This is a genomic window from Marinobacter sp. 1_MG-2023, from assembly GCF_030549045.1.
Lineage (GTDB): Bacteria > Pseudomonadota > Gammaproteobacteria > Pseudomonadales > Oleiphilaceae > Marinobacter.
The window spans coordinates 862,670-919,444 of record NZ_JAUOST010000001.1 but is presented as its reverse complement, the minus strand read 5'-3'; the positions used below and the strand labels follow the sequence as shown (position 1 = coordinate 919,444).

At 52.3% G+C, this 56,775-nt stretch carries 59 protein-coding genes (2 of these 59 only partly in view); 17 read left to right on the top strand and 42 right to left on the bottom strand.

Going from position 1 to position 56,775, the window contains the following annotated elements:
• The 5 genes from Q4606_RS04230 to Q4606_RS04210 form a co-directional block, all read right to left on the bottom strand.
• Positions 1-1,528: the 5' portion of an EAL domain-containing protein gene (locus Q4606_RS04230; RefSeq protein WP_303606765.1), read on the bottom strand. Its footprint begins 1,307 nt before the window's first position; 1,528 of the gene's 2,835 nt are visible here — the first part of the coding sequence; it begins with the start codon at positions 1,526-1,528; its stop codon lies beyond the left edge, outside the window.
• Between the two features lie 18 nt (positions 1,529-1,546).
• A complete protein-coding gene (locus tag Q4606_RS04225) occupies positions 1,547-2,803 on the bottom strand; it encodes a hypothetical protein (protein ID WP_303606764.1) in 1,257 nt (418 codons plus the stop codon).
• The gene (locus tag Q4606_RS04220; RefSeq protein ID WP_303596431.1) at positions 2,800-3,201 is read right to left on the bottom strand and encodes a substrate-binding domain-containing protein; all 402 of its coding nucleotides are present in this window, start codon (positions 3,199-3,201) and stop codon (positions 2,800-2,802) included. Before Q4606_RS04220 ends, Q4606_RS04225 begins: the two co-directional genes overlap by 4 nt.
• Before the next feature lie 172 nt (positions 3,202-3,373).
• Positions 3,374-5,782 carry an EAL domain-containing protein gene (locus Q4606_RS04215; protein WP_303596432.1) on the bottom strand — a complete coding sequence of 803 codons (2,409 nt, stop codon included), beginning with the start codon at positions 5,780-5,782 and terminating at the stop codon, positions 3,374-3,376.
• Positions 5,772-6,653, bottom strand: coding sequence for a tetratricopeptide repeat protein (locus Q4606_RS04210; RefSeq protein ID WP_303606763.1), 882 nt, complete (start codon positions 6,651-6,653; stop codon positions 5,772-5,774). The genes Q4606_RS04215 and Q4606_RS04210 overlap by 11 nt, the downstream gene beginning before the upstream one ends.
• A 273-nt stretch (positions 6,654-6,926) precedes the next feature.
• Here Q4606_RS04210 and Q4606_RS04205 point away from each other — a divergent pair, with 273 nt between their 5' ends.
• Positions 6,927-7,361, top strand: a complete 435-nt coding sequence (locus tag Q4606_RS04205; protein ID WP_303606762.1) for a CopD family protein — start codon at positions 6,927-6,929, stop codon at positions 7,359-7,361.
• Between the two features lie 32 nt (positions 7,362-7,393).
• On the opposite strand, the gene Q4606_RS04200 is transcribed toward Q4606_RS04205, so the two are convergent.
• The gene (locus tag Q4606_RS04200; protein WP_303596435.1) at positions 7,394-7,873 is read right to left on the bottom strand and encodes a DUF2231 domain-containing protein; all 480 of its coding nucleotides are present in this window, start codon (positions 7,871-7,873) and stop codon (positions 7,394-7,396) included.
• A 96-nt stretch (positions 7,874-7,969) separates the two neighbouring features.
• Between Q4606_RS04200 and coxB the strand changes: the two genes are divergently transcribed.
• The 4 genes from coxB to Q4606_RS04180 are packed head-to-tail and all read left to right on the top strand — an operon-like array spanning position 7,970 to position 12,288.
• Entirely contained in the window at positions 7,970-8,626 is a 657-nt protein-coding gene (coxB, locus tag Q4606_RS04195; protein WP_303596436.1) for a cytochrome c oxidase subunit II, read from the top strand.
• Positions 8,619-11,135, top strand: a complete 2,517-nt coding sequence (ctaD, locus tag Q4606_RS04190; protein ID WP_303606761.1) for a cytochrome c oxidase subunit I — start codon at positions 8,619-8,621, stop codon at positions 11,133-11,135. Before coxB ends, ctaD begins: the two co-directional genes overlap by 8 nt.
• Positions 11,132-11,488: a hypothetical protein gene (locus Q4606_RS04185; protein WP_303606760.1), complete on the top strand. Its 357-nt coding sequence runs from the start codon at positions 11,132-11,134 to the stop codon at positions 11,486-11,488. The genes ctaD and Q4606_RS04185 overlap by 4 nt, the downstream gene beginning before the upstream one ends.
• Positions 11,479-12,288 carry a cytochrome c oxidase assembly protein gene (locus tag Q4606_RS04180; protein WP_303606759.1) on the top strand — a complete coding sequence of 270 codons (810 nt, stop codon included), beginning with the start codon at positions 11,479-11,481 and terminating at the stop codon, positions 12,286-12,288. The genes Q4606_RS04185 and Q4606_RS04180 overlap by 10 nt, the downstream gene beginning before the upstream one ends.
• Before the next feature lie 331 nt (positions 12,289-12,619).
• On the opposite strand, the gene Q4606_RS04175 is transcribed toward Q4606_RS04180, so the two are convergent.
• On the bottom strand, positions 12,620-13,054 hold the full coding sequence (locus Q4606_RS04175) for an SRPBCC family protein (protein WP_303606758.1): 435 nt from the start codon (positions 13,052-13,054) through the stop codon (positions 12,620-12,622).
• A gap of 142 nt (positions 13,055-13,196) precedes the next feature.
• Between Q4606_RS04175 and Q4606_RS04170 the strand changes: the two genes are divergently transcribed.
• On the top strand, positions 13,197-16,391 hold the full coding sequence (locus Q4606_RS04170) for an EAL domain-containing protein (RefSeq protein WP_303596442.1): 3,195 nt from the start codon (positions 13,197-13,199) through the stop codon (positions 16,389-16,391).
• Between the two features lie 44 nt (positions 16,392-16,435).
• Here Q4606_RS04170 and Q4606_RS04165 read toward each other — a convergent pair whose 3' ends face one another.
• A complete protein-coding gene (locus tag Q4606_RS04165) occupies positions 16,436-17,005 on the bottom strand; it encodes a PEP-CTERM sorting domain-containing protein (protein WP_303596443.1) in 570 nt (189 codons plus the stop codon).
• A gap of 229 nt (positions 17,006-17,234) precedes the next feature.
• Complete coding sequence (locus Q4606_RS04160; protein ID WP_303596444.1) at positions 17,235-17,840, bottom strand: M15 family metallopeptidase; 606 nt, start codon at positions 17,838-17,840, stop codon at positions 17,235-17,237.
• Positions 17,841-18,021: 181 nt separating this feature from the next.
• Between Q4606_RS04160 and Q4606_RS04155 the strand changes: the two genes are divergently transcribed.
• Complete coding sequence (locus tag Q4606_RS04155) at positions 18,022-18,609, top strand: CoA pyrophosphatase (RefSeq protein WP_303596445.1); 588 nt, start codon at positions 18,022-18,024, stop codon at positions 18,607-18,609.
• 201 nt (positions 18,610-18,810) lie between these two features.
• Here Q4606_RS04155 and Q4606_RS04150 read toward each other — a convergent pair whose 3' ends face one another.
• The 4 genes from Q4606_RS04150 to Q4606_RS04135 all read right to left on the bottom strand — a co-directional run bounded on the left by Q4606_RS04150 (position 18,811) and on the right by Q4606_RS04135 (position 24,366).
• The gene (locus tag Q4606_RS04150; protein ID WP_303596446.1) at positions 18,811-20,811 is read right to left on the bottom strand and encodes a methyl-accepting chemotaxis protein; all 2,001 of its coding nucleotides are present in this window, start codon (positions 20,809-20,811) and stop codon (positions 18,811-18,813) included.
• Between the two features lie 251 nt (positions 20,812-21,062).
• Positions 21,063-22,013, bottom strand: a complete 951-nt coding sequence (locus tag Q4606_RS04145; protein WP_303596447.1) for an adenosine deaminase — start codon at positions 22,011-22,013, stop codon at positions 21,063-21,065.
• A gap of 57 nt (positions 22,014-22,070) precedes the next feature.
• Entirely contained in the window at positions 22,071-23,849 is a 1,779-nt protein-coding gene (locus Q4606_RS04140; RefSeq protein WP_303606757.1) for a DEAD/DEAH box helicase, read from the bottom strand.
• A gap of 19 nt (positions 23,850-23,868) precedes the next feature.
• A complete protein-coding gene (locus Q4606_RS04135; protein ID WP_303606756.1) occupies positions 23,869-24,366 on the bottom strand; it encodes a PaaI family thioesterase in 498 nt (165 codons plus the stop codon).
• 252 nt (positions 24,367-24,618) lie between these two features.
• On the opposite strand from Q4606_RS04135, the gene Q4606_RS04130 reads away from it, so the two are divergent.
• Entirely contained in the window at positions 24,619-25,548 is a 930-nt protein-coding gene (locus Q4606_RS04130; protein WP_303596450.1) for a sensor domain-containing diguanylate cyclase, read from the top strand.
• A gap of 26 nt (positions 25,549-25,574) precedes the next feature.
• Here Q4606_RS04130 and Q4606_RS04125 read toward each other — a convergent pair whose 3' ends face one another.
• The 3 genes from Q4606_RS04125 to Q4606_RS04115 all read right to left on the bottom strand — a co-directional run bounded on the left by Q4606_RS04125 (position 25,575) and on the right by Q4606_RS04115 (position 28,991).
• The gene (locus tag Q4606_RS04125) at positions 25,575-26,054 is read right to left on the bottom strand and encodes a peptidylprolyl isomerase (protein WP_368502307.1); all 480 of its coding nucleotides are present in this window, start codon (positions 26,052-26,054) and stop codon (positions 25,575-25,577) included.
• 73 nt (positions 26,055-26,127) lie between these two features.
• Positions 26,128-28,284, bottom strand: a complete 2,157-nt coding sequence (locus Q4606_RS04120) for an EAL domain-containing protein (protein ID WP_303606754.1) — start codon at positions 28,282-28,284, stop codon at positions 26,128-26,130.
• Between the two features lie 95 nt (positions 28,285-28,379).
• On the bottom strand, positions 28,380-28,991 hold the full coding sequence (locus Q4606_RS04115) for a 2'-5' RNA ligase family protein (protein WP_303606753.1): 612 nt from the start codon (positions 28,989-28,991) through the stop codon (positions 28,380-28,382).
• Positions 28,992-29,201: 210 nt separating this feature from the next.
• Between Q4606_RS04115 and Q4606_RS04110 the strand changes: the two genes are divergently transcribed.
• The gene (locus Q4606_RS04110) at positions 29,202-29,504 is read left to right on the top strand and encodes a hypothetical protein (protein WP_303606752.1); all 303 of its coding nucleotides are present in this window, start codon (positions 29,202-29,204) and stop codon (positions 29,502-29,504) included.
• A gap of 76 nt (positions 29,505-29,580) precedes the next feature.
• Here Q4606_RS04110 and Q4606_RS04105 read toward each other — a convergent pair whose 3' ends face one another.
• Together Q4606_RS04105 and Q4606_RS04100 are read right to left on the bottom strand one after the other, a co-directional pair.
• Positions 29,581-30,843: a dicarboxylate/amino acid:cation symporter gene (locus Q4606_RS04105; protein ID WP_303596455.1), complete on the bottom strand. Its 1,263-nt coding sequence runs from the start codon at positions 30,841-30,843 to the stop codon at positions 29,581-29,583.
• 370 nt (positions 30,844-31,213) lie between these two features.
• On the bottom strand, positions 31,214-32,008 hold the full coding sequence (locus Q4606_RS04100) for an ABC transporter substrate-binding protein (RefSeq protein WP_303606751.1): 795 nt from the start codon (positions 32,006-32,008) through the stop codon (positions 31,214-31,216).
• Between the two features lie 139 nt (positions 32,009-32,147).
• Between Q4606_RS04100 and Q4606_RS04095 the strand changes: the two genes are divergently transcribed.
• The 3 genes from Q4606_RS04095 to Q4606_RS04085 all read left to right on the top strand — a co-directional run bounded on the left by Q4606_RS04095 (position 32,148) and on the right by Q4606_RS04085 (position 34,145).
• Positions 32,148-32,951, top strand: a complete 804-nt coding sequence (locus tag Q4606_RS04095) for a DUF3750 domain-containing protein (protein ID WP_303606750.1) — start codon at positions 32,148-32,150, stop codon at positions 32,949-32,951.
• Positions 32,952-33,061: 110 nt separating this feature from the next.
• On the top strand, positions 33,062-33,397 hold the full coding sequence (locus Q4606_RS04090; RefSeq protein WP_303606749.1) for a co-chaperone YbbN: 336 nt from the start codon (positions 33,062-33,064) through the stop codon (positions 33,395-33,397).
• Between the two features lie 79 nt (positions 33,398-33,476).
• Entirely contained in the window at positions 33,477-34,145 is a 669-nt protein-coding gene (locus Q4606_RS04085) for an ADP-ribosylglycohydrolase family protein (protein WP_303607009.1), read from the top strand.
• A 291-nt stretch (positions 34,146-34,436) separates the two neighbouring features.
• On the opposite strand, the gene thpR is transcribed toward Q4606_RS04085, so the two are convergent.
• The 3 genes from thpR to Q4606_RS04070 form a co-directional block, all read right to left on the bottom strand.
• Positions 34,437-34,997: an RNA 2',3'-cyclic phosphodiesterase gene (thpR, locus tag Q4606_RS04080; RefSeq protein ID WP_303606748.1), complete on the bottom strand. Its 561-nt coding sequence runs from the start codon at positions 34,995-34,997 to the stop codon at positions 34,437-34,439.
• A gap of 146 nt (positions 34,998-35,143) precedes the next feature.
• Complete coding sequence (locus Q4606_RS04075; RefSeq protein WP_303606747.1) at positions 35,144-35,704, bottom strand: hypothetical protein; 561 nt, start codon at positions 35,702-35,704, stop codon at positions 35,144-35,146.
• A 46-nt stretch (positions 35,705-35,750) separates the two neighbouring features.
• Positions 35,751-36,176, bottom strand: coding sequence for a hypothetical protein (locus Q4606_RS04070; RefSeq protein ID WP_303606746.1), 426 nt, complete (start codon positions 36,174-36,176; stop codon positions 35,751-35,753).
• A gap of 197 nt (positions 36,177-36,373) precedes the next feature.
• Between Q4606_RS04070 and Q4606_RS04065 the strand changes: the two genes are divergently transcribed.
• Complete coding sequence (locus Q4606_RS04065) at positions 36,374-36,922, top strand: hypothetical protein (RefSeq protein WP_303606745.1); 549 nt, start codon at positions 36,374-36,376, stop codon at positions 36,920-36,922.
• Positions 36,923-36,987: 65 nt separating this feature from the next.
• Here the strand turns inward: Q4606_RS04065 and Q4606_RS04060 are convergent, their stop codons facing one another.
• From Q4606_RS04060 to Q4606_RS04045, 4 genes are all read right to left on the bottom strand, one after another.
• Positions 36,988-37,368: a ribbon-helix-helix domain-containing protein gene (locus tag Q4606_RS04060; RefSeq protein ID WP_303596463.1), complete on the bottom strand. Its 381-nt coding sequence runs from the start codon at positions 37,366-37,368 to the stop codon at positions 36,988-36,990.
• 51 nt (positions 37,369-37,419) lie between these two features.
• Positions 37,420-37,989, bottom strand: a complete 570-nt coding sequence (locus tag Q4606_RS04055; RefSeq protein ID WP_303596464.1) for a DJ-1/PfpI family protein — start codon at positions 37,987-37,989, stop codon at positions 37,420-37,422.
• 120 nt (positions 37,990-38,109) lie between these two features.
• A complete protein-coding gene (locus Q4606_RS04050) occupies positions 38,110-38,958 on the bottom strand; it encodes a bifunctional allantoicase/(S)-ureidoglycine aminohydrolase (protein ID WP_303606744.1) in 849 nt (282 codons plus the stop codon).
• Between the two features lie 42 nt (positions 38,959-39,000).
• On the bottom strand, positions 39,001-40,452 hold the full coding sequence (locus tag Q4606_RS04045) for an NCS1 family nucleobase:cation symporter-1 (protein ID WP_303596466.1): 1,452 nt from the start codon (positions 40,450-40,452) through the stop codon (positions 39,001-39,003).
• 527 nt (positions 40,453-40,979) lie between these two features.
• On the opposite strand from Q4606_RS04045, the gene Q4606_RS04040 reads away from it, so the two are divergent.
• Complete coding sequence (locus Q4606_RS04040) at positions 40,980-41,543, top strand: nucleoside 2-deoxyribosyltransferase (RefSeq protein WP_303606743.1); 564 nt, start codon at positions 40,980-40,982, stop codon at positions 41,541-41,543.
• Here Q4606_RS04040 and Q4606_RS04035 read toward each other — a convergent pair.
• Positions 41,535-42,425 carry a dienelactone hydrolase family protein gene (locus tag Q4606_RS04035; protein WP_303606742.1) on the bottom strand — a complete coding sequence of 297 codons (891 nt, stop codon included), beginning with the start codon at positions 42,423-42,425 and terminating at the stop codon, positions 41,535-41,537. The genes Q4606_RS04040 and Q4606_RS04035 overlap by 9 nt on opposite strands.
• A gap of 204 nt (positions 42,426-42,629) precedes the next feature.
• Between Q4606_RS04035 and Q4606_RS04030 the strand changes: the two genes are divergently transcribed.
• Positions 42,630-43,082: an META domain-containing protein gene (locus Q4606_RS04030; RefSeq protein WP_303606741.1), complete on the top strand. Its 453-nt coding sequence runs from the start codon at positions 42,630-42,632 to the stop codon at positions 43,080-43,082.
• Here the strand turns inward: Q4606_RS04030 and Q4606_RS04025 are convergent.
• On the bottom strand, positions 43,061-43,543 hold the full coding sequence (locus tag Q4606_RS04025; protein ID WP_303606740.1) for a DUF4174 domain-containing protein: 483 nt from the start codon (positions 43,541-43,543) through the stop codon (positions 43,061-43,063). The two genes, Q4606_RS04030 and Q4606_RS04025, sit on opposite strands and share 22 nt — an antisense overlap.
• A gap of 345 nt (positions 43,544-43,888) precedes the next feature.
• Between Q4606_RS04025 and Q4606_RS04020 the strand changes: the two genes are divergently transcribed.
• Positions 43,889-44,569 (top strand): arginine N-succinyltransferase, encoded by a 681-nt coding sequence (locus Q4606_RS04020; RefSeq protein WP_303606739.1) that lies wholly within the window; start codon positions 43,889-43,891, stop codon positions 44,567-44,569.
• A gap of 21 nt (positions 44,570-44,590) precedes the next feature.
• The gene (locus Q4606_RS04015) at positions 44,591-44,914 is read left to right on the top strand and encodes a thioredoxin family protein (protein ID WP_303606738.1); all 324 of its coding nucleotides are present in this window, start codon (positions 44,591-44,593) and stop codon (positions 44,912-44,914) included.
• A gap of 103 nt (positions 44,915-45,017) precedes the next feature.
• Here the strand turns inward: Q4606_RS04015 and Q4606_RS04010 are convergent, their stop codons facing one another.
• From Q4606_RS04010 to ureA, 15 genes are all read right to left on the bottom strand, one after another.
• Positions 45,018-45,401 carry a hypothetical protein gene (locus Q4606_RS04010; protein WP_303606737.1) on the bottom strand — a complete coding sequence of 128 codons (384 nt, stop codon included), beginning with the start codon at positions 45,399-45,401 and terminating at the stop codon, positions 45,018-45,020.
• Positions 45,402-45,501: 100 nt separating this feature from the next.
• Positions 45,502-45,735 (bottom strand): hypothetical protein, encoded by a 234-nt coding sequence (locus Q4606_RS04005; protein WP_303606736.1) that lies wholly within the window; start codon positions 45,733-45,735, stop codon positions 45,502-45,504.
• Between the two features lie 37 nt (positions 45,736-45,772).
• Complete coding sequence (locus tag Q4606_RS04000; RefSeq protein ID WP_303606735.1) at positions 45,773-45,895, bottom strand: hypothetical protein; 123 nt, start codon at positions 45,893-45,895, stop codon at positions 45,773-45,775.
• A 298-nt stretch (positions 45,896-46,193) separates the two neighbouring features.
• Positions 46,194-46,835, bottom strand: a complete 642-nt coding sequence (locus Q4606_RS03995) for a cold shock and DUF1294 domain-containing protein (protein ID WP_303606734.1) — start codon at positions 46,833-46,835, stop codon at positions 46,194-46,196.
• 246 nt (positions 46,836-47,081) lie between these two features.
• Positions 47,082-47,570 carry a hypothetical protein gene (locus tag Q4606_RS03990; protein WP_303607008.1) on the bottom strand — a complete coding sequence of 163 codons (489 nt, stop codon included), beginning with the start codon at positions 47,568-47,570 and terminating at the stop codon, positions 47,082-47,084.
• A gap of 51 nt (positions 47,571-47,621) precedes the next feature.
• Positions 47,622-48,167, bottom strand: coding sequence for a PIN domain-containing protein (locus tag Q4606_RS03985; RefSeq protein WP_303606733.1), 546 nt, complete (start codon positions 48,165-48,167; stop codon positions 47,622-47,624).
• A 196-nt stretch (positions 48,168-48,363) separates the two neighbouring features.
• Entirely contained in the window at positions 48,364-50,082 is a 1,719-nt protein-coding gene (locus tag Q4606_RS03980) for an ATP-binding protein (RefSeq protein ID WP_303606732.1), read from the bottom strand.
• 1 nt (position 50,083) lies between these two features.
• Positions 50,084-51,346, bottom strand: coding sequence for an SIR2 family protein (locus tag Q4606_RS03975; RefSeq protein WP_303606731.1), 1,263 nt, complete (start codon positions 51,344-51,346; stop codon positions 50,084-50,086).
• 534 nt (positions 51,347-51,880) lie between these two features.
• Complete coding sequence (locus Q4606_RS03970; protein WP_303606730.1) at positions 51,881-52,456, bottom strand: HupE/UreJ family protein; 576 nt, start codon at positions 52,454-52,456, stop codon at positions 51,881-51,883.
• Positions 52,457-52,500: 44 nt separating this feature from the next.
• The gene (gene ureG / locus Q4606_RS03965) at positions 52,501-53,139 is read right to left on the bottom strand and encodes an urease accessory protein UreG (RefSeq protein WP_303606729.1); all 639 of its coding nucleotides are present in this window, start codon (positions 53,137-53,139) and stop codon (positions 52,501-52,503) included.
• A 169-nt stretch (positions 53,140-53,308) separates the two neighbouring features.
• Positions 53,309-54,010, bottom strand: coding sequence for an urease accessory protein UreF (locus tag Q4606_RS03960; RefSeq protein ID WP_303607007.1), 702 nt, complete (start codon positions 54,008-54,010; stop codon positions 53,309-53,311).
• Positions 53,994-54,494 (bottom strand): urease accessory protein UreE, encoded by a 501-nt coding sequence (ureE, locus tag Q4606_RS03955; RefSeq protein WP_303606728.1) that lies wholly within the window; start codon positions 54,492-54,494, stop codon positions 53,994-53,996. Before ureE ends, Q4606_RS03960 begins: the two co-directional genes overlap by 17 nt.
• A gap of 20 nt (positions 54,495-54,514) precedes the next feature.
• A complete protein-coding gene (gene ureC / locus Q4606_RS03950; RefSeq protein ID WP_303606727.1) occupies positions 54,515-56,218 on the bottom strand; it encodes an urease subunit alpha in 1,704 nt (567 codons plus the stop codon).
• Complete coding sequence (locus Q4606_RS03945) at positions 56,215-56,532, bottom strand: urease subunit beta (RefSeq protein ID WP_303606726.1); 318 nt, start codon at positions 56,530-56,532, stop codon at positions 56,215-56,217. The genes ureC and Q4606_RS03945 overlap by 4 nt, the downstream gene beginning before the upstream one ends.
• Positions 56,533-56,703: 171 nt before the next feature.
• Positions 56,704-56,775: the end of an urease subunit gamma gene (gene ureA / locus Q4606_RS03940; RefSeq protein WP_303596487.1), read on the bottom strand. The gene runs 231 nt beyond the window's last position; only the last 72 of its 303 coding nucleotides appear in the window; the start codon falls outside the window, past its right edge — the gene reads right to left on this strand; its stop codon occupies positions 56,704-56,706.

Sequence of the window (56,775 nt, the reverse complement as noted above, 5' to 3'; positions counted from 1 at the left end):
GCTGGGTCAGATCTACGCCCGTAGCAAGGACGACGGATTGCCCGTTTTCATTTTCGACCAGAGAGCAGGTCCAGTCTGCGAAGACGGTGTGTCCCTGATCGTTCGTGAACTTTGCATCGAACTGAATGGCGTCAAGCTTACCGTTTTGCAGGAGGGCGATCTTGCTTGTGTAGTCCGCATAGACAGCGTCTGATTTAAAGATCTCCCTAAAGCTTGTCAGCGGTTTGTTGAACTCCCTCTCAAATCTCGTATTCGTAGTCAGAATATCGCCATTCATGGTGTGGGTCGCAATAAACAGGTGCGAACTGTCAATCAGGCGCTCAAGGAAAGCTCGGGAACGGGAAATGATGGCAATCTGGCTTTTGAGCGAATGGTTTTTCTGCTCAACTTCGGTATGCAAGGTGTTCAGTTCCTGGGTGACAAAACGGGTACTTTTCTCAAGCAGAGTGAGCTCGTCGCTGAGATAGCCCCGATGCCCCTGTATTTTCTTCTGTGCTTGCTCATATTCATGCTTTGGCAATAAGTTTAGCGCCTCGACAACTGCGATCAGGCGTCGCAGGGGGCTTAGTATCAGCATGACAAGAAGGACTTCAGCAATGACCAGCGCCAGCACCCCTATCAACAGACTGGTTTTTACGGAATTGACGAGATTGTTGTATTGCCAGGTGTCGTCAATGATTGCTACGAAGTGCGGCGCAGTGCCCATAGTTTTGAAGCGGGTCAGGTCAAGCGTGTTGAAAAGCACTCGTCGTGATTCATGAACAAAGGCCTGGTCACTGCGAAGGATGCTGAATGGTGCTATTGCTTCAACGGCCTTGAGCTGAGCAAAGGTTTGTGAAAAATTACTGGCCGCCCATACTCTTTTGTTCCAATTGCCAAGCGAGCGTTCATTCCCTGTATCGGCATTGTCTGCGGCCAGGCCGTCAAGAATAATGGCCAAGTCGTCTGTGGATATCTGCTGAAAATGCTGGATTACGTCGGCAATATTCTGACCCACTACCATCACAGCTTCGGAGCCATCTTGCAGCACAAAGGGCTCGATGACGAACTGGGAGCAGCCAAAACCACAGTACAGGAAAGATTGAGGCGTTCCTGGCTCTCTCGCCTGCACAAGCTGATCAATTGCCTGGCTCAAGCCGGCCGGATCACGAAAAAAAACCAGATTCATTGCAGAGCCCAGTCGATTTCCCTGTGCCGAATAGACCGCAAGGTAATCGAGTCCGGTATTAAGGTTGAGCTTAAACCACTCGCGCTGGAGGAATTGGTTCATTTCCGCCTGCGGATTACTCTCATCCGCAGCCTGAATCTGCGGTGTTTCAGCGATCAGCTGGGCTAGTTGGGACAGGCGAAGGGCACTCTCCTCCAGCTGGCGATCAATTACGCGCTCCTGCTGCAGGTGTATATCTGTCACCCGGTTTTCATAGTAATCGAACGTTTTGAAAACGTGCTGCGCGACCCAGGCGGCAGTAATCACAACCAATACCAGGCTGAGAAATACAACTGCCTTCCACTTGATGCTGACAAACATCGCTGTGCGCCCGCGCCGCTAAAACTGAAAGGTCAGCGAGATGACATAATAATTCCAGTATTTACTGACGTTATAATCTTCTATGCCACTGTAGCTGGGCAGCCATGCTGTGCCCTCATTGAAGCTGGCCTGTCCGGTGACTGTCCATCGAGGGTAGAACATCCACTTGCCACCCAAGCTCCAGCCCTTGCCAAATCCCCGGTATGGATCGTTCGGCGACAACAGGTTGCCGCCCGAACGGTCGTCCTTATTGAGGTACAGCTCTTCATAACGGACAAACCAAGAGGTGGCAAGCGTCGGCAGCCACTCAACCTGAAGATAATAAGCTTCGGTGGTGTTGCTCCTGTCGCTTTCCACTCCTGCGATCTGAAGTTCGAGGTCGCTGAACAGGTTCATATACTCCGCCGTGATCACCCAGTCGCGGTAGCTGTACTGAGCCGAGAGGATGGCAAACAAGACATCAACTCTCGTGCCCGTGACATAGTTTTGTGCGTTCATGGCAATATCTGCCGGTCCTGCCGCAAACAACGCCATTTGAGCATTGGAAACACTCTGGGGGTTGTCCAGATCCACACCCGAGTCCAGCAAACTGAAGCCGAGCTTGAGGCTCCTCTGGGCTGCCGGCACGAAATTCAGATTCAGCCCATAAAGAGACATATCGTTAAACTCACCCTCACTTACCGGGCGGCCGAAGATATAATACTCAAGGCGCTCACTTTCAACGCTTTTTCGACCGGCGAAGACCTCCCAGTTCAGCTGGTTACCCTGAAACAACCGAGAACCATAAAGATTAATGCCATCGGTAGACAGAATGCTGTCTCGTAAAGAGTCGAAATAGATTGAGTCTGGCACATTAAAACCGGGCCGGGCAGAAGGTATATCCCGAGTGGCATTATAAAAGCCTACGTTGTTCTTTACCCGGCCGAGACGAACACCGGCGGTCGTACCCATATCACTGTAGAAAAGGTAATCCGCCAGCAGAAAGTCAATCCGCAAATCACCATCATCGCTTTCGTCTCGTTGCCGGCTGATCACTTGCCCCGCCAATCGAAACTCCGGAGATACTTCAGTAAAACCGGTTATGCCGATTTCACGGAACTTGAAAGAACCGTCAAGGGAATCGGTACCTGCATATGGATTATCCGGACTGTACAGGTACGCCTGACTCACGAACCCATGGAGCTCTGATGAGCTTCCCAGCTCAAGTGCGGTTGCCGGTGCCATAATTACTGCGGCAATAATGCCCAGAATCACCGAGGAGAACTTGCTCATCATTCCTTATCTCCCAGGGTCACAATACTTCCCGTCGGGTAGTCTGCGGAGGTATACCCAATTGCACCGGGTGTGCTTCGAATCATTTCAACCATCTCAGCCTGAGAATTGACAACGGCTGGTGCTTTGCCTGTTCCGGTGAAAAGCATCCGGTTCCAGATGCGGTCGAGTTGGTGGGTTTGAATATGCAGCCGATTAATGACGAACTCGCGGTGAAGTTCATTCTCGCTAGGTAACGTGAAGACTTCGATCGCGAGGCCGTTTGGCCACTTTCGGATTTGCATGGCAAAGATCTGGCTCAGGTGGGAGGAGTCCAGCGAGGTGATGCCTGCATCGTCGTTGACTATGACTTTCGGGGCCGAAAGTAGCGGTTGGGTAAGAGAAAACAGCGCGATGAACACTAGCGCGCTGAATCCTTTTCTCAAGTAACCGCAGTTAGCTCTATCCATAAGACCCATTTATTTTTTGTGCACTTGAGAAGGCAACTTCAAGCAACAGCTTTAGCAAAAACTCCTTTGTGGTGAATGCTAACCGAATTCATGACCAAAAGTTAATCCTTAATGTAGTAAAGTGTTAACCTTTGATACCTGGCGCAGGCATGCCGAAGTATTCTCCTTGGGAGAAATCGATACCAAGCTCCACAACACGCTCCTGCACTGCTTCGCTGTGTACAAATTCTGCTACTGTCTTGATCCCCATACTCCGGGCGAACTGCACAATACCTTTGGTCACCAGAAACGCCGTATGATCCTGCGCCAGATAGCGAATGAGGCTACCGTCTATCTTGATGAAATCCACGTTCAGCTTGCGCAGGTGGGAAAAATTGGAATAGCCGGTACCGAAGTCATCTATTGCAATCCGGCACCCGAAAGATTTAACTTTTTCGATAAACTGCAAAACATCGCCATAACTGCCGATGCCATCAGACTCCAGAATCTCAAAGATCACACGCTCGCCAATATTGCTAGCTCGCAGGTGCTCCAGAATCAGGGCCAGGGTTTCGGGATCTACAATATCAACATAGGACAAGTTGATAGAAAACGCATAGGGCTGTGTGGCAAACGCAGTGAACGCTTTTTCCACCATGATTCTGGTGATCTGTCGATTAAGGCGTAGCTTGTTGGCCACCTCAATGAACTGCCCGGCAGCAATCACACCATGCTCGGGGTCATCCATTCGCACCAGGCACTCATACTTGGTAAACCTGCCCTGCACGTTGTCGTGAATTGGCTGAAAGTATGGACGTAAGGTGCCGGCCTCGATCGCTTCTTTCAAACGACGGGCCCAGTAAAGATTCTTCTCGTACCCTTTTTCTACTTCCTGGCTTTGATCATAAAACAGGTACTGACGCATCTGGTCCCGTGCCTGCAAAACAGCGATGGTCGCCTGGTTGAGCAAACGGTCAGCTGCGGCGTCATCTTTACGCTCTCTCTGGAAGGCAATGCCTGCGCTGGTGTCCAGGGTTAACACCTGCTGCCGCCAGATAACCTTTTGCGAACAAAGAAAGTCGATCAATTCACTGGCGAAAGTGCGCACCCGAGACTCAGCAACACCAGGGCCCAAGAGCGCAAATTCATCACTGGACAAACGATAAAGCTCTGGAGAAAGCCCAAAGGGGTGAGAGTGAGTGCGGACAAACGTTCGTACCTGCTTGCGCATGGCCAGCAAAACGGCGTCGCCACAGTCATTGCCAAACAAGCTATTGATTTCCTTGAACCGATCCAGGTTCAGGAGAATGAGACAGGCATCTTGTCTATCCTGCAAATCTCGCAGCAAACGCACACGATTAGGCAGACCGGTCAGGGCATCTGTATAGGACGCTTGCAACTCATGCATGAGCTGCGCGATCCGATATAGCAGGTAAAGGCTCAGTATCAGCAGAATCGAACCCGTAATCAGCAGAATCCGGTAATTGGTATCACGCATGGGTACCAGCACGCGGTCGATCTCGTCCTTTGGAACCCCGGCACCGTAGACCATGCCTGCCGGCGTAGTGGCGTAATACAGCTCATAGAGTCGGCCGTCCACCTCAAGCTGACGTGTGCGCAGGCGTTCTTCAGGTGTTTGGCTATCACCTGATGCTTTCGGCACACCCAGATCCTTTTCCGAAAGGTTCGCCGCGAGAATGGCATCAATCAACATCTGCTCCTGAATCGGGTCCTGGTTTTGACTGAGGCTGGACAGATTCCGATTGTTGCGATCGTTGAGAAAAGAAAAACTGTTTTGCGTAACCTCCATTCGGCTGACCAGATCCACCACCTGATCCGATGCCCAATCAATGGTCGCGACACCGATCAACTCACCCTCGGCACTGACCATCGGCAAAGCGAGAGTTAAAATGGCGCGCTCGGTTGCCATATCAAAGTACACAGGTGACCAGTAGACAGGAGCGTCAACTTTAGGGCTGAGGGCGTCGGCACGGCCCAGAGTAAGCCCATACCAGTGGGTCTGCAGGAAGTCAGTTGATCGTGATTGCACTCGGGAGCCACCAACTTCGCCCTTGACCAGATAAGGCGCATAACGTTCGCCGGCTGGTGCGACGATGCCCGGCTGATACCAAAGGCCGGCACCAGAAACACCGCCTTCACTCTCAAGTCGGCTCTGCAAAGCTTTTTCAAGCTGGCCCTGAAGTTGGCGCTGGGACTGTGGCGAACCCTGCCGTTCCCTCGATAACCGGTAGAACGTCTCCCCAATTGTCGCGAGAGTCGCTACCTGGCTCTCCAACGCAATTTGACGGGCATCAATCCGAACCAGCCCGGTGAAAAACACATCGCGGATCTGGTCCCGGCGCAACTCGTACATTGCCTGCTGGGAGTAGCTAAGGTTGAGATGAGATAACAGGAACATGCCGACAGCAAAAAGCGCAACCAGCAGAACAAGAAGCCCCATGATGGTATGCATGGCGTAGCTGCTGCGCCAGAAGCCCAGATGTGGCCTTAGCCACCTGGAAACGACTGACCGCGACAGCTGATTAACCGGCATGGGTATCCGCAGTGGCTGAAGCCAGATCATCCAGAGCCTTTTGAGCCTCTGCCTGGCCAAGCTCTGCAGCCACTTTGAACCACTTTATTGCCGCCGCCTTATCTTGTGCGACGCCATGCCCATGAGCATACATTTCGCCAAGAAGATAGGCTGCCTGGCCAGACTCTGTCGCGGCCTGTATTGCCCATTGATAGGCTTGCTCATGGTGTCCCAGAGCGCTATGAATTTGCGCCATACTTGCCTGCGCACCTGCAACGCCGGCTTCGGCGGGGCCACGACAGGCCTCCAATGCACCACTGAAATTTCGAATGCGGGTGAGCAGGTAGCAATCATTCAACTCACGGGATTCTGTAACAGTTTCGGCTTTGAGTTCTGGCTCAGCAGTTGCATCGTCGTGAGCCCCGCTCCCAACACCCTCTAAATCCGACGCCCCTGGATTTGCGCTGACAGCCTTCTGCACGGATTTTGGCGGGTGCTGCATGGCTTCAAGCCGCGCCTCATAGGCTGCCACATCCTGCGGACATGAAAAGCCATAGCCTCGACGATAAAGTGCCAAGCCGGTTTCGGAAATCTCATCTTTGTTATAACGAAGAGCAACTGCAGCACAGCGGCGTTCGCGCTCCTGCCTTACCTGATCGAGCTGCGCCGTTTTGGTTGAATCGCCCTCATGACGCCGCAAATACTCCGTTAACGGATCAATATACGGTTGCTCGAAAAGCGGCCTGACTTCTTGATCAAGACCGGAAGCAGGCGTCTTCTGCCCGATTTTAACAAGCGCGTCACCGGTGCGACTCAGAACCTCAGCCGTCTTTAAGTTGCCGCAGCCTCCAAGAAGCACTGCGCTCATCATGATGACAAACAATCGATACATCAGCTTCACCAGAAGATCTAAAAGCCTACGGCCATGCGTCGGGAAAACACCCCGGTTTAATGAACTCTAATTCACCTATTCCCTGATGTCCTCGACGACATTGTAACGTATTGAAAACAGCCTGGATGGCTGGGCTACCTTTTTGCATGAACCAGGCAAATAAGCCAGGCCTGCTTTACCGCAACGGACTTTGTACGCCTATCAGGTCAGTGATAAGGTCTTCGCAAGGTTAGAACACAAACAAGCCACCGCACCAGAGAGGTTGTTTTCAACTTGAACTGGCTCCTTATACTTCACATTGTGGCACTGCTCTTCTGGACTGCCCTGCTTGTGTACCTTCCAGCGCTGGTGTCCGGCACTGTTTATACCTCTTCAGAGACCGAAAACAGCCTGGTGCTCCGTCAACGTCTTCCGCGGCTACTCTTTACTCATGTCGCGACACCAATTGCTCTGTCTTCCATTATTGCAGGCACACTCGTATTCGTTGTTTATCACAATATCGGTATCTGGCTGATCATCAAGTTGACCCTTGTGGTGTTGCTGGTCATTAATCACGCGCTGCTTGGATTGTTGATTCTGCGGGCGGAGAGCGGCAGTGGTAAGCCGGTGCGGCGGTGGTGCCTGGCTTCGGCTCTGGTGACCGGCACGCTGATTATCGCTGTGCTGTGGGTTGTTCTCTCCAAGCCCCCTTTCGAGAGCATTCCATGAGGTACAGCAAACTCGCCAGACTTACTGACTCATCAGGGGTCCTGCCGACGTTCTGCCATCTTTTCAGGGGAAACACCAACGGCATGATCGTAGACCAACTCGCCGCCGAGCAGACTGGTGATGGTTATCAGCACACCGGTAAGCAGAGAAAGATAAAGCCCCCAGGGCACAATAAGTTGATCAGGCTCGCCCACCCTCAGAAACCAGTTAAGGGTGGCAATGGAAAGCAGCATCACTGCCAGCAACGCGTGGCACCACGCGGTAATGAGCTGACGTATCTGCTTAACGATGACAAGATCCAGCAACCCGACCGAGCCAGACAACCAGCCACCAGCCATTCCTATAGCCGCAAGCCAGACGCCGGCGCGAGCCCAGAAAAAGTCTCCGGTCATAACGTAACCAATATCCGTTGCGATAAGCAGCAGCAGAGCGGCCACCGGGAAATGGATCAGCATGGGGTGGATCGGGTGACCCATAATCGACATACGACTGACGATGTGTTCCTTGGCCATGGCTACCCTCAGAGCGTGCAGTTGCGAAGCAGGAGTTGTTCTCCGTCAGAAATAAAAAGAGTAGCAGCCCTGGGTGTAATTGGCACAGGTGGATTGTTGGCCGGATGTCAGGGCGAGTTTTCCACGCTTTCTCCCGCCGGCCCTAACGCTCTCTCGGCAGCATGGTTGTGGTGGGGAATGTTTGGCTGGTTCACATTCGTTCTTGTGGTCGTGGTCGGGCTCTGGCTATACGCCATCAGGCGTGCCCCGGAGCCCGTGTCGAAAGCTCGAGCCAGGCAGGTCCAGAACCGGTGGATTCTCTGGGGTGGCCTGGTACTGCCGATCACCAGTATGGCAGTGATTCTGGCGTTTGGCGTCCCCGCCGGCCATCAAATGCTACCTCTGCCACCTGCAGAAGGGAAAGCGCTCCGGATCAACGTCACGGCACACCAATGGTGGTGGGAAGTGCAATATCCGGACTCAGGTATTCAGCTGAAGGACGAACTGCACGTTCCAGCCGGAGTCCCCCTTGACCTTCACCTTACCAGTGCTGATGTTATTCATTCGTTCTGGGTTCCCCGCCTGGGAGGCAAACTGGATATGCTACCTGGCCGCACGAATGTACTGCGCCTGCAAGCAGATGAACCCGGCACCTATCGTGGCCAGTGTGCCGAATTCTGCGGCACCCATCATGCTCATATGAAATTTACGGTAACCGCATACAGCCCGGAAGATTACCAGGCATGGCTCCGCGAGGAGACCGTTAATGACTAACCTGTCAGAAGAGGCAAACTGCAAACGGGAAGCGCAACTGGAACATGTGTGGGGCAATTTACCCGGATGGGGCGCTCTGGCAGCAGTGAACCATACCTCCATAGGGTTCAGGTTCATGGCCACCGGGATGATATTTTTTCTGATCGGTGGCGTGTTAGCGATGTTAATTCGCACACAACTCGCGATGCCCGAGCAGGAGATTATTGAGGCCAGCCTCTACAACCAGATTTTCACCATGCACGGCACGGTGATGATGTTCCTGTTTGCGATCCCGGTGCTCGAAGGGGTAGCGATGTATCTGGTGCCAAAGATGATCGGCACCCGGGACCTTGTATTCCCTCGCTTGAGCGCCCTGGGCTACTACTGTTACCTGTTTGGTGGTGTGATTATTCTCTCCAGCCTGGTGCTTGAGGTAGCGCCGGATGCCGGCTGGTTTATGTACACGCCTCTGAGCAGCAACACTTATTCGCCTGGCCCGGGCTCGGACTTCTGGTTATTGGGCATCACCTTTGTGGAAATATCCGCGATTTCCGCCGGCGTAGAGCTGGTCGTGTCCATTTTGCGAACTCGTGCCAACGGCATGGCCCTCAACAAAATGCCAATCTTCTGCTGGTACATCCTCGCGATGGCGCTGATGATCGTATTTGGCTTTCCACCCCTGATCCTCGGCAGTGTGTTGCTTGAACTCGAGCGTGCAGTCGGGTTCGTATTCTTTGAAACCTCTGGCGGTGGTGACCCTCTGCTATGGCAGCACCTGTTCTGGATGTTTGGACACCCGGAGGTCTACATCATCTTCCTGCCTGCAGCAGGGATTGTATCTACCCTAATTCCGGTGTTCGCACGGCATCCGCTGGTGGGTTATCGCTGGGTGGTGCTGGGCATTATTACCATGGGGTTTGTCAGCTTTGGGCTGTGGGTACACCACATGTTTACTGTGGGCATCCCGCAGCTGGCCCAGGCTTTCTTCTCCATAGCCAGCATGTTGGTAGCGGTTCCCACAGGTATCCAGATTTTTGCATGGCTGGCAACACTCTGGCAGGGCAAAGTAGTGTTTCACCTGCCAATGCTCTGGATCGTCGGGTTTCTGGTGGTCTTCGTTTGCGGCGGACTGACGGGCGTGATGCTGGCGCTGGTGCCCTTCAACTGGCAGGTTCACGACACACACTTTGTGGTCGCTCACCTGCATTACGTGCTGGTCGGTGGCATGCTGTTTCCGCTGATCGCCGGTTTTTACTATTGGTTGCCCCATGTTTCCGGCCGTATGCCCTCGGACAAAATGGGCCGCTGGGGGTTCTGGCTGTTTTTCGGTGGATTCAATACCACCTTCCTGCTGATGCATCTTACCGGGCTGCTGGGCATGCCCCGGCGAGTCTACACCTATGAAGCGGGGCTAGGCTGGGATTGGCTCAACCTCATTTCCTCCATCGGTGGATTCATAATGGCGATCGGTGTCGCAGTGATCATTGTCGACATCGTATTGCATTTCCGCTTTGGTCGCCGAGCTGAGCAGAATCCCTGGGGCGCAGATACTCTGGAATGGGCCATCCCAATGCCAGTGAATGCCTATAATTTTTCGAGTATGCCCGATATCACCACCCGGCATCCGATGTGGGAGAACCCCGAGCTCGTAGAAAGCATCGCCGCAGGCGAACATGGTCTGGCGGAAGTCCAGAGCCTGAGGCGGGATATATATGGATCAGATGCTGTCACCGGTAAAGTCAGAGAAGTGGTTCACCTGCCCACCAACTCCTGGCTACCCCTGATGACTGCCACAGTCCTGGCGGTGGTATGCGTCAGCTTGCTGATCAAAGCCTACCTGATAGCTCTGGCAGCCGCTGCGGTAGCGCTTGTATTGGTGCTGCGTTGGAGCTGGGAGAACGGCGCCCACCCCAGAGCCGCGCCAGTAGATGCCAACGATCCCGTGGACCCACCACTGCACTCCCGTACCTGTGATGGCCCCGGGCTATGGGGCATGGTGGTCAGCCTGATGGCCAATGGAACCCTCTATGTTTCGCTGTTGTTTGGCTGGTTCTATCTCTGGACGGCTGCGCCACAATGGTCAACGCCCGAAACAAGCCCATTGGCACTGATTCCTCTGGCAGCAAGCGGGATACTGCTAACCCTTGCGGTAATGATCTACCATGGTGCTGTCTCCCGACTGCGCAAACGCAATGCAGGCAGCCTTGGCCTGCGTCTGTGGCTTGCTTCGGCCATCGGATTCACCCATTGGTGCTTGCTGGCCTGGGTGCTGCAAACATCGTCATTACAACCGACGGAGTTGGCCCATGACGCGGTTCTGACGGTAGCACTCTATTACCTTTTGCTACACAGCGGGCTTGCGATGATCTTCACAGTACTTCAGGCGTTGCGGGTACAGCGGGGATATGTTGGCTCCAGTCTGCCTTACGAACCCATCGTGATTCAGCCGTTCTGGGTCTATACCCTGGGCGTTTTCTGGCTCAGTTTTGCCATGTTTTCGCTGTTGCCGATGGTATGGGGAGCGCCATGACTCCCTCTCCGTTTCATCCAATAAACCTGGTTCTTGGGCTGATCATCTGGGCGCTGTGGTTTGTCCTGCTCTATGGAGGCTTATCCATCGGCTGTGCCTTCGCACCACCGGATGCGGGGGATGGTGCCTGGACGTGGATAAATGCAGCGTCCCTGGTGGTGGCGCTCATGGTCACCGGCTATCTATTGGCTTGCGCTTACGCTTGCTGGAAGGCTTCTTCGCCGTCATCTGCCGCCAAAGCCCAGCCTCTCAATACATTCATCAGCAAAACGTCCGCTGCAGTCTATCTGGTATCAGCGGTAGCATCATTGATGCTGGTTCTGCCGGGCGTAAGGTTGCCGCCATGTGTATGAAAACGCGCACTGGGCCGTGGATCATTTTAGCTCTGCTTGGCCTGAGTTCGCCGGCCTTTGGCCATAGTCCTATAACCAGCGATGGCGCAGATCAGATGACCGCCTTGATCGGTCTGGTCATTTTTATTCTGGTCTGGCTTGCTTACATCCTAGGCGCACGGCGGGTAGCGCCGCACTGGTCGCAAGCACTGGGCTTTCATAGCACCATGATCATCAGCTTTTTCGCGCTTTGGGGGCCTCTTGACCACTGGGCGGAAAGCAGTGCCGCGGCTCACATGGTCCAGCACATGGTATTTATGGTGATCATAGCGCCATTTTGGGTACTGACCACTCCCCTACCGCAACTCTCTGCAGGGAGCGGGCGACTGCTGGCTCGCCTGTGGATGCCCCTGCTTAACCTGGTACAGCATCCGGTTTATCTGGCGTACCTCCATGGTGCGATGATCTGGTTCTGGCACATTCCCCGGTTTTACGTCCTGGCCCTGGAGAACCCCTGGTGGCACCTCGTTGAACACGCGTGTTTCCTGATCACCGCAGGCCTATTCTGGTGGTCCGTGCTGAAAAGTCCTCAGCGCACCGTTGGTTGGGCATTGTTTGCCTTGCTCTTTACACTGATACATACCGGTTTTCTGGGGGCCATACTCACCTTCGCTCAAAACCCTTTATATGGGGCCGGGCGCAGCCTGCAAGACCAACAGTTGGCAGGTTTGATTATGTGGGTCTTGGGCGCTATTCCTTATTTGATTGCTTCTGGCTGGATAGGCTGGAGAATGTATCAGAGGTTGCAGCACCGGGTATAAATACTGTGTCGGCCGGGAAGACGGAGCCCCCTGTTTTCATTTCAAGCGCTACTGGCACTCAACTAGCGAATTGAAACACCCTAAAAAATAACAACGCACTCTGCGCTGCAACGCAGGCTCACCTTACAAAGTTCATCCTTGCAGGAATTCTGGGCTTGGGTGGGAGACCACTTCGCCCCCCCCAATCAGTGCTCAGCAAGCCTTGAGATAGCGGCCGCCAGCTCCGCTTGCCGCCAACCCAGATCACAGGAGAGAGCACATGCAGTGCGGTAGCCAAACCCATAAAGCGCCTCCCGTATTAAAATGCGTGTGATAAAATACCCGTGAGCAACTAAAGCCGCTCAATAGACTTGAGAAGTGAGTTGAAAGCCTTCGTAAAACTGCGCTCAGCGAGCTTATCCAGAATCGGACCGACGAAGGGAGCTTTTATGTGGCCCTCTGATACCCAAGTTACTCTGGTGCGCTCACCTGCAGGCTGTAACATGATTTCACCTTTAGTGTGCATAATAGAGAAAGGTCTCGATTTCTCGATGTGGTAGTGCATTCTGGCCGGCCTCTCAAACCGCGTAATACGCTCCGTCAGTTCAAGTGGCCCAGCCCCAATGATTCGCAGTGCCCCGGTACCATTTTTTTCTTGCTCACCCAACTCAACCAGGATGGACTTATCAACACCAGGAAACCGGTGGTAGCGGGTATGATCAGATATGGCCTCAAAAACGATATCAATGTCTTTGGCAAGCGTGCGCTCTACACAAATACGAAACATGTTGCCCCCTTGAGTTCAAATGTTAGAACAATAGTTTGATGTGCCAAAGTCTACCCCCCGCAACTTACTTGAACTTCATCCCAAAAGAACTAACACTCTAATGATAGACAAGGGTAAATCCCGGGCCACAGCGAGCTGCACATTGACCAAATCTTCTGATAGCGAGGCCGACCGAGAAAAAGTGCACCCGGACACACGTACCGGGGCATTGCGTTCGTCGGAAAGTGCACGCATTCACAGATTAACCCAAATGTACCGTGCACTTAGCGAAATCAACCAGGCCATTGTCCGCATGAGTGACGAGGAAGAACTGTTTCCTCTTGTCTGCCGGATTGCAGTTGATTTCGGCGGTGTCAGCATGGCCTGGGTCGGGGTTGCCGACCTCGAATCCGAACAAATTATCCCGGTAGAAAGTTATGGCGCTAATGCGGATTATCTGAAAAACATACAAATTTCTACACGCGAGGACAGACCGGAAGGCCTCGGGCCATCGGCAACGACTTACCGAAATAACGTTGCCATGATCACAAATGACTGGGCAAGCAACCCTCTAACGGCGCCCTGGTATAAAAAGGCCAGCCATTTTCACTGGGGTAGCAGCGGCAGTTTTCCCATCCAGCGGAGCGGTCAACCCTTTGCAGTCTTGTCGGTTTATCACAATGACGAAGACTTTTTCGACAGCGAAACGACAGCCCTTCTCGACGAACTGGCCCGCGACATTACGTTCGCCCTCGACAACTTTGACCGGGGAACAGCACATCATCATGCCCTGGAAGCCCTTCGAGCCAGTGAACAACGTTTTCGTGCCTATTTCGAGCGCTCAATGTTTGGCATGGCCGCTACAGATGCAGATAAAGGCTGGATAGAGGTCAACCAGGCGCTTTGCGACATGCTTGGTTACACAGCCGAAGAGATTATGGCAACGAAATGGCCTGATCTGACCCATCCTGATGACCTGGAGCCCAACGCGACGCTCTACGAGCAGTTGATTGATGGCTACATTGATGAGCTGTCTGTTGAAAAACGATTTATCCAAAAATCTGGCAATGCAATTGATACACACCTGGCCGTGCGCGCTGTTCGAAACGAGGATGGCAGCCTCGCATACACAGTAGCGCTGATTGAAGACATTTCACTTCGAAAGCTGTCTGAGCGACGCGAGCAAATGCGACAAAAGACTCTTGAAAGAGTTGCCAAAGGCGGCTCTCTCATGGAAATCATGTCGCTGGTCATCGAATCGGCAGAATCGATTTACCCCGAATCCATGTGCTCAATTCTACTTATGGATAGCGAAGGGGAGCACTTGTTGAGCGGGGCAGCGCCAGGTTTGCCTGACTTTTATAACGACGCTATTAATGGCGTAAAGATTGGTATGAATGTCGGCTCTTGCGGAACCGCTGCCTTCACAGGAAAGCGCACAATTGTCGAAGACATCGCCTCTCACCGTTACTGGGAAAACTACAAGGAGCTAGCTGCCAGGGCAGGTCTTGGCTCATGCTGGTCAGAACCCATACGTTCAGCATCAGGGGGTGTATTGGGCACGTTTGCTATTTACCGCAAAGAGCCCGGGTTACCTGACGAACAGGAAGTCGCTTTGATAGAGAGCGCGACAAGCCTGGTGGGTATTGCTATTGAAAGAGTCCGTGCAGAAGAGGAGCTGCACCTTGCATCGTCAATCTACATCAATAGCGCGGAAGCCGTGCTGGTAACAGACGCCGACAACAAAATCGTTGCACTCAATCCAGCGTTTACCAAAATAACCGGTTACACACTTGGCGACCTGGAGGGCAAAGACCCTGTACTTCTCTACTCGGGCCGTCAAACCGCCGATTTCTTCAAAGGTATATGGGATGAAGTCGCTCAGCGAGGTTTTTGGCAGGGCGAGGTCTGGAGCCGCCGCAATACGGGCGAAGCCTTTCCTGCATGGCTCACCATCAATGTTATTCGCAATGATAAAGGGCACATCCAACGTCATGTAGTGATGGGGTCTGATATCACAAACAAAGTTCGGTCAGACGAACTGATATGGCGCCAGGCAAACTACGACTTCCTGACTGACCTGCCAAATCGTTACATGTTCCAGGATCGACTGGAACAGGAGATCCGAAAATCATTACGCCATGATTCATTGCTCGCTCTTTTATTCATTGACCTTGACCATTTCAAAGATGTTAACGACACCCTCGGGCACCCTGTGGGGGACCAGTTACTGATAAAAGCCGCAGCGCGCATTAACAGTTGTGTCAGGGACTCAGATACCGTAGCCCGCATGAGCGGTGACGAGTTCACCGTTATCTTGCCCAGGCTTGCAAATACAGCTGCTGGAGAAAAGGTGAGCGAACAAATCATCAGTGCGCTGGCAGAACCATACTTCATCAATGGCGAAATCATCTATATCCAGGCCAGCATCGGCATAACCTTTTGCCCGGACGACGCGTCAGAGGTTGATCAGTTAGTAAGCAACGCCGACCAGGCCATGTATGCGTCAAAAGCAGCAGGGCGGAACCGTCTCAGTTATTTCACCCAATCTTTGCACGATAAAGCCCGAAATCGCCTGAAACTGTTAAATGATATGCGCTCGGCCATTGAGAACCGGCAGTTCGAGCTTCATTTCCAGCCCATAATCGATCTCACCACCGGGCGCGTCGGCAAAGCAGAGGCACTGATACGCTGGAACCACCCGGAGCGTGGAATGATCAGCCCGGCTGAATTTATCCCTCTGGCTGAAGAGACCGGCTTGATTGTTGGTATCGGCGACTGGGTGTTTCGGGAGGCTGCGGCCAAGGTAAAACGGTGGAGCGAATTGTCTGATACCGAGTTACAGGTATCGCTGAACATGTCACCAATACAGTTTCAGAGTGAAGCTTTGAGTATTATGGACTGGCTGGCTTACCTGCGAACTCTCGGCCTGGAAACAAAACACCTGAGCGTAGAGATCACCGAAGGCTTGTTGCTAAATGCAAGCAAAGACGTAACAGACAAGCTTCTCCAGTTCCGTGATGCCGGAATCCAGGTCGCCATTGATGATTTTGGAGTGGGTTATTCAGCGCTGTCTTACCTCAGGCGCTTTGATATCGACTACCTCAAGATTGACCAGTCTTTTATCCGAAACCTCGAAACGGAACAAAACGACCTGGTGCTCTCCGAGGCCATTGTCATCATGGCGCACAAGCTCGGGCTGAAAGTCATTGCAGAGGGGGTTGAAACAAGCGAACAACACCGCCTATTGCGGGAAATCGGCTGTGATCATGGCCAGGGCTACCTTTTCTCCCGCCCTCTGCCCGCCTCGGAATTTGAGGAGTTTCTCTTGAAAAATACGATGCCGGGAAGCAGCTGAAAAGGGAGGCAAATGCCTCCCTTTGTCTTTGCTACTTGGCAGACCTAAGCGGATTTGCGCCGCGCAAATCCAAGTCCAGCCAAGCCGAGACCTAATAGTGCCAATGTACCCGGCTCGGGAACAGCTGTATTGCCTTTCCAGATCACACCTGTCGCAAAATTTTCGTCGTTAGTGACCCAAAAGTTGAGTCGACCATCGCCAGCTATCAGAAAGGGTGCAGACACATAGTCAAAAACATTTATAACCTGTGTCCAGGGCTGGTCGATTTCGTAATCTTCTGAATCAAACAGGGTTACGCCCTGGCTCTTGATCTGCAAGGTGTCATCATAAGAGACAAACAAAGAGTCAATGATCGCGTCAGTGCCGGTCAGGTTCAGATCCTCCTCCCAGATTCGGTATCCCGAATTATCTACGAACCAACCTGCAGTATCCTGTATCCAGGCAGCTCCATCGAGAGCTGTCCCGGTTGGGTCTACGTAGTTGTTACCCACTTGGTCGGACAGCGTACAACCAACGCATTCATCGCCAAGGCTGGACATGAAGGGTACTGCCTGCGCCGCTGCCGATGCCAGACTGAACACAACCACACCTAACGCTAAACTTAATGTTTTCATTTACTTGTTCCTTATACGAAGGACTTCATGTTTCGACACAGAGCTGGCTCTTGGTCATTGTTAAAACATTAACAAGCAAAAAACCCACCAAAAAACATAAATACTTTAAAAACAATACCCTATAAATATCTCACAACCCGTCGAAAAGTGTCAGCCAGAAATATGTATAAAATCTCGACACCTAAGGCTTGCCCCCAAGCCGGGCAACAAAAAAACGGCGGTCAAAGGGTCAGGCTACGTACACCTCACCCTGTTCAAAGCGAGTCCGCACCCAGGCGATCTGGGTGTAGGCCGTTGCCAGTTGGTAGTGCGGCGAATCCTTGAACGAGCGCCAACTACCACCCCACACCAGAGGCCCGACGGCGTATTCAGCAACTGCGTCGTAATCACTTTCGCTCATTGAGTAAGAGCCGTCCTCCCTGAAAATGCCAATATCCCAGGCAATGCCAAAGTTATGATTGCTCTGCCCTCCCCTTGCTCGCGTTATGACCGGGCCTGGATTACCGTAGCGCCCCTGGCGAAACAGTTGGTTCTGCTCGTAATACGTTCGGGTTCCGGAAATAATTTTCACATTCACACCCCGGCTCAGTGCCCGAATCATGAACTTGCGGGCCTCCCGCTGAGCCCGGATAGAGAGGGAGGCGATATTCTGCTCTGTACGCCGGTCAAAGGTTCCATACTCGCGCTTCAGCTTTTCGTATTCACTATCAAAGGCAATTGAAGCCGCTTCGGAGAGGCGCCCCCATAAGCCGTCCAGCGCGCCGCGATAAAAACCTTCTGATTTCAGAAGCCGCTGAAAAAAGAGCACGTCTTCGCCAAACAATCTGTCGCTCATCCTGAACCTCCCGGGTAACCAGTGGGGGTAGCAATGCCCGACCACGAATACCACTTCCTCTGGGCTCTACAGCTTCAGAATAGATCATTTTTCATGCCCGGTTGTTACACTCGCTGGATGACGAGCCCACGAATACGAGCCCGATCTTCTCAGCCAATTTGTCAAAAAAGGACAAGGCTCTGTGACACCCAAACGCTGGAAGCTCAACATACGCCCCCGTGAGCTGCCTTTCCGACGACATCTTGCCCGGGCATCCGTGGCTTTAATCTACCGCCAGTCTGAAGACGCCGGAGTGGAGTTGCTGTTTATCCAGCGGGCCCGTAAGGAAGGAGACCCATGGTCCGGGCACATGGCGTTTCCCGGAGGCCGCATGCAGCCGGAAGACGCCAACCCCCGGGCCACAGCCGAACGGGAAACCCTGGAAGAAACCGGTGTCGATCTGGCAAGGAATGGATACTTTCAGGCCAGGCTGTCTGACCTGCTCACTCGCCAACACAGCCGCTGGCGCCCGATGGTGGTCACTCCTTATGTATATGAGTGGCGGGGGCCGCAAACGGTATCGCCGAACCACGAAGTCGAGAAGTTGCTATGGATCTCGCTCGACTACCTCGCAGCCAAAGAGAATCAGGGCAAGATACTCTGGCGAACCCGTCTCGGCACATTGAAACTTCCCTGTTGCCGATATCAAGACCACTGCATATGGGGGTTGAGCTATAGCATGCTGCAGGACCTTCTGGCGCAGATATTCAGTGATAAGGTGCAGTCGTGACACCTGCAAGGCACTAGTCTCCATAGATTGCGGTGCCCTCGGCCTAGGATACGGGTGCGCGGGTCGGCTCACCACAGACCCAGGTGCCGTTGTAGCCGATGGCATCACCGGGCAGCTCATATCATTCGCCGAAGTAAAGTGGCTTAGCATGGTAATGCTGTATGAGCGCCATTATGCCGCGCCACCAGCTGAACCCCGTCCCTAAACCCGGAACCCCTGAGCCAGAGCCTGGAGCTCATTGGCCAGCTCTGCCTGACTGACCGTAACCTGAGAAATCTCCTGGGAGCCTGAGAGTGTCTGTAGTGACGTGTCGCGTACCGTGGCCATATTGCGGGAAATACCCCGGGTGACAGACACCTGCTCTTCCGCCGCTGCTGCAATCTGGGTAGCCATGCCAGAGATGCGATCAACATCCCGGAGAACATCTGCAAGGGTCCCCTCCAGAGTCGCGGCCTCATCGGCACTGCGGTTAGCCAGCTCATGGCTTTCAGTTACCGCCCCGTGGACATCATCAGTGATCGTCTGCAGGCCGGCAATAATGGATTCGATTTCGACCGTAGACTGGTGCGTCTGCCGCGCAAGTGCGCGCACCTCCTCCGCCACCACCGCAAAACCACGGCCATGCTCTCCGGCGCGGGCAGCTTCAATGGCGGCATTCAGAGCCAGCAGATTGGTCTGATCGGCAACACTGCGAATCACATCAGTCACCTGCGTAATAGACGCGCTGCTTTTCTGCAGACGCGCGACCTGTCCACTGACCTGTTCAATCGAGCCTGCCAGGCTGCGGATATGGCGCACACTGGTCTGTACTACCTTACGCCCGTTTTCGCTCTTGCCAGAAGCACTGGTTGCTGCTTCCGCCACATCCTGGGTATTGCGGGAAATGTCCTCGGAGGTATTGGTCATTTCCTCAGCAGCCGTGGCAACCTGTTCCACCAGTTGCTGTTGCTGGCTCACCTGCTCGGCATTTTCTCCAGCGGTCGCTCGAGTCTGTTCAGAGGCCGACGCCAGTTGCACACTGGTCTGATCGATTTGCTTCAGCGCACTGGCGAAGCTCTCCATCAGACTGTTCAAGGCGGCACCTATCATCCCCATTTCATCTTTCGAGCTGACTCGGGTACGGATACCCAGGTTCCTCTCATCCATGATCTGGCGGAAATCCCCCAGCAACAGGTTAACTTGTCCGCTCACCCCGCGAATGATCATCATCGCCAGCAGAAGCACCGCCAGTATGACCACCACGCCTACAATAGCCGCTTCTCTCAGGTCAGCGGTAGCGTCATCAAGCACTGCCTGCGTTCCGGCGGCCATGTCCATGCTAAGGGTATTCTTGACCTGACTGATCGCTTCAACGGCCTGGCTGGCACTGTCGAACCATTCAATGTTGGCCATGCCCAGATAACCGTATTGACTGCCAATCAACCGGTCTCGCAATGACTTGAAGTCAGCAACCGGTGCGGATTCCCGCATCGCCTGGAACGCATCTTCAAAGCCCGCACCCAAAGTGTCACCGGCCAGGGTAAGTAACGCATCCTGGCGTCCCGACGCCCGGCTGATTTCTGAAGCCAGGCCCAGCGTGGTAGCGCTTTCCTTCAGCACACGGGCACCCGCTTCCATTTCTCGGCCACCCCACTCTGTGGCTTCGGTCATCGCCAAAAAGGCGCTCAACTGACGTGTCAAATCCGGCTCACCGGAACGCTGCAGAATCAATGGAAGCAAGTCAATCAAACCCGTGATGCTATCGGTGTAGCGCGCCCGAACCGTTTCAAGGAGCGGATCACTGCCGTCCATTAAGTTTCCGCGCAGGCCCGCGAGCGCACTCAGCGCGTCATCTACAGTGTTCAGTCGAACCGCCACGATCTGTCGGTCTTCCACGGACATGGTGTCGATGAACGACTGCACATTGGTAAGGCTTGAATCTGTGGCCTCTAGTTGCAGCTCCAGGCGTTCCAAAACCCGGCTATCACTGCCGCCGGTCGTCAGATAGAGTTCCGCCAGCCCGCGCTCCCTTTGCAGATTTTCCAGCAGTGGATCCGCCACCAGCACCAGATTGAACAGAGTCTGCAGGGATTGGGTATGCTGCAGATTGCTGTAGCGTTCACTGACTGTGGATATCGAAAAATAAAGGATGCCCAGGAGCGCGGGCAGAATAAGCAGCAACAGTTTGCCGCGCATTGAAAGGTTTCGAAGCAAGAACAGCATAATTCTCCAGCCCTGAATAAAATCTGACTCATTGGACAAGATTCAAGGCAAGAACGGTGCCATCAGAGACGTAATAAACAACAGGCTTTTACAGCGCAAACCGCACCAGATCAGTGCCGGAGAAGACAAGACACCCTGTAAACGCCCCAAAAAGACTTAACTTCTGTTGAGACTCTTCACCCAGTATCCAGGAGACCTGCTTAGGATTATTCGTGATCGCCCCGGAGTCCCCGGGCTGATAATGACCGCCATCACACCAACCTGGCATCCATACTATTCTGGGCCAGCCGGCGGGCCTGGTCTTCGGTCATCCCCAGCCCATCGCGCAGCGCCATAAAGTTCTCCAGTACATAACCGCCGAAATAGGACGGGTCATCTGAGTTCACGGTGACCTTCAGGCCGCGCTCCAGCAGTTCCAGAATGTTGTGATGAGCCATGTCCGGGAACACGCACAACTTGGTATTCGACAGCGGACAAACCGTAAGCGGGATCTGCTGTTCCGCCAGCCTGTCGAGCAGCCTCGGGTCTTCTGCGGCACGAACTCCGTGGTCAATCCGGCTCACCTTGAGCAGGTCCAGAGCCTGCCAGATATACTCGGGCGGGCCTTCCTCACCGGCATGGGCAACCGCCAGAAAGCCCTCGGACCGCGCCTTGGCGAACACCCGCTCGAACTTACTGGGAGGATTGTCTTGTTCGGAGCTGTCCAGGCCCACCGCAAAAAACTGGTCACGGAACGGCATGGCCTGTTCAAGCGTCCGGAAAGCATCGTCTTCAGACAGATGTCTCAGGAAGCTGAGAATCAGTCCGCCGGAAATCCCCAGCTGCTCGCGGCCATCACGCATGGCCGCACGGATGCCGTTGAGAGCCACTTCAAAGGGAATGCCACGCTCGGTATGGGTCTGGGGATCGTAGAAGGGTTCAACGTGCACCACGCCCTGAGCCTGGCACTTCTGCAGGTAAGCCCAGGTGAGATCATAAAAATCCTGCTCAGTGCGCAGCACGTCGGCGCCCTTGTAATACAGGTCCAGAAATTCCTGCAGATTATTGAAGGCATAGGCCTGTCGCAATGCCTCCACATCATTCCACGGCAATTCAATGCCATTACGCCGGGCCAGCGCAAACATCAGTTCGGGCTCGAGCGCACCTTCAAGATGAAGGTGCAGCTCCGCTTTGGGCAAGGCTTTCAGCCAGGCTTCGTTCATCGCAGTCTCCGGGACAGTTCTATCGTAAATAAACATATCAAGACAGCAAGGCAGGCTTTACGCTTCATCCGCCTTGCGATAGCTACCCTGATAATCAAAAATCCGTTCCTGTACTTGCCAGTAATGCTTCTGTTTCCGGGCAATGACAAAATCCGGTGCGGTTAACAAGGCTTGTATCTCAAGCACCTCGTCAACTTTGCTGAACGCATGCGGGGCCTGGCTACCCGACAGACGCCGCCCAAACAGTTTGTTGAAGACGTTGCGCTGAGCCAGCTTGCTGAAATCAAAAGACTCCCTGAGTTCTTCCCCATCTTCACTGTGGTAAGTGATCCTCAGCTTGCTGCCCTCTCCGCTAAGGGTAATCCCGGCGCAACGGATCACCATCGCATCTTTGAGTTTCAATGCGTCTCTTAGTTGATCATCCGGGTCGATAATCGCTTTTTTGCACTGATGACAGTTACGGGCCGCAATATCATTCTCGCCGCCACAATGGGGACACTCTTTGAACCGGAAACGGTAATCGCACTGCTCAGGGCGTAGGTTCCGCGCCTCCGGCTCACCCTCTTCAGCGGGTTCCAGCAGGCCCTGACAGCGGCGGCCGTAGTGCTCGATCACACGCCCGTTGTCGTCCGTCTTGCCCCAGAAGATATTGGCGAAACCACAGCCCGGGCAGAAGACCTGCACCGGCTCACTGTCGGGATTCGGTTTCGGCTCTCCCACCTCCGGGTGATGCAGGTTCACATGGTTGCCCGCGTAATCGATCACCAGGCAATCCTGCTTCCCCTCATCCAGGCGAAGACCGCGGCCGACAATCTGTTGATACAGGCTGACCGACTGAGTGGGCCGGAGGATGGCGATAAAGTCGACATGGGGCGCATCAAAGCCCGTGGTGAGTACGGACACGTTCACCAGATACTTCAACTGCCGTTGTTTGAAGCGCTGGATCAGCAGGTCCCGATCCTTCAGATCGGTAGCGCCGGTCACCAGGGCGGTTTGCATATCCGGCAGATAGCCGGTGATCTCGCGCGCATGGTCCACCGTTGCCGCAAAGATCATCACGGCCCGGCGCTCTGCGGCGAGCTCCATCACCTGCTCGATAATGGCCCGAGTTACACGCTTGTGTTTACTCAGCAGCTGATTGACGTCCTTCTCGGCGTATTCGCCAAAGCGGTCCTGGGCAACTGCGGAGAAATCGTATTGCGCCACCGCTGCGTTCACCAACTCAGGCTTGGTAAGATAGCCCCGATTGATCATGTAGCTCAACGGCAGTTCGTAAATGCAATGCTGAAAAGGTTTGGCCTGCTCATCGCCAGAGCCGCGAACAAAGCCACGGTAGTGATAGCGATAGATCCAACCCATGGCCAGGCGATAGGGGGTTGCGGTAAGCCCAAGCACCTTGAGGGAGTGATTCTGTTGTCGCAGAAGATCGATGATCCTCTGATACTGGCTGGTATCCTCACCGCTGACCCGATGGCACTCATCAATGATGACCAACGAGTATTCATCCGAGAACCGGTCCAGATTTGCCGATACCGACTGCACACTGGCGAAGGTCACCTGATGCCGGTTTTCCTTGCGCTTCAGGCCAGCGGAGAAGATGCCACCGCTTAGCCCATAGCTCTCGTATTTGGCATGATTCTGCTCTACCAACTCCTTCACATGGGTCAGTACCAGAATTTTGCGCCTGGCGAGACGGGCCAACTCGGCAATAACCAGACTTTTACCCGCACCGGTCGGCAGCACAATAACTGCAGAATCGTCAGATTTGCGAAAGTGCTGCAACGTGGCATCAACCGCTTCCTGCTGATAGGGCCGCAACTTGAAAGGAGCATTCACTTTGAGTTGCCCCAATTCTCTATGCGCGACCGTGGGCCTGTGAACTGAGCTCCCCGGTGTCTACCCGAACGAAGATCGAATCAGCGGTCACCGTGAGCACATCACCGGCCCAGACTTCGCAGATCACACGGCTCTTGCGACCTACTTCGCCCTCTACCCTGGCTTTGAGGGTCAGTTCCACGCCCATTGGCGTCGGCTTGATAAAGGTGAGGTTAAGCTTGCCTGTAACGCAATCCACGCGCGGCAGGCTGCCCGGCTCACGACCCTCGGCACGATAGTGGTAGGCCATGGCTGTCCAGTTGGAGTGACAGTCCACAAGCATGGCCAGCAAGCCGCCGTAAACCAGCTCGGGCCAACCGAGAAACTTCGGGTCAGGTGTATGAGAACACACCACGTGAACGCCATCCTCGTGCCAATAGCTTTTCAGCTGCAGGCCCTCTGGGTGGGCACTTCCGCACCCGTAGCAAACTCCATCCGGAGCGGCCATATCCTGCAAAGCGGCAGAAACGTTGGTCATAATCAAACTTTCCTTCACAAAACCACATACAAAAAGCGGCAAGAAAGCCGCAACGGGATCAGCATAATACCGAAAAACCAGTAGCAGCAGTAAAAGGCTAAAGCCCTATCATTCCTTTACCCTGACCATCCGACCATCGCACCCGGCTCAATCGCATGACAAATTTATTTTCCATCAGGTTAGTCATTTTGTTCACGACCACCTATAGTGATGAACATTCGTTCACTGTTTAATTTTCGGGTCCCCCTGACCATGCCCGCCGTGAAAAGCCCCGATCAGCTCATAACGACGTCCAGCAGTCTGCTTCCCTTTATTGATGCTTTACCTGATGCCGTTGTTATCGTTAACAATGACCACAGAATCGCTTTGGTAAACTCTCGCGCCGGGGAAATGTTTGGACATCCTGTAGATACCCTGAAAGGTTCAGATCTGTCGATGCTTATCCCCAAGCTTCACCGGGATATGCACAGACACAGGGTCGGTGACTATTTTCAGAACCCCACTCCCCGCTCCATGGGTTTGAATAAAAGATTTTGCGGCGTTCATGCTGATGGCACGGAGATTCCCGTCGATATTACGATTAACACGATCATGTTGGACGGGTGCGTTGTTGCCATGGCACTTGTCAGAGATGTGTCCTACCAAAGAGAGCTGGAAGAGCGCTTGATTCGTGAATCCCTGACGGACGAAATGACAGGTTTTTTCAATCGAAAACATTTCAACAATCAGCTGAGCGCACTGCACTCCGGCTTCACCCGGTCGGGTTTGCCTTCCTCTGTCATCATGTTCGATTTCGACCACTTCAAGAACATCAATGATCAATACGGCCACGCCGCCGGTGACATTGTACTTATTGATACCGCAAAGATGATCAAGGAAGAGCTCCGCCCGTTAGACGTGGCCTGCCGTATCGGTGGAGAGGAGTTTGCCATCATCATGCCGAACACCCGGATAGAAAGTGCAGCGACACTCGCAGAGCGTATTCGCAAACAAATTGAGGCAACGGACTTCAGGCTCGAAAACACAGTTTTTCATGCCACTGTCACTATGAGCGTGGCCTCGTTTCTACCCTCAGACCAATCGTACGACTCGCTAGTCAGAAGGGCCGACAAAGCTCTCTATATTGGCAAAGCCGCCGGGCGTAACTGTATAGCTTCGCAGGACTCAATACCGCCGATATAAGGGGCCTAAAGCCCCGGCTTCTCACCTCAATGATGCCCGCCAGGCCCATGAGCGTGGCCGTGCGCGATCTCTTCTGGCTCGGCAGCGCGTACTTCAATGATTTCGACATCGAAAGTCAGGGTTTTGCCCGCCATTGGGTGGTTGGTATCAACATCAGCAAACTTGAGGCCGACCTTGGCGACGACCACATGGCGTGGGCCCTGCTCTGTTTGCACCTGGGCAATCATGCCCCGCTTCCAGCGTTTGGCGCCCATCAAATGTTTGACTGGCACACGCTGCACCGCGTCAGCCTTACGTGCACCATAGGCTTTATCCGGAGTGACGGTTACACTAAATGTATCGCCGGCCTCACGACCTTCCAAAGCTTCTTCCAGGCCCCGGATAATGCCACCGTGGCCATGCAGGTATGCGTTCGGCTCACCACCGCGGGAATTTTCAACGGTATTGCCTTGCTCATCACTAACACTGTAGTGGAACAAGACAACCTGATTCTTTTCGATTGGCATAGAGTTCTCTGCAATGGTTCTGGGTGCGCCATTATAACCAGCAGCGCCACTGACTCCAGCACTCACTGGTAAGCTAGGCCTCCTGATGAGCCTGCACCTTGCCGTCAACAAGCCCTGTAAACTCTGAAACGGGAACAGGGCGACTGAAATAGTTCCCTTGATAAAGGTCACAGCCAAGCCCTTTGAGAACTTCCAGGTGAGGCCCTTTTTCCACACCTTCCGCCACAACACTGATACCGAAATTCTTGCCCATTGCGATGATAGATTTAACCATAACCAAATCCATTTCATCATCAAGCAAGTCGCGCGTAAAAGAGTGGTCAACCTTCAGTTCGTTGATGGGTAGATGCTTCAGATAATTCAGCGATGAATAGCCCGTACCGAAATCATCCAGCGAAAACGATAACCCGAAATCTACCAACTCATTCAGCTTTTCAATTATTTCCTTGGTGTCGCCCAGCAAAACGGTTTCAGTGATTTCCAGCTTCAACATAGAGCGGTCAATACCCGACTCAGAAACAATCCTTTTCACATTCGTCACAAAATCCCCAGACCAAACCTGCTTCGCACTAATGTTGATCGACATGCGTAAATGTTGATATCGCGAATCAGATTGCCACTCTTTTAGCTGCCTGCAAGCTTCAGCCAGTACCCAGTCACCGATCGGTGAAATTAAATTCGTCCCTTCGACAACAGCCATAAAATCACTCGGGCTCAGCAGACCCCGCTCAGGGTGAGCCCAACGGATCAGAGCCTCGGCAGAGACAAGGTTGAGATTTTCATCATATTGAGGTTGATAGTGCAAAACGAAATCGCCCTGAGCCAACGAGGCCCACAACTCTTTCTCTAACCGCGCAGTCTTGTCAATTTCTTCCTGTATGACCGGATCAAATACTGCGGAATCATCCTTGCCTTTACTCTTGGCCTGATACAGTGCCAAATCCGCTAACTGCAGCAATTCAGAGGCCTCTTTCAAACCAGGTTCAAAAATAGTGATCCCAATACTTGCTGTAATAGCGTAGTTAATCGGAGGGCGGTTTTCGTTCAGCGTTATACTTATGTTTTTGCCAATCTCTGAGCGAATATCCTTAGCAATCAGCTTGGCTTGAGCAGCCGCATTCCGAGGGTCAACATCCAACTCATTAAGAACAATGACAAACTCATCACCGCCGAACCTGGCAACCGTATCATCCCCACGAACCAGTGAGTTAAGCCGCCCCCCCAGAACCATCAGCAAATCATCACCCGCTTGATGCCCATAGGTATCATTCAGGTACTTGAAGTTATCCAGATCTAAAAATAATACTGCACCGCACTTCCCGGAACGCTTACAACGATCGAGAGCAAGACCTAACCTGTCGTTCAATAGTGCGCGATTTGGCAGACTGGTTAGAGAATCATAAAAAGCCAATGACTCTATTTCGGATTGGTTAATTTTTTGCTGCGTAACATCCTGAACAATCCCTGCCAGCAGCAACGGCTTACCTTCCTCATCGTACTCAACAATACTTCCACGATCCCAAAGCCATATGACTTCTCCATCGGGGCGATTAAACCTGAACTCAATTTCATATGGGGTATTCTTTTCCAATAACGCCTCAAGAGCATCGGCAACACGCTGTTTGTCGTCCTCAACAATGCGAGACATGAAATACGAGAACGAACCTCTCGAACGGTTAATTCCGGTAATTCTTTCCCAACCTTTACTGAAAAGCACCACATTGGTCTCTGTGTTCCAGTCCCACATTCCTTCTCGGGAAACAGACAAAACCAGCTCCAACCGCTTGGAGTTAAACTCGGCCAGATTCTTTAATTCGGTTATTTCAGTAATGTCTCGAGCAATAACAGCAACGTTCGGCTCACCGTTACTGTTCTTGAATGGGATTTTCAGCGACTGGTAATGGCGAACCTCGCCTGTATTGCTATCAGTAGAGTCCTCATAAACCGTTTCGGGCTCGAAGCGCCGCATCACGCTCTGAACGTTTTCTTTAAAAAACCTGCCCTGCTCCTTATTGCCAGTAAAAAAGGAGTCTTCTTTACCAATCATTTCCTCTGGGGTGGTGCCGTATAGCTTTGCCACGTAGCTGTTTGCAAAAACAAAGTTGCCTTCCCAGTTTTTAGCCAGGATAGGCTCTGGTATGGCGTTAACGATGTCAGACAGCAACCTGTTTTTTTCTCGCTCAGCATCCAGTTGTGATTGAGGTGAATCGCCCATTAATCTACTGCCCATGTCTAGAATCTTGAAACTAACATTGAACATAAATCAATCTTTGATTCGATGCCTCAGGATTTTTGTAACTCTTTTCCAGTGGCAAACGGAGCTGTTCAGCACAATTTGACGCGATGCAGGACCTGATAGGGGCCTTGCACGTCTCTGGTTTCGTATTGAGCAAACACGATTTCGTGAACCGTAAAATCGATATCGTGTGAGCTGAGCTCAGAAATCGATCCCACTATGTCGGCCGGCCTGTAAGCTTCATTATAGAATCCCAGAGTGACGTGCGGGGTGTAAACACGTTGGTTGTCAACGTTAGCAGCACTACCCAGGCACTCGCGTATGGATGCCAGATTACCCAAAGGGTCGTGAACTTGAATGTAAGGGCAGATAGCAAAGCTGTTGCAGCCGGATAACTGTAAGGGAAATGCTCTGAACGAACGTTTCTCTAGCTGATCAACTTGCCTCAATACCAAATTCTGATGGACTTGCTTCTCCGAAAGCAGGCCTGCCAACGCCAAGGTAATGTGGGGCTGTCGTGCATAGCCTGCGTGCAGTTTGTCGGACAAATGCTTCTGACACGCCTCTACTTTATTCAGGCAGGCCGGGTTTGTTACTTCGATTGCCCAGAACCCGAAATGAGGGGCTCCTTTATGCCACTCACGGAAATCCCGCAGCTCGGCTGGGCAAGTAGCTTCAAGGGCTAAAAAGTCGGAAAACATAGTATGGATCGCTCAACGTGGCACGCTACCCCGGTTTCCCGAAGTTGATAAGCACAACATCCTGGTCTTAAATGAAAAGGTTATCCGGCACACTGTATTTTATGGCGGTTCAGTCTCATTAGCGACATAGCGCCATTGTGAGAGACAGCGATCAGTCTCTCAGGCGAAATGTTTTATCCGCATGAAACATCGTATTCAAAGGAGGATTTTATGAAAAAGCTCCATGCACTCGCGTTTTATGCTTTGATCACACCGGGCATAGCCCTGGGTTCAGCGGCATTGCTTGCCGAAGAAGGCAGTGACGCGAATCAGGATTTGGGAGAACAGGACATGGGCCACCATGCTGAACCCCAAAACCAGAACTCTGAGCTACATCAAGGGTCCACCAAGTCCAAATACAATGCAGCTGACACCACGGGCAGAACTGACAAAAAAGACAAAAAAGGCAAAGCTGGTCCGAAAAAGGGCGACCATTCGGGCAAACATAAAAAAGAAGATATGGACGAGCAGTAACCACTAGTTCGTCATCAGAATCAGGCCTTTTTCGGACTGAACCAATAAAGGCCTGCCGGTGTCTCAGGAGAGCACGCTAGGCCAGCTGTTTATCCGGCACCGCCGAGCTTTCCACCACAGAACCATGCTTCTGTTCGGAACGGGCTATCACTGAGGTACACGCCAGGTCTCCGGTTACGTTCATAGCCGTGGCCCCCATACCCACAAGGGCATCAATAGAGACCAATAGAGCAACAGTTTCGATGGGCAGTCCCACCTGCGCAAACACGGTAGCAATCATGACAATACCCGCGCCCGGCACCCCAGCAGTACCTATAGAGGCGAGGGTACCGATCAGCACAATTTCCAGCATGGTGACAAAGTCCAGGGGCACCCCTACCACATTGGCGGCAAAGACTGCGGAAATGGCAATGCGGATACCAGCCCCATCCATATTGATGGTGGCGCCCAGTGGCAAGCTGAAACCAAAGATACGCTGAGGAATACCCATTCGACGGGCTGCGTTCAGCGTCAGAGGCAGGGTTCCGGAGCTGCTCTGGGTAGCAAAGGCCGTGGCAACCGGAGCACGGGCCTCACGAATAAAGTCCGCCAGGCCAACACCATTGAGACGCATAAGAACCGCGTACACCGCCAGCTGTACCGCCAGAGCGATATACAACACCATGACCATGTCCCCCAAGGCCAGTATCGTGGCCATGCCCTGCTCACCTGCGGTAGTGGCCACAATCGCGAACACACCAATCGGAACATACTGCAGAACTCCTGCCATCACCTTCATCGTGACATCGTTCAGGCCAGAGACCACGTCATACACCTTGGCTCCTGCTTCACCGTGGGTGTCTGATTCCCGCAGTTTCAGCAAGGCAATGCCAAACACAATCGCGGTAAAAATAATTCCCAGAAGGTTCGGTTGGGCAAATGCCTCCACAATATTGGCGGGAACAATGTTCAGAAGCACTTGAACAAAGCCAGGATTCTCCGGCACTTCAACACTGGCCGAAGACGTTAACTCCAGCCCGCTGCCGGGTTCAAATAAGGAAGCCACACCCAACCCTACCGCAATAGCCAGAGCCGAGGTCAGCACATAGAAACCCAGCAGTTTCCGGCCCACACGCCCCATGCTGGAAAGATCGGCCTGATTGATGCCCACCATCAGGGTAAACAGAACAATCGGCACGATCAGAAACTTCAATAACTTGAGCAGCAGCTCACCAAAAGGGTTCAGCCATTCAGCCACCACCGGTCCGCCTACAAGGCCGACAACCAAACCAAGAACCAGCGCAATACCAATACGCAGCACCAAAGAAGTCTTCAGATACACATCAAGCACAGATTTCATGGAGGCTCCCGTTACACCCAGGCCCGTTAATGAGCAAGCGTTCAAATATCTAAGGAGGGGGATTCTGGTCAGCAGCGGCCTATGGGTAAACCGGTATTCCCACGTACGTTACTCACAAAAGCTTTGGATAAGGTTGCTGATAACATCGGGTTAGTCAGCCGAAAGCCTTGTGCTACGGGAGCTCGGGAGAGCTGGTGCAAAAAAAGGCTATACATGAAGGCTATATGAATATGAAGGATCCGTCTCAGCAGGTGAGGAATGCCTCGCTCACGTCCACCGCCACATCGACAAATCAACGTTCAAAACAGGTACCGCCTGTAGTTATCGAGTGGAACCGGAAACTCTACAAAATGCCGGCACAGCTTTCTGGTTAAAAGGCCCATTTTCTGTCAATGGCTTCCAGAGAACCATCTGCGACCAATGACTGATAGGCCACTAGCAAGCGCTTTAATTCATCAGCCGTTACCGACGCCTTGCTGACCCCAAAGAACACGGGTTCTTTAATCACAGTAAAAGGGTGAACCACCAGACCGTAATCCGGGTTGCGCCTTCTTTCAGCCAGGATGTCCAACGGTTCATCGAAGTAGCCAAGCAGCCGGCCCAGCAATACCTTGTCGTCGTTCTGGGGGCCGACCAACTCTTCAGCGCAGGCCTTGAATACATCGTCGCTTCTCAGCCTTTCAGCAAACTCATCGCCGTAAGCGACATCTGGCTGAATACCAAATTTCAGGCCAAGTGATTGACACTGCGCAACCAGATCGTCAAGAGAGCTGATCGGCAGCGCAGCATTCTCCCTCGTCACAACCAGGCTCATCTGGGTGTATCGCTCTGGACCAATCCAATGCAGGTATTCGGAGCGTTCTTCGGTGATGTTTACATTTACCAGCACGTCTACCTGCCCCTGCCTGGCCATGATCAAAGCGCGTGACCACGGAATTTCAACGACATTCGGGGTGAATCCCGCGCGCTCCACCAGAGCGACAGCCATCTCGACGTCAAGGCCTTCCCATTGTTTCTCTGAGTTTTTGTAATAGTTGGGATAGAAGTTGCCCACCCTGATATCAAGGCTTTCTGTTGCCTTCGAGCTTGCGGCCATTAACAACAAAAAAAGCAGCACCAAGAGGTGAAATAAACGGCTATCGGTACTTGAATGAAGTTGAAACAAGAAGCGCACCTTTTCAAAATGAACTGATTTAAAGTAACAGGTTTTCGCCGACGTCACATTGATACTTGAGATTAGATGATACGTATACTGGTTGGGTTTTGACCACCAACCAATGCATGCAGTTCGAGGTACCTCCTGAATGATTAAACCCCTTCAATGGCTCATCAGAACCACCATATTTTTGTTGGTTCTGCTGGCAGGCCCCGCATTGATTGCGGCCTGTAGTAGCCAGTCTGGCCAGAGTTGGCGTGACGCCGATCGCTCCAGCGCGGGCATTGCGCCGCTACCCGGCGAGACCGAGGAAGCCATTGTGCAGGTTTATGGTGCCCGAGCTTATAATTGGCGCGGCAATTTTGCGGTCCATACCTGGATTGCGACCAAGGCGCGCGGGGCATCCACCTACGAGGTTCACGATGTCACTGGCTGGGGTTATAAGCCGGTGCGGTCCCGCCCCGGTGAGCCGGACACCGCCTGGTATGGCAACCCGCCGATGTTACTGGCAGATCTCCGTGGTGAGAAAGCAGAGGCCGCCATCATCAATATCCAGAAAGCGATCGACGACTACCCCTTCGCGAATGAATACACAGCCTGGCCCGGGCCCAACAGCAACACCTTTGTAGCCTGGGTAATCCGGCAGGTACCCGAACTGGACGTCGCGCTGCCCAATATTGCCATCGGGAAAGACTATCTCGATGAAGGAGTGTTTGCGAAAGCACCCTCCGGTTCGGGCTACCAGTTCTCCCTGAATGGGTATTTCGGCATTATGGCGAGCATGCGGGAAGGTGTTGAGCTGAATATCCTCGGCCTCAATATCGGTGTTGACCCTCTCTCTTTGGCCGTCAAATTGCCAGGCATCGGGCACCTTGGCTTGCGCGACCCCTGGATGGATCGCTCCACTTGGCAAACAGCACCGGCTATCGAACAGGTTTCAGATGCAAATTAGCGGTCACTCCCGCACGCCTGCGATAGGCGGGCTTTAAACTGAGTGAGAATTTCCAAGCTTGAGAACAGTCTGGGCATGATTGGTCGCGCCCAGAAAGCGGGAGCAACCTTGTGATAACTGTTTGTTCAGAAGAGGCATTGTCAGAATTACTGCAAACACACCCGGCCGTCCTGATCCTATTCGGAGGCCCCCACTGCGGCGTATGCCAGGCAATCAAGCCTCAGCTTGAAAAGCTTGCCAGTGGGGAATTCCCGATGCTGGTAACAGCCTACATTGATTGCCAGGAAAGCGGCGGACAATTGTGCGCAGCTCGCGGCATTTTTTCTCTTCCGGTCGTACAGCTATGGTTTAACGGCCAGCGTTTCGCGGAGTTTGCCAGAGTTTTTTCCATCGGAGAGGTTCGTACCGCGCTGGAAAGGCCCTATCACCACCTCAATGATGGCTGAATGGTTCACCACCAGAACCACAACCAGCCTGCGATCGTATCTACCTGGATGCCAGCCTACATCGGTTTTATGACCGCAGATCCCCCCGGAGCATCCAGACACTTATGCTGAATCCTACCATCGTGGATTCTTCGCCAATCTTGCAAAAGGCCGGCCGCCCGAACAATGCGCCATGAACACCCACGACACGGCGTCAGTCGGTGGTCTGGTAACAATTGCCCCACTGGTGTTCTCAGAGCGGCTCCGAGGTACGGAAGTGCCCGACATACAGTCTCTTTGCCGGGAACACCTGGCACTGACGCACCCGGATGAAAGCTTGATGCAGGTCTGTGATCGCTATGTAAGCCTTCTTTGCGGCCTTATGGAAGGGTCAGACGAAGAAGGCGTCAAGGCGCTGCTGTCGGAAGCCGGTAAAGGTGCAAAAGGCCTGGATGTTGCGGCATTGGTGAAACGAAACCTGCCGGACAACCAGGTGGTGGGCCGGATTTACTCACCCGCGTGCTACATCTCAGACTCCTGGCCGATTGTTTTGTACCTGGCTTACAAATACCGCAGTGATCCCTGGTTAGCGCTGCGGGTAAACACCAACCTGGGCGGCGATAACGTTCATCGGGGCATGGTGCTTGGAGCGATATTGGGGCTAATCAGTGATGACGTGGCCGCCCGCTGGTTTGATCAGTTAAAGGATCATGAGGCGATTGGCCGGGAGATTGCTGCGCTGATCAGTGCTGCGGCTGCAGCCGGATAGTCGTCGGCGGAACTAGGCTTTAGGTGCAAATAATCGAGATAACAAGTCCCGATAAATCCGATTATTCCAGTCCTGAACGATGATCTGAGACCTGAACAATTGCCACAATTCCCACGAATAGACGATCAAGAGCAAGATGACTGCCGGCCAAAGCAACCCCGCCCTCAGGCGCACTGAAACCAAACCCTTTGGCGTCGTTCTATGCAGTGAGAAATCCTTTCTGATTCAATTCACTTCCCCCCCCTTGAAGCAATCTGACGTGAAACATAAATCAGTCTTTGATTCGGTGCCTCAGGAGCTTTGTAACTCCTCGCCAATGGGGCTTAAAGGAAAGCGATCAACCACTGTGTATACAGAACCATCAGCACTCTGCTCGCTTTCAAAAAGCACAAACTGATCCACCTGAAACGACCCGAAAGCCGTCTCGCCATACTCGGCCAGCAAGCCTTCAACCGAACCAGGCTGACGTTTGAATCGGGAAAGGGTGATATGGGGGAGAAATGCCCGGCTTTCCGTTATTAATCCAAGGCGTTCCATTTGCTCTTTAATCGCACAATGGAGGCTGACAACGGGAGCCTCCGGCTGGATTGCCGCCCAGAGATTTCGGGGAGCGCAAGGCTGGCCGAAACAACCTAACCCCGCGACACTGAGTTCAAAAGGAGCCTGGGGGTTGCGGCGGGCAGCCTCGCACACCGCTGATAGACGACCTTCATCAACGTCGCCAAGGAACAACAAGGTGATGTGCATCTGCTCAACACTTTGCCATTTGGCAGCGGACACCTCTGCCCTGACCTTCGACAGGCGGGCTTTGATCTGAACGGGTATCTCCAATCCGAAGAAGAGTCTAGGCATAATTTGGAGCATCCAGTATGTCAGGCAATCCAGCCTTAGCTTGAAAAGCTTGCCTGAGATGAATTTACGAAGCGGGTAACAGCCTATATTTATTGCGAGAAAAGGAGGGATTACCTCTCAACGGGCGCTCTTGTATTCGTCAAAGATTACTCATCTAGCCCAAATTTTTTCCGAATGCGCTTGGCCCATGATGGCCTTTGTATTTTGTAGCTATATGTACTTTCAGGAACAATGATGTTCGGGTTGGCTAATACGAGCGCGTCGAAAAAAGCGCGTCGATCAAACCCACGATAATTCCCGTACATCAGTTGCTTCTTCTCCCCGTTTTTGAGCACTATCAAGTTTGAAATAAACTCTTGCGTTGCATCACTTACTTGCTTTAATTCCGTAATGTCAGAAACTTTGACCTGCCAGCTCACATCACCGAAGGTAGGGTCAAAATAGGACAGCATGGTTGGCGTGACACAAACCCTGATTTGCTTATTTTCAAGCCAGAACCACAGTGCCAAACCAAGCAAAATAGCCTCAACAACCCAAATGGCGATATCAAGAACGTCAAAGAGCTGCGTTAGCGCACTTTTATCACTCGTTAAACCAGGGAGGTATTTGTGTGCTGCCACGTATAGAAGGAATGTCAGCCCAGCATTGAAAACAAGCAACAATGCTGAAGAACGTTGCTTCCTGGTAAAAATGAAGTAAGTTGCCATTTTTTCCTTCGTGAAAATATATTACATGCGCGCCAGGGCCCTTTTTCTAGAAGATTGCCCGGCAGCTTCCCATCGATTGTGCCGTCAGATACTCACAAAACGCCTTCACATCAGGATTGGTAAACTCACTGGAAATCAACTCGCCCGGAATCAGCCCTTCATCCCATCGCGACGTAACCAGAGTATGCGGGTACACGTTACCGTCGCCGGGATAAATCTGCACCTCGGCTTGGGTCTGATGAATATAGAGATCGCGAAGTTCTTTGGTGCAACGAAGCGCGCTGTGGTCATCGCGGATAACGCACTGATAGCCCTCCCCGGCGAAAAACTCACTGCCGACGGATAACAACGAACTTGTGCTCAGAGTAGAAGTCGGCATCGGGTGGATGGTTCGGGAGACGTCTTTGGCGATATTCGTGCAGCCGGCGATTAACGACAGCAATAGAAGCGTCAACACTTTGAACGTATTCACAAGAGTGCACTGAAACAAGACCGCTGGATTCTTTTGAATAGGCATCACTTTGGTTGTAACTCTTAAAAGAAAACCATTATAGCCAGCATCTGCGCTGACTCCAGAAGAGGAACGCGCCAGGCCTGTCGCGGCCCTGCGCCTTATGCAATAATGATATAACAGAAACCCAAAATATAATATTATTAGGAAATGCAAGTATGAAAAGGATTTTAGTGTGCACCCTCGTTTCAGCATTAATGGTTGGCTGCGGAGGTGGTGGCAATGGAAGCAACCTGGAGTCAGTCAACGAAGAGACGGGGTCGCCTGGGGAAGGCGAAGACAACGGGACCGTAACGCCAGGAGACCAGATCACAGCACTTGAGGGCTCCTGGAAGAAGCAATGCGGAAACGTTGATGGCGAATCGCACTACGATATCGTAACGGTATCCTTCACCGGAGGCAGGTACACCACAAGTATCGAGAACTATATCGATAGCGGTTGCACGACCCCGTTTCAGGACGCTCCGAACCCTGTCGCATCAGGTGACTTCTCACTGGGTGAAAATATATTGCTAGGTGATGGCGTCACCGCTACGGAACTCAACATACACGTTACCCAGTTCAATGGTGCCGACTTCGAAATCTACGAATACGATGTTGTTTACATCAACAACAATGTTCTCTATACAGGAATAGAATCAGGCAGTTCACCAGACCTGCGGCCAACCAGTCTCAACTATAATCGTCCATTCTATCGACTGAACTAGGTTTATTGATCTCAACCGGGACAGATCTGTCCCGGTTTCGCGGTTTCGTGACTTGATGCTTCACTTCAGTGTCTTACTTTCGTTACCACTTCGGGTACTGCCGGCTCACCGGGTTTGCCGGCGAGAATGCGGTCGGCATCCAGTGAGGCAATCGGTATTCGCGTATCCCTCGGGACGTCGCCGCTTAGCTGCAGCTCAAGATAGCGGAGTGCACAAACCCGCAGGAAGGAAGTGAAGTTGCCGAGGTCGTGGCCGGCATCAATGGATTCGTGGTAAAGCCGGGTAATCATCTGTGGCAGGTTCATGCCGTCCCGTTCAGCCAGCTCTGCCAGCACCTGCCAGAAAGCGTTTTCCATCCGCACACTGGTCACCATGCCATCAATACGCAGAGAATGAGTCCGACTGATCCAAAGCTCCGGATCGGCGTTAATAAAAAGCTTGCACATGGCGACCTCGCTGGAAGCGTTGAGGGGCCGATCATATCGGCCCCTGCCGCGTTATTGATCCAGTAATTTGAAGAACTGCGCCAACCAGGCCGGATGAGCGGGCCATGCAGGCGCTGTTACCAGATTAGCATCAGTTACAGCCTGATCAACCTCGATACCGGCAAAGGTGCCGCCGGCCAGCTCTACTTCCGGTTGGCAGGCCGGATAGGCTGAGCATTTTCGGCCCTCCAGAACCCCCGCTGCGGCCAGCAACTGGGCACCGTGGCAGATCGCCGCCACCGGTTTGTTGGTTTCGAAGAAATGGCGCACCAGATTCAGCACATCCTTGTTCAGGCGCAGGTACTCGGGTGCGCGACCGCCGGGCACCACCAGTGCGTCGTAGTTCGCCGGGTTCAGCCCGTCGAAATCCCCATTCAGAGCAAATCGATGGCCAGGCTTTTCTGTATAAGTCTGGTCGCCCTCGAAGTCATGGATGGCCGTAGCAACGGTATCGCCCGCTTTTTTGTCCGGGCAAACGGCATGAACCGTGTGGCCGACGGCTTGCAGTGCCTGGAACGGCACCATGGTTTCGTAATCTTCGGTGAAATCACCGGTAATCATCAAAATCTTTTTCCCGCTCATGGCTATCTCCTTAATCTTGTTTTTGCCAAGTCCGAAAACAGTAGCAGGGGGGATAGTGGAGCGGGTATTAAGGGACTACTACAGGCCTTCTCAGCCAAAGATATGGGCTTGCTCCTCCACTTAGCGACCGTAGGTTGGCAGCTTCATGTGCCGGTTCACATCCTTGTAAAGCAAATAGCGAAACGGGCCCGGCCCGCCGGCGTAGCAAGCCTGCGGGCAAAAGGCTCGCAGCCACATGTAATCGCCAGCCTCTACTTCCACCCAATCTTTGTTGAGCAGATACATGGCCTTGCCTTCGAGCACATACAGTCCATGCTCCATCACATGGGTTTCAGCAAAGGGAATCACGCCACCGGGCATAAAGTTGACGATATTCACATGCATGTCGTGCCGCATATCCTGCATATCCACAAACCGCGTAGTGCTCCAGCAGCCATTAGTATCGGGCATGACCAGTGGGTCAATCAGCATTTCATTGGTTACGAACGCTTCAGGAACATCAACGCCTTCTACCTTCTCGTAGGCCTTACGAATCCAGTGAAAGCGCACCGTCTCGCCCGAGTTGTTGTGCAGTGTCCAGTCGCTGCCCGGCGGAATGAATGCGTAGCCACCCGGCTGCATGTTGTGCTCTTCGCCGCTCAGAGTGAGTGTCAGCTCACCCTCAACGATAAACAACACACCCTCAGCGCCCGGATCGGTTTCCGGTTTGTCGCTACCACCACCCGGCTGCACTTCCATAATGTACTGGGAGAAAGTTTCAGAAAAACCGGTCAGTGGCCGCGACAGCACCCACAAACGCGTACCTGTCCAGAATGGCAGATGGCTGGTGACTATGTCTCGCATCACACCCTTGGGAATCACTGCATAGGCCTCGGTGAACACCGCTCGGTCTGTCAGCAGTTGCGTTTGAGGCGGGTGCCCGCCCGTGGGCGCGTAATAGGTTTTCGGTGTATTCGAACTCTGGTCCATGATGGCCCCTTCAAGAAAAACTTAAGCTGGATGGGGTTCCACTCAGCAGCGGGCTATGCCTACTGAACCGGAACTGCATCGTATTTTTTTGGTGCGAACGTAGTAAGTAAAACCGCCCAGTACAGCGCCAATAATCCAGGCGTACCCAGACAAGTCGCTCAACACAGGCACCCACACCGCCGCTACGGAGAATGCTCCACCCACTACAAATGCAATAACTGCGTTGTCGTGCCAACCTTTGTTGTAGTGATACTGGCCCGCCTCCATGTTGTAAAGGTCATCGCGGCTAAGCTCCTGTTTACGCACTACGTAGTAATCAACAATCAAAATACCAAACAACGGAGCCAGGGTTGCGCCCAGCGTGTTTACAAAGCCAGCAATACCTATCTGGCTGATCACTGCAGTCCACAACCCGCCAATAACCAGGGCAAACGCGGATGTGATCAAGCCGGCCTTACGAAAGCTGATGGTAGATGGCGACAGATTGGCAATGCCGTTAACGGCAGGAATAAAGTTAGCAACCAGGTTGATGCCAACCGTCGCGGCAAAGAAAGTGATGGCTGCGATTATGCCCAGGAACACACTGTCTGAACGCTCCACAATAGCAGTGGGGTTGATGATGGCTTCACCATAAACAACCGCGGCGCCCGCCGTCGTAAGCAAGGCCAAAGCGGAGAACAGAATCATGTTCATCGGCAGCCCCCAGAAATTGCCCTTGACCATGGCCTGTTTGTTTTTTGCATAGCGGGAGAAGTCACTGAAGTTGATCATCACCGCTGCAAAATAAGCCACCATGGTGCCAAAGATGGCAACAAAACCCGCCGCCTCGGTCTTCCATGTCCCTTCGGGGTTCGCAAAAATCGTTTGTGCGGCAGATAGTAGTTGTCCGTCTGATTTGCTCCAGAGCACGATCAACAAGCCAATCATAACCAAGTACACAAACGGGCCTGCCAGGTTCAAAAAACCTTCAACCCAGTTCATACCGCGCCAGAAAATAATAATGTGAAACGCCCATACGAACAGGAAGGCCACCCAGTCGACGCCGCTTAAACCAAGAAATATCACCTCGGACTCGGCGCCTGTAATGGACTTGATCAACAACGCTAACGCGGTTGAGGCAAAGTAGACTTGCGCGCCGTACCAGAACACAGCGACGACTGCGCGCAGAACCGCAGGCAACTTGGCCCCCGCCGTACCCATACTGGCGCGGGCGAATACCGGGTAGGAAATACCGTAGCGCTCCCCTGCTGCCCCGGACAAATTAACCATGTACATGACAAACAGGCCGGCCGCGATCAAAGCAGTAAATGCAGTCCATCCACTCACGCCAAATGAAATAAATAGCGATGCGACCAGGGTGTAGCCAAACAAAGACTGAATGTCGTTTGCCCACACGTTGAATATTGCAAACGAGCCCCACGTTTTTTCCCTGGCGGTAATGGGGCGCAGAGTGTTTTCACTTTCACTGACGACGGTATCGCTGGCTGGTTGCATGCCAATCTCCTGAGATTAAGTGGTACCCGTACAGGGTTACTGCACAAACCTCAGGCATCAGCAAGATACGGACCATGACAAATCCGCATCCATTCTCAGGCATAGTTAGACAACCGCCGAAATCACAACAGCCAGAACACTGCGACGTAGCGCCCTCCGCGACGATATGGGGAGAGCCCCGGCCGACGGCGGTCCGATATAGCTACGTTTACTTCTCCGAATAAAATAGGGCGAAAAGATCAATGCCGGGCGGTACTGAGCACTAAAGTGGAGCATAAAGAGCTCTGAGCCGATAATTTCTTATCGGTGGTAACATCCGTCCACGCTCCATTCTTCAACTTAACCTTAGCAACCGGGCTCACGTTGCCGATCATGAACATTTTGCTGGAGTCTGACTTTCTCGCGTTTGAGTCACAACATCCATAAGGAAAGCGAAGCCACAGCCTGGTCTTTCATGGAAAGCCATTAGCATTCAGACTAGAAACTGGACCTGTGCAATTACATACAACCAGCCTTAAGAGGCCCCTATGGCAAAGCCAAAACGAATCTACCTCGCTGGCCCTGAAGTTTTCTTTCCCGCCGGCGAACATCAGTTCATCGTAGCCGAGAAAAAACGCCTCCTTGGGGAATACGGGTTTGAAGGCGTAGACCCACTGGATACCGAGTTGGTGTTTTCAGAGGGCGAGGCAAAAGCTGATTGCGGGCATAGAATCTACAAGGCCAACCGTGAACTGATGGACAGCTGCGATGCCATCATCGCCAACCTGACACCGTTTCGTGGTATCAGCGCTGACCCGGGTACCGTCTATGAGGTGGGTTACATGATCGGCCAGGGCAAGCCTGCATACGGATTCACCCTGGATAGCCGGCACTACCGGGAACGGGCAGGTGCAACCGAACTGGACGACATGGACCATACAATCGAGGACTTCGAGCTGAGTGATAACCTGATGATTGAGGGCGGCATCCACGAATCCGGCGGGCAACTCTTTGTGGCTGAGCAACCAGGCGAGCACCCGTTTTTCTCAGCAGAGCTGTTCCACCGCTGCGTTCAGGCGCTTACCTGTCATGATCACTTCCGGTTAAGTTAATTTTTCATTAAAAAACTCAATGGTACGTTGCCATGCAAGCTCTGCGTTTTCTTCATCATATCGGGCGGTCGAGTCATTATGAAAACCATGGTTAGCCCCCTTATACATGTACATTGTGTATTCCACATTATTCGCTTTTAAATCTTGCTCGTACTCAGGCCATGTATCATTAACACGTTTATCCAATTCACCCAGTTGTATCAAGAGCGGTGCTTCAATATTCTTACGTAAGTTTTCGCTTGCAGGCGTACCATAAAACGGCACGCCGGCGCTCAGAAGGCCTGGATCAACCGCCGCCAGGTAATTTACAACATAACCACCAAAGCAAAAGCCAACAGCGCCTAATTTCCCATTGCTATCAGGGTGCGACTTTAAATAATGTGCAGCGGCTACGAAGTCATTTTGTATTTTCGCCCTGTCCATCGTTTTTTGCATTGCACGGCCTTCATCGTCGTTACCCGGATACCCCCCTAAAGGAAATAACGCATCCGGCGCAAAGGCGATAAAACCCACTTTAGCAAGTCGTCTTGCCACATCTTCGACATAAGGGTTCAAGCCCCGGTTTTCGTGTATCACCAAGACAACAGGAAGCTTACCCTCCACATTTCTCGGAACAACGAGATAACCCCGGCCTTTACCATGCCCATCAGGCGAGTCAAATTCTTCGTACGTTGCCTTTATATCTTCATCATTAAACGATACCTGCTCTGCGAGGGCATAATCAGGCAATAAGGCGGAGGTTAATACACTGAGAGAAAAGCCAAGAACAGCTAACCCACTGAGCTTTCGCATAAAAGTACGTCGATCGATCAAACCATGTGCATATTCATCATACCAATCGAATGCTTCCTGAGGGATATGATCTGATGTTGGCGTATTCATAACTGATCCTCGGTTTTTAAACACTTACTGACTTTGTACCATAGCGTAACAACACTAAAACTGGCAGTTTTCGTGCTTTGTACTGGCTGATTCAGCAGGCCTGCACCGATATGGGCGCATGACGGTTTGGCAAGAAACCGGAAAAAAGCCTGGCCAACGAGATAATATGGCGCCATCCAGTTCATCCAGAGAGTGGGTATTCAAATGAAATTAAAAAAATTTTTAGCCGTTAGCGCAGTCAGCTCCGCAATTTTTCTAGGTGCCTGTGCAAATACACCCGGGGCCACCGATAAAGATGTGACAACGGAAAACCTGATTCGTGGCGGCGAGTGGGTTGTGGACGATATAAGCGGCAAAGGCATTATCGACAGCTCTCGTGTCAGCATCGTGTTCATGGAAGGCAATAAGGTAGTGGGTAGCTCATCCTGCAATCGTTACAGCGGCGAATACCAACTCAATGGATCCGAATTTACCGTTGGCGAAAATATGGCCTCTACCCGAATGGCCTGTGCGCCGGCGCTGATGAATCAGGAAGAATCTTTTTTGAAGCTGCTCATGAATGTGAACCAGGCGCGCTTTGGCGATCACGGCGAATTGCTGTTGAGCACCCCCGAAGGAGAAACTATCCGCGCTTTTCAATCGTCACCCAAGCCGTAGTTTGGACGGGTACGTGTGAGCTCGCCGGTGCGCATCTCGCGAGCGCGCATCGGCATGGCGTCGATACGGCGGAAAATGGCGTCAAGGTCGAGATAGGAGTCCCGGCTTTTGATGCCGCCGTCCTTGCCTATCAACAGGACCTGGCCATCCGAACGCGACTCTTCCAGCATAGCCTTCACGTCACTCTTGAGGCTGCTCGAAACAGATTGCTGATTCGAAACCACACCCGAACCAGTACTTACAAACCAGACAATATCACGGTCATCCACTTTGGCCCGGACACCCCTGAGCGTTTCAATCTCACCGCCATTTTCACTGGCTGCTTGCACCAGAATGAGTCGGTTTTTCCACCGGTAGTCGTTCAACCTGTCCATGTCAGCCCCGTGAGCAGTCAGTGTAATAAGCGAAAGCATCACCGCCAGAACGGTTTTGATTCTAGTAACGAAAAAATTGAGACTCATTTCTTTGCCCCGTCATCGTTCGCTCAAAAAATACGAGCGTCTGTACCCACCTGATCATACGAACGGCCACAAGGAATCTCTCACACCTGTTGGAGAGCTCGCTATTCTAGAGCTATTGCTACAAACGAGGATGCAGGAACGCCAGGCTCTGGCATTTTGCGCGAAAATACATCTGTCCCGATTTTCGAAGGCTCCTACGGTTGGGATAATCATTCCACCCCGTATAAACTGCACTTGAGCAACCCAAGAAACCAAACCTATGCAAACCATCCTCGGCGGGAGACGAGCCGACTGCTCCACGGACCCAACGAAGTGGATTCAAACTGCGATCAGGTATCATTGGCAATGAATAAAACTACCGAGGATAAAACAGCATCAGCGCCGCCGCCCGAAAAGAAGGGCTTCAGTGGCTTGCATGTCTTTGGCATTGTGCTGCTCACCATCGTTGCCACCGTCGGCGCTGGTTACTGGTGGTTAAGCCACTATGTGTTTCCTGAGAACTTCGAGCCCGTAACCCTGAATGCCAGCGAACAGGATTCACTCAACAACAAACTGACTACTCTCGGCATTGATACCCAAGGCGCCGAATCCGGCCGCCCGCTGCAGCCGGTACCCTACAGTGAAAAAGGCGCCAGCCGGGAGGTACGTTTCAGCGAGCGGGAACTCAACGGCATGCTGGCCAATAACACCGACCTGGCTCAGAGACTCGCAGTAGACCTTTCGGACGATCTGGTGAGCGCCCTCCTTCTGGTGCCTCTTGAAGAGGGCTTCCCTGTACTCGGCGGCAGAACCCTGCGAGTAAATGCCGGTGTGGAATTGTCCTTTGCCAACGGTCGCCCCCTGGTCAAGTTAAGGGGCGTCAGCCTCATGGGCGTGCCCATTCCGAATGCCTGGCTGGGTAACCTCAAGAATGTGGACCTTGTAAACGAGTTCGGCGCCAACCCGGGATTCTGGCAATCCTTTGCAGCGGGTGTGGATCATATCCAGGTTGAGGATGGCCGGTTGCTTGTCCGGCTCAAGGAATAAATAACCCAACAAGGAGACACCATGTCGTACACCAGCCGATATACACCCGAAACCCTGAGCCGTGATGAGCTGGAACAGAGCACGGGCCCAATGGTGATCGAATTCGGCACCAACTGGTGCGGGATCTGCCAGGGTGCTCAGGCGGACATCAAGGCGGCAATGGACAATCACCCAGACATTCCGCATGTGAAGATTGAGGATGGCAAAGGCCGCAGATTGGGGCGGACGTTTGGCGTTAAGCTCTGGCCGACCCTGATTGTTTTGAAGGATGGTGAAGAAATAGCGCGGGTCGTCCGCCCGAGCGACAGCAGCGTCATTGAAGATGCACTGCTAAAAATTCACTAAGGCCGGTGCCGGCAATTGCTGGCCTGCCAGGACCAATACGGAAACTGGATAATAAATCTGGCCCGGTTTTCCCCAAAAATAAATCGGTCCAGGTTTTCGCTGGTTATGCATTCTCCAGTTTTTCAAGAGCCTGCTGATGAGATAGCTCTTCCCCTTCCCAAAGCTCGACCCTATGAGCACCAGCCCCAAAGGCAACTTCCCGAAGCACTTTTACCTCAACTTCAGACAGCCCCCCTTCCGTCATTTCGATAGGGTGCATTAGTACAGCCGGGCTCCGTTTTATAAGTTTTTTCGGAAGCACCTTCTTTATGCCGTTAAGTAATTCATGCTCGGCTCTTACGAATTCTCCGATCAACAGGCGGGATGTGCTGAATGGCTCCGGAGAACAAACAATTTCGACAACAGGCTTGCCGGACACTTTCATAATCTCGAAGCGGTCCCGCGAAACCTTTACGTACACCTTTTCTTCAAACAGTTTTCTCAACACTATCTCGTCCTATGTTTAACGAGGTTCTGGAAAAACCTTCCCCGAATTTGATCCACGGAAACCCAGAGATGCTGTTGGTAGTGACTCGAGTTGCCCGCCTTTACTGCGTGGCCTGGTCAATCTTTTCCAACTGCCTGGCCGCCTCATCCTCCATAAACTTCTTCATGTCCTCTTCGAACTTCGGCACATCGCCCGGGCTCGTCGGAACCTTTGGCGCATTGTCGGCCCTCATTTCCGCAGCCCGCTCAGCGTTGGCCTCTTTACCTTTGTTCAGTTGCTGAGTCACCAACAGACCAACCACCAATACAGCGGCGAGCAAAAGGATAAGTTTCATAACGGTTTCCCATTCAGTGGTTACCGAGCAGATTAGCTCAATCGGTGCGCATCTCGCGAATGCGGGTCAGCATGGCATCGATCCGGCGGACACCCTTGCCTGACTTGAAACCAGACTTGTCCCGCTTTTGAGCGCTTACGACCTGCCAGTCAAAAACCATAACAACAAGCCAGAAACTCCGAAAAGAAGCACTGCAAAATGGACAGCCAGGTTCTTCCGGATAGTTGGGGCAGGCTTGGCAGTGAAACTGAAATAGTCCTCTCCAAACAGCCCAACGCCGCAGCCCTCACAGTAGTTTTTCGAGTAAGAGAGTCTGAGTTCAGATGGCTCAAACTTTTTCCGACAGCTGTAACAACTGGGCTTAATCACTTGGGGCTCCGATTCGTCTGGTGGTTGAAATAATCGGCTCAGATGGCAGGAAATCTGAAAACCGGGACATATTTATCGTCATTACCCAGCTACCAAACAAGCGGCCGCAAAGAATTCAACAAATCGAAGTCCATTTGCTGCCGCAAACCCGCCGCTTCCGGGGCTACAAGCAGCCAGCCAAGAGCGCCCAGATTAGCGAAAACCGCCAGCCAGAAAACGAACTGATAGCTCACCTTTCGCGTTTTATGCCGAAAAACCTGTTGCGCCATAAGTGCACCAGGCCAGCCACAGCAGAGTTCAAAGAAGTGCAGCCTTTTCTCGGGTGTACGCTGTGCTCCCCGTTGAGCCGCCCGCTTATCAATCCAATACATCACAAACAACAGCAGACTCACCCCACCATAGGCAGCCGGGATAGAAACAGGCATATAACCCCGATGAAACAAGCCTGCCAGAGTGGTGAAAAACGCAAGCACAACAACAGCCGCCACCCAGACTCCCGGAGCGATACTGGCGCCTACCTTTGCTGCTCCCGCATACTGAAACCGCCCAGCCCTCAGCCGGCCCCGGTCATCCTTCGAGATGCTATACGTCACCTTGCGATCAGAAACCGGTCGCCCTCGGCCTGCATAACTGCTGATATGCGCAAAAACCCGCTCACCACCGGCTTCCGGAGTAATAAATCCAAACCCCTTGGCATCATCCCAGACAGTGAGAATTCCTTTCTGATTCAATTCACTTCTCCTCGAAGCAGGAGCATTTGATCAGGCCTGCCATGATTGAAAGAGCTAACAGATAATAAAGTGCAGTAATAAAGGGCTGGAAAGCCGGGCTCAAATCCATTTCTCAGACATCCTTGTTGTGCAATCCTGAATCAACCCAGCGTGGAACATAAATCAGTCTGTGGTTCGACGCCTTAGAATTTTTGTAACGGATTACAAGCTCTGCCCAGGCTGGAAAACAGACCTGATCAGGTTTTCCTATTGTTCCTTCAACTCACGATAATTCTCACAGGACTTATCGCGCTCTCGCGCCAACCTAGGATCGCTATTGCCCATAGCAGCAACTGTCGCCGCATTGCACGCCTGCCGCGCTTCATCTAGCGGATCAAGCGTTGGTGCGGAACCTATATTGGCAACCGTTGGTTTGAAAGAGACAGCTGCATTGCAGTACATATTCTGGATTTTCGCCTGTTTCCAATCGTCTGACCCTGAGGCTCTCAATTGCGAACACAGAGCATTGAACAGCCGGGCAGCCTTAGCAGTGCATCTGGAAAACTGACTGAGGTTTTGCTGATGGTTGGCACAAACACTCTCAGAGCGCACCCTCCAAAGCTGATGCTGGTACGAAACCGATACCCCCTCGTATTCAATAACCACGGGGGTAACCTGAAGGTTTCTGGTTTCATTGAAATGATTCGATACCGTCGATTGCACGGTGTTGAGGTAAGCGGAAAACACAAAACTCACCGGGTCCAAAATTCCATACTCCAAAATAAACCATGGTTGAGGGCCGAATAATCAGGCCAGGTATTCGACACCGGTATCAGACACCTTGAGAAATTTGGCGTGTACCAGTTGATTAAGGGCTTTCTGAATAGCCATCTCATTGCCCTGGAGCCGCAGATTAGAAGCGATATGGTTACGAAGGCCAGTGACCTTCTGAGGACGCTTGTCTTTTGGCATTGAAGTCAGATTCTTGATCAGCTTCTGTGTCTCACCAGAGGCCCCAGCAATCTTTACCTGCTTGCACACCCGTCCACTGGACTTGATGTGGGCAATCAGCGGCGAAAAGCCTGAATCATTGCTAATCACCTCAAACGCCACCTTTCGATCGGCCTGGGCATCGAATTTTCCGAGATAGTAGGCAAGATGGAAATCAAGGTTATTTGGCTGAGTGGCCTTCAACTGAACGACCACCATATTGATTGGTTCGTCGTACTTCGTGTCCGTGAAGTCGAGCTTGGGCTGCTTGGCACCAAGGAACACGATGACCCGCTCATACTCTGAGAGATTAACCTTTCCAAGATTTCCTACATTTTCGTAGTCGATGAAAGCCCATTTCATTACTCAACGTCCTATGTCGGTTCAAAAATAAATCTGTCCCGGTTTTCCCACGGTTTCCCCGTAATACCTCCTTGTAGCGCCAACGCCCGGCTCAGCGGCGAGTTAACCTGGCACTTGTTTTGCGGCTCTTTTTTGCAAAACAAGTGCCAGGTTGACGAGTCCGTTGAAGCCGCTTGTTATAAGCTTTCGGCTCCATTCAATCCCCCCAAATATCTTGAAAGCTTGGGCCATCTGATTTCGGAGGATATATTGGCTTATCAATCTGTATGGTCATTGGTATTGGAAAGTCAACACCAACTAATGCTACTTCACCTTGTTTTAAATTAGGCAAGAAGGATGCGGCTGAGCGGTCAATTTCTCCACACGCTCTCTCAACAACTTCTCTATCTCTATCATTTGTCAATCTATGCACCAATAAAGTGCCCATTTGACTTAGTACCCCCTCGGTTATATCTCGCGGCCTTTGAGTGGTTAGGCATATATTCAGGCCATATTTTCGACCTTCTTTCGCTATCATCTCAAAAGCATCAAGTTTTGTAGAGTGATCTTCTGCACCAACTCTTTTACCGAGAAAGTTATGTGCCTCATCCACAATTACTAATACGGGCTTTTTTCTAAAGGCCTCCTTCCTAGCGAATGAAAGCAATTTTCTACCTATAACATTAGCTAATACTTCCCTAGCATAGAATTCATAACTCACGTCACTTAAACATAGTCTGAATACTCTGCTATCCCCCTCAATAAACTGTTTTAGCGATTCCTCAAGATTTGATATTCCATCATTCTTGAAAACAGCCTTAAGCGAAGGTGAATAAATAACGGCCTGTATTCTTGTTAATAGAGATGAGCAATAGCCCAAATCATTGCTTTCTTTTCCCCAGCTATCTCCATTATCCCAGCAACACTCTTGAACAAGTTGTTTAATCAGTTTTGTAACATCAAACTCTTGAGAAGGACTGTCTACAAGTTTTGAATTACCATCCTTATTCATTGCTTGACGATAAAGAGCTTTACTTTGATTTATTTTCTCAACGAAGCCATCAGGAAATAAATCCGGGGAAAGCTTTGCTAGTCTAAGACTTTTAATAGCTTCCTTAAGCTTTGGTCCTTGCACCTTTCCTGAAGGGTCAAAAATAGCTAAAAAGTCGGACTCTAAAAAATCTGTTGGAGGTATGCAAAGTTCTGTAGAAGCTTCGTTTCTATAAAGCGGGGAACTAATATGATAATGCGATGTATATGTGTTACTCAGAGTCCTGTATTCACTAGTCGCATCAATAACTATAATTTTAGAGTTATTATGTTTTGCACATTCTTCAATTATTTTTGCTGTAGTCCAGCTTTTCCCACCACCAGTAGAACCTAGGATAGCGCAATGACGGCCAAAGAGTTTTTCTGGTGTTACACGTATCTTGCTTCCAGTCTCTCCGGTAACCTCACCAATCTCCAATGTAACTCTAGTGCTTCTTGAATCAGTTACACCACTGATCATAAGCTCAGGCAAGGCAGAAATTAGTTCAGCAGGAGCAGAAAATACCCGATCCCCCAGTCTAGGGTAAGAAATGATACCTGCTTGAATTTTTAATTGTTCAATATTTATTGAGCCCAATAATTGTACAAATCCAATAGCATCAAGCTTGGCAGAGCCTTCAAAATCTTGTGACAACTCAGTTCGATCTCTATCAGGGAGTCTCACTTCTGTTAATCGTCCAAGTAAAATCGATTGTTGCCCCTCAATTAAAAGAAGCTCACCTACTTCTCCTCGCCCGTATCTACTTCCATCGACATAACTACCACTTACATCGCCCGAATGAGCTAGATTAATTTTAATTCCTTGGGCAGTTACAGAAGAAACAACACCGACTTTTAGGCGATTGCTTAGAATTCCGTTTTCTGTGAAAAGTAAATTTAAGTCCATTTTATCTTCCAGCAGCTTTAACTGCTTTTGCTAACTGATCAGCAGGAGTTAAAGCTCTCAAGTGTGGAATAATTGACACAAAATCCGAAAAGCTGCCATTAATAAAATGTATGTCATAGCCTTGCGAGGCTAACTCAGATAGCTCTTTCCAGTAAGGGCTGGTTTCTTCAGACGGATTATTGATATTAGAGGCTGCTTTATAGTCGGCAATAATTAATTTTAGGCTCGGGTTTGATTTAATAGACGATATTATGGGTTCAGAAAGATGATCATCATTGAAACCAAATCCTGCCATAATTAAACACGAATTAGGTTGTCTCAAAGACTCTAAAAATCTTGATAGAAGTTCAAGGTGAGGCTGAATGAAAGCTTGTTGGTACTTTCCTTTCGCAGGGTAAATTAATACTGCACTTTCAGGAGATGGTGCACTTGTTTCATATACACTACTTCCTTTTCTTTCCCAACTAACAGAACCATGAAGTTTGTAAAGCTGTATTATTCCTTCCACAAATTCATGGTTATCACTTTCCCTTCTAACAACATCATAGTTAAAATATTTTCCATCAAATTTTCGATTTCGAGTGTAAGAAAAGCCGTCAACTATCATCATCCCTAAATCTGACGCGGCAGTTTCAAAACACATATCATAGTTTGTAGTAAACACCTTTAGTCTCGGGTCACGTACTCTTCTTCTTGCTAACTTTTGCAAAAGGCTTTGGTAGCAAGATATATCACTTTGTTCTGTATCTATAAATGATGAACATTCATGTAATATGGTTTTTTTAACTTGATTCAAGAAGCTATCAACTTCTTCATCCTCATTAAATAAAAGATAGGCATCACATTGTGACAAGAAATGTTCAATATTAGGGTTCTCTAACTCTGTATATTTTACTTTATCTAATGTCGCTGACGCCTCCGTTGCGAGCTTACCAAAATCATCATCTGCTTTATCTGCATTTGGAGATTTCAACATTGATTTTTGCCATAGATCCCACATGCTAGGCCCATTGACTTCAGCAAGAGAAGTTCCACTTCCTGCAAAAAATGATAAATTAGGTAATTGCAGTGACTTTAATAAAACATCGTTTATATGTTGCTTATTTTGCTCTACCTTGCTTTTTTCCTCTTCATTTAAAGCCCTTGCTTTTGGCTCTGGGATAAGGGCTAAAAATGACTCCTCACATAGTGAGTCCCACTTATCACTTCGTGGCTTTAGATAAGCAAGCTTTCCGTCAATATTTGGTACTTCCTGATTGTTCATAATATATCCATAATAATTAAACGGATTTAGTTAGTTTCAAGAGCGTATAACAGTAATTAGATAGAGCGCTTCGTTATTGCACAAAAGTGACTTCCACTATCCGCGCCCACCATCAAATCTTTTTTAATATTTTTACATTAAAAATTAGCAACTTGCAAAGACTGCCCCGCTATCCCCGATGTAATCGCGTGACCTCTGCATTATTGCAATAACGAAGCGCGTGCGATGATCTCGGTGCAATGCATTCTACACAGACTCCTAAATACCAAGGCGCACGAAAGTAACCTTCGATCAAAAGATCTGCACAAGGCGCTAGGAAATACCAGCGGTCTAAGGGGAAAGAGAGATTCAAAAAAGGCAGAAATCCATCTGTCGTCCTTAACAGCGGCAAAAGTCCGTTTCTTATGGCTACACACTAACCTACTGTTAAGCAAGCTGACTACCCTTCCGTTGCAAAATGGTGTCAACCCAACACGAAAAAGCCGCCCGGTTTCCCGGGCGGCTTTTCTTGATGCTTTGGTTAGCTGGTCGGTATCAGGCAGCTGCCAGATACGCTCCCGCAACCGCCAGCACGCCACCAACACCACGGCTGAAGCGGCTGTCTGCTTTCAGCATCAGGCTGCCCAGTCCACGCCCAACGAGGGTGATGGCTAGGGTTGCGATGGAGAAGCCAGCCAGGTAGGCGGCGAGTGTTGCGCCTGCTGGCATTTCTGCGCCATGGGCAAAGCCGTGGAACAGCATGAAGGCGCCAACCAGGGTGCCACCCACAGCGGTGGGCAGTTTCGCCAGAGTAGCAATGAGGATGCCGGCAACCAGTACAGAGAAGGTGATACCGGTTTCAACGCCGGGCAGGCTCAGGCCGCCCCAGGCCAGGGCGGCGCCTAAGACCATGCCACCGATCACAAAGGCTGGGGTGGCGTTTTTCATAGTGTTTGACTGGCGCACGCTCCAGAAGCCGATGGCGCCCATGGCCAACAGGTGGTCAAGGCCCAGCATGGGGTGCAACAGGCCACTGGTGAAGCCACCTTCAGCATGGCCGGGGTGGGCCATTGCAGAGGCGGAGGCGGCCAGCAGCGCGGCGGCGGTAAGGAGTTTGGCTGTATGTTTCATGGTATTTCTCCTGGTGGTTCTGGATTCGTTCGGATTCGGTTGGCTCAGGCGGTTTCGGCAAGTTTTTCCGTGCGTCTTTCCGGCAGCATTCCGCGCTCAAGAATGAAGCTGATGATGGTTTCCAGCCCTACTCCGTCGTACAGGTTGGTGAACACGAAGGGGCGTTCGCCGCGCATTTTCTTGCTGTCCCGCTCCATCACGTCGAGGGAGGCGTGTACCTGTTCGGCAATGTCGATCTTGTTGATGATCAGCAGGTCGGATTTGGTGATGCCGGGGCCGCCTTTGCGGGGAATTTTGTCGCCGGCGGATACGTCGATCACGTACAGGGTGAGATCGCTCAGTTCCGGGCTGAAGGTAGCCGAAAGGTTGTCACCACCGGATTCCACCAGTACCAGTTCAAGGTTCGGGTGGCGGCTTTGCAGGTCGTCTATGGCTGCCAGGTTCATGGAGGCATCTTCGCGGATGGCGGTGTGCGGGCAGCCGCCGGTTTCCACGCCGAGGATGCGGTCGGCTGGCAGGGCGTCGTGCTTCAGCAGGAAGTCGGCATCTTCACGGGTGTAGATATCGTTGGTTACTACGGCTATGTCGTAGTGGTCTTTCAGGGCCTTGCACAACTGGCGCAAGAGGGCGGTTTTTCCGGAACCGACCGGGCCGCCGACTCCAACTCTCAAACAATGTTTCATAGCTTTATCCTCTTATCTTCAGGCTCCGTGTCTGCTGCGACCAATAAGTCCTTCCGGGACACGCTGTAAATACATCCCTGTACGCTTGACTGCAGCATCCATGCTGCAGACAGTCCCGGAAGGACTTACTGACCGCCGCTCCAGACCTCGGAGTAAATGTCTTTATGTTTCAGCTTCTGAAAAGCCGTGAATACTGGGTTTCGTGTAAGGCGCTGCCTAAGGCCAGGCCGGGCAGAATGGGGCCAAGCTCCTCGTCACTCCGCTGCAGGGCAATCTCGACAGCGGTTACCAATAAGGGGCGCATGTGTTCGGTTACTCGCTGGGCTGCGGTGTGGCCAAGGGGCAGTGCTTTGCAGGCAACTGCCAGCTGGTTTTCCAGCCAGGCCCAGGCGAAGCCGATCAAGGTCTGGCGCTCGGGTACCTTCCGGTAATGGGCCACCCAGGCGAACATGGTGATGTAACCGGGTTCGTCTGGAATCAGCTTTGCATCCGGCAACAGGCCAAGGTTGCGCAGCAGGGTGGCCAGCGCCGCGCCAAGGCGGGTGTCTTCGTCACTCAGTTCTGCGGTTTCCCGGGTGGCGTGCAACCAGTCGTTCCACTGTGCAATGGCACCAGCATCTCCGACAGCCCAGGCTGTTTGCAGGCGCACCAGCAAAGGCAATTCGCAGCGGCTCAGACCATCTTCAAGCACGCCTTCCAGCCATTGCTGCAAGTCTGCTTCGTTTTCTACCCAGCCCAGCTCAAAGGCACTTTCCAGCCCCTGGGACCAGGCAAAGGCACCTATGGGCAGCGCGGGGCTGACCAGTTGCATCAGGCCCAGCAAAGCCAGGTCGCTCGATGCGGCGGCCGGGCTGTTAGTGGGAGTGAGCATGTTGATGGCCGTGGCTATGGCTGTGGCCGCTATCGGCATTTCCAGCTTGTGCATAAGCGCCAGGTTCGGGATCAAAGGTTGCCGTGTGGCGAACCAGTTCTGCGCCCAGGTGCTCGGCCAGCTCTTCCAGAACATGATCAGGCGGGAAACGCACCCAGCCACCTCTTTCGCTCTGGCCAATAGCCAGCGAGACATGGCGGTTGCCAAGGTGGTAGCACAACCTTGCCAGCGGCAGGCCGGCCTGTATGTAAGCGGTTACTACCGGCTCTTCCGCGGCGCGAATCCGGATGATTTCGCCGGTTCTGGCTTGCAGCAAGTCGCCGTCACGCAATACGGGGCCACGGTCCAGAAACAGGCCAACGTCCTGGCTGGTTTCTGTGGTGGAGCGCAGCCGGCCCCGCATGCGCAGGTCGTAGGGCAAGGTCAGATTGTCGAAAATTTCAGTGCTTTCCACATGGGAAACGCGTTTTATAAGTTCCAGCATAAGGTTCTCCGGCCTCTGGCTCAGAATAGGTGGTAACGCTGGGCCAACGGCAACTCAGAAGCCGGTTCGCAGGTCAGCAGTTCACCGTCTGCATGCACTTCGTAGGTTTGCGGATCTACGGTCAGGTGCGGGCAGGCGTCGTTCAATTTCATATCGCTCTTGCGGACTTGCCGCACGTTGGTACAGGCGGAGAGCATGCTATCCAAGCCCAGCTCCTTGCCAATACCGGCTTCCAGGGCTGCCTTGCTGACAAAGGTCAGGCGGGTGGCACTGGCGGCTTTACCAAAGGCACCAAACATGGGGCGGTAGTGCACCGGCTGCGGCGTGGGAATCGATGCATTGGGATCGCCCATGGGCGCAGCGGCAATCATGCCGCCTTTGATGATGCAGGCGGGTTTCACACCAAAGAATGCCGGGCTCCAGAGCACCAGATCCGCCAGCTTGCCCACTTCTACCGAGCCCACATCGTGTGCAATGCCATGGGTAATGGCGGAGTTGATGGTGTACTTGGCGATGTAGCGTTTGGCGCGGAAGTTGTCGGCACCCAGTTCTTCATCTTCCGGCAGCAGACCGCGCTGGGTTTTCATTTTGTGGGCCGTTTGCCAGGTGCGGCAGATAACCTCCCCTACCCGGCCCATGGCCTGTGAGTCGGAGGAGATCATGGAGATCACACCCATGTCGTGAAGAATGTCTTCCGCCGCAATGGTTTCCCGGCGTATGCGGGAGTCAGCAAACGCGACATCTTCCGGAATGTTGGGGTCCAGATGGTGGCAGACCATCAACATGTCCAGGTGCTCGTCGATGGTGTTCACCGTGTACGGGCGCGTGGGGTTAGTGGAAGACGGCAACACATAGGGTTTGGAGCAGGCGGTGATGATATCCGGCGCGTGGCCGCCACCAGCACCTTCGGTATGGAAGGTGTGAATGCAACGCTCTTTGAACGCCGCCAGGGTATCTTCCACAAAGCCGGATTCGTTCAATGTGTCGGTGTGGATGGCAACCTGTACGTCGTATTGATCTGCAACGGTCAGGCAGTTGTCGATGCTGGCCGGGGTGGTGCCCCAGTCTTCGTGCAACTTGAGGCCGATAGCGCCCGCTTTGATCTGCAGTTCCAGTGCTTCTGGCAGGCTGGCGTTGCCTTTGCCCAGAAAGCCGATGTTCATGGGCAGGCTGTCCACGGCCTGCAGCATTTTACCCATGTGCCAGGCACCGGGTGTACAGGTAGTCGCGTTGGTTCCGGTTGCCGGGCCGGTGCCGCCGCCCAGCATGGTGGTCACGCCGCTCATCAGCGCTTCTTCTACCTGTTGCGGGCAGATAAAGTGAATATGCGGGTCGATGCCACCTGCGGTGAGGATCTTACCCTCGCCGGCGATGATTTCAGTGCCGGGGCCGATCACTATATCGACGTCTGGCTGGGTGTCCGGGTTGCCGGATTTGCCAATGGCGGCAATGCGGCCTTTCTGGATACCCACATCCGCTTTTACAATGCCCCACCAGTCGAGAATCAGGGCGTTGGTAATCACCGTGTCCATCACGGTATCGTCGGCACGCTGGCTCTGGCCCATGCCATCGCGGATAACTTTACCGCCGCCGAATTTTACTTCGTCGCCGTAATGGGTGTGATCTTTCTCGACCTCAATCCACAGTTCAGTGTCGCCCAGTCTTACGCGGTCGCCAACGGTGGGGCCGTACATGTCGGCGTATGCCTGCCTAGTAATCTTCATTTCTGCGCCTCCAGTTTGCCCATCACATCGCCCCGAAACCCATAGATTTCGCGTCCGCCAGCAAAGGGGATCAGAGTGACCTGACGCGATTGCCCCGGCTCGAAACGAATGGCCGTGCCCGCAGCTACGTCCAGGCGGTAGCCTTTTGCTTTATCACGATCAAAAATCAGAGCCGGATTCGCTTCGGCGAAATGGTAGTGGGAGCCGAGCTGAACCGGCCGATCGCCGGTATTGGCAACGTCCAGCGTGATGCGCGGGCGACCTGCGCAAAGTTCGATATCGCCGTCTTTGAGTTGGTACTCTCCGGGAATCATAAATAGCCTCCTTTAAAAGCCGATGAGAAGCGTTGGCGAGGCAGCCGATACAAGCGGAACGCCGCCCGGACAAAAGAAGGCGAAAAAGCGCAATTTATGCAGGTATAAATGAGCATTTTGAGCCTTCTTTTAACGCCGTAGCGGCAACGCAGGTAGCTTCTCATTGGCCTTTTAAACAATGGGGTTGTGAACGGTGACGAGCTTGGTGCCGTCCGGAAAGGTGGCTTCCACCTGCACTTCCGG

Excerpts from the sequence above, each read along its gene's own strand:
- Q4606_RS04020 (WP_303606739.1), top strand. The coding sequence starts at position 43,889 with ATGAATAAAACTACCGAGGATAAAACAGCATCAGCGCCGCCGCCCGAA.
- Q4606_RS04135 (WP_303606756.1), bottom strand. The coding sequence starts at position 24,366 with ATGACCAACGTTTCTGCCGCTTTGCAGGATATGGCCGCTCCGGATGGA.
- Q4606_RS04050 (WP_303606744.1), bottom strand. The coding sequence starts at position 38,958 with ATGGACCAGAGTTCGAATACACCGAAAACCTATTACGCGCCCACGGGC.
- Q4606_RS04210 (WP_303606763.1), bottom strand. The coding sequence starts at position 6,653 with ATGTATCGATTGTTTGTCATCATGATGAGCGCAGTGCTTCTTGGAGGC.
- Q4606_RS04075 (WP_303606747.1), bottom strand. The coding sequence starts at position 35,704 with ATGGCAACTTACTTCATTTTTACCAGGAAGCAACGTTCTTCAGCATTG.
- Q4606_RS04095 (WP_303606750.1), top strand. The coding sequence starts at position 32,148 with ATGATTAAACCCCTTCAATGGCTCATCAGAACCACCATATTTTTGTTG.
- Q4606_RS04175 (WP_303606758.1), bottom strand. The coding sequence starts at position 13,054 with ATGTTTCGTATTTGTGTAGAGCGCACGCTTGCCAAAGACATTGATATC.
- Q4606_RS04030 (WP_303606741.1), top strand. The coding sequence starts at position 42,630 with ATGAAATTAAAAAAATTTTTAGCCGTTAGCGCAGTCAGCTCCGCAATT.
- ctaD (WP_303606761.1), top strand. The coding sequence starts at position 8,619 with ATGACTAACCTGTCAGAAGAGGCAAACTGCAAACGGGAAGCGCAACTG.
- thpR (WP_303606748.1), bottom strand. The coding sequence starts at position 34,997 with ATGCCTAGACTCTTCTTCGGATTGGAGATACCCGTTCAGATCAAAGCC.
- Q4606_RS04055 (WP_303596464.1), bottom strand. The coding sequence starts at position 37,989 with ATGAGCGGGAAAAAGATTTTGATGATTACCGGTGATTTCACCGAAGAT.
- Q4606_RS03980 (WP_303606732.1), bottom strand. The coding sequence starts at position 50,082 with ATGGACTTAAATTTACTTTTCACAGAAAACGGAATTCTAAGCAATCGC.
- Q4606_RS04130 (WP_303596450.1), top strand. The coding sequence starts at position 24,619 with ATGCCCGCCGTGAAAAGCCCCGATCAGCTCATAACGACGTCCAGCAGT.
- Q4606_RS04125 (WP_368502307.1), bottom strand. The coding sequence starts at position 26,054 with ATGCCAATCGAAAAGAATCAGGTTGTCTTGTTCCACTACAGTGTTAGT.
- Q4606_RS04225 (WP_303606764.1), bottom strand. The coding sequence starts at position 2,803 with ATGATGAGCAAGTTCTCCTCGGTGATTCTGGGCATTATTGCCGCAGTA.
- Q4606_RS03970 (WP_303606730.1), bottom strand. The coding sequence starts at position 52,456 with ATGAAACATACAGCCAAACTCCTTACCGCCGCCGCGCTGCTGGCCGCC.
- ureG (WP_303606729.1), bottom strand. The coding sequence starts at position 53,139 with ATGAAACATTGTTTGAGAGTTGGAGTCGGCGGCCCGGTCGGTTCCGGA.
- Q4606_RS04005 (WP_303606736.1), bottom strand. The coding sequence starts at position 45,735 with ATGAAACTTATCCTTTTGCTCGCCGCTGTATTGGTGGTTGGTCTGTTG.
- Q4606_RS04165 (WP_303596443.1), bottom strand. The coding sequence starts at position 17,005 with ATGAAAACATTAAGTTTAGCGTTAGGTGTGGTTGTGTTCAGTCTGGCA.
- ureE (WP_303606728.1), bottom strand. The coding sequence starts at position 54,494 with ATGCTGGAACTTATAAAACGCGTTTCCCATGTGGAAAGCACTGAAATT.
- Q4606_RS03985 (WP_303606733.1), bottom strand. The coding sequence starts at position 48,167 with ATGAAATGGGCTTTCATCGACTACGAAAATGTAGGAAATCTTGGAAAG.
- Q4606_RS04060 (WP_303596463.1), bottom strand. The coding sequence starts at position 37,368 with ATGTGCAAGCTTTTTATTAACGCCGATCCGGAGCTTTGGATCAGTCGG.
- Q4606_RS03975 (WP_303606731.1), bottom strand. The coding sequence starts at position 51,346 with ATGAACAATCAGGAAGTACCAAATATTGACGGAAAGCTTGCTTATCTA.
- Q4606_RS04120 (WP_303606754.1), bottom strand. The coding sequence starts at position 28,284 with ATGGGCAGTAGATTAATGGGCGATTCACCTCAATCACAACTGGATGCT.
- Q4606_RS04150 (WP_303596446.1), bottom strand. The coding sequence starts at position 20,811 with ATGCTGTTCTTGCTTCGAAACCTTTCAATGCGCGGCAAACTGTTGCTG.
- Q4606_RS04015 (WP_303606738.1), top strand. The coding sequence starts at position 44,591 with ATGTCGTACACCAGCCGATATACACCCGAAACCCTGAGCCGTGATGAG.
- Q4606_RS04180 (WP_303606759.1), top strand. The coding sequence starts at position 11,479 with ATGTGTATGAAAACGCGCACTGGGCCGTGGATCATTTTAGCTCTGCTT.
- Q4606_RS04105 (WP_303596455.1), bottom strand. The coding sequence starts at position 30,843 with ATGAAATCTGTGCTTGATGTGTATCTGAAGACTTCTTTGGTGCTGCGT.
- Q4606_RS04185 (WP_303606760.1), top strand. The coding sequence starts at position 11,132 with ATGACTCCCTCTCCGTTTCATCCAATAAACCTGGTTCTTGGGCTGATC.
- Q4606_RS04215 (WP_303596432.1), bottom strand. The coding sequence starts at position 5,782 with ATGCCGGTTAATCAGCTGTCGCGGTCAGTCGTTTCCAGGTGGCTAAGG.
- Q4606_RS03945 (WP_303606726.1), bottom strand. The coding sequence starts at position 56,532 with ATGATTCCCGGAGAGTACCAACTCAAAGACGGCGATATCGAACTTTGC.
- Q4606_RS04200 (WP_303596435.1), bottom strand. The coding sequence starts at position 7,873 with ATGGCCAAGGAACACATCGTCAGTCGTATGTCGATTATGGGTCACCCG.
- Q4606_RS04025 (WP_303606740.1), bottom strand. The coding sequence starts at position 43,543 with ATGAGTCTCAATTTTTTCGTTACTAGAATCAAAACCGTTCTGGCGGTG.
- Q4606_RS04045 (WP_303596466.1), bottom strand. The coding sequence starts at position 40,452 with ATGCAACCAGCCAGCGATACCGTCGTCAGTGAAAGTGAAAACACTCTG.
- Q4606_RS03960 (WP_303607007.1), bottom strand. The coding sequence starts at position 54,010 with ATGCTCACTCCCACTAACAGCCCGGCCGCCGCATCGAGCGACCTGGCT.
- ureC (WP_303606727.1), bottom strand. The coding sequence starts at position 56,218 with ATGAAGATTACTAGGCAGGCATACGCCGACATGTACGGCCCCACCGTT.
- Q4606_RS04115 (WP_303606753.1), bottom strand. The coding sequence starts at position 28,991 with ATGTTTTCCGACTTTTTAGCCCTTGAAGCTACTTGCCCAGCCGAGCTG.
- Q4606_RS04000 (WP_303606735.1), bottom strand. The coding sequence starts at position 45,895 with ATGGTTTTTGACTGGCAGGTCGTAAGCGCTCAAAAGCGGGACAAGTCT.
- Q4606_RS04160 (WP_303596444.1), bottom strand. The coding sequence starts at position 17,840 with ATGAGCGACAGATTGTTTGGCGAAGACGTGCTCTTTTTTCAGCGGCTT.
- Q4606_RS04035 (WP_303606742.1), bottom strand. The coding sequence starts at position 42,425 with ATGAATACGCCAACATCAGATCATATCCCTCAGGAAGCATTCGATTGG.
- Q4606_RS04110 (WP_303606752.1), top strand. The coding sequence starts at position 29,202 with ATGAAAAAGCTCCATGCACTCGCGTTTTATGCTTTGATCACACCGGGC.
- Q4606_RS04065 (WP_303606745.1), top strand. The coding sequence starts at position 36,374 with ATGAAAAGGATTTTAGTGTGCACCCTCGTTTCAGCATTAATGGTTGGC.
- Q4606_RS04040 (WP_303606743.1), top strand. The coding sequence starts at position 40,980 with ATGGCAAAGCCAAAACGAATCTACCTCGCTGGCCCTGAAGTTTTCTTT.
- Q4606_RS04145 (WP_303596447.1), bottom strand. The coding sequence starts at position 22,013 with ATGAACGAAGCCTGGCTGAAAGCCTTGCCCAAAGCGGAGCTGCACCTT.